The sequence below is a fragment of the Nocardia sp. CA-129566 genome (genome assembly GCF_050956075.1).
Lineage (GTDB): Bacteria > Actinomycetota > Actinomycetes > Mycobacteriales > Mycobacteriaceae > Nocardia.
The window spans coordinates 3,846,892-3,903,865 of the sequence record NZ_CP192085.1 but is presented as its reverse complement, the minus strand read 5'-3'; the positions used below and the strand labels follow the sequence as shown (position 1 = coordinate 3,903,865).

The following is a 56,974-nucleotide window of genomic DNA, read 5'->3' as shown; positions in this document are numbered from 1 at the left end:
GGTTCCGCTCACCGCCACTGTGGTCACCGGTCAGACCGATGAGATTCCCGAGGCCGCGGACCAGGCCCATGAGCTGCTCAATCTGGTGCGGGTCGGCGGACGCGATCCGGGCCTATATCGAATGACCGACCTGGCCGTGGAGTACCAACTCACCCGTGGTGGCCCCGCCACCCGGCGTATCGCCACGATTCTGAACCCGCTCGACGCTCATCCCGAGCTCTTCGACACCATGCGCGCATACCTCGGTAACGATATGAACCGCCAGCTCACCGCGCGCCAGCTGTATGTCCACCCGAATACCGTCGATTACCGGCTGCGCCGCATCGCCCAGCTGACCTCCGTCGACCTGGCCACCTCCGCCGGAATCTCCCAGGCGGCCATCGCCCTGCTGGCCCGTGATCTCGACCGGAGCGTGGCCCGGCGGCTGTGAATCCCCGCCTGATGCGGATTCGTGCTGGTCACGAGGTCACGAACGAGTCATCCTGATAGGTGCCACGACATCTGGATGGTGGAATATGCAAATAGCGGAGATCTTGCGCAGGAAGGGTAGCGACGTAGCCACCGTCGCGCCCGAGACCACGGTGCGAACCCTGCTCAGCACGCTCGCCGAACACAATATCGGGGCGGTGGTGGTATCGCCGGACGGCAGCCGGATCACCGGCATTGTGTCCGAGCGCGATGTGGTGCGCAGCCTGCACGCGCGTGGCGCCGATCTGCTCGACACCCCGGTGTCGGAAATCATGACCGTCGATGTGCGCACCTGCGCGCCCGACGATCTGGTGGACGGGTTGCGCTCCACGATGACCGAGCACCGCATCCGGCATCTGCCCGTGGTCCACGACGGCCGCCTGGTCGGCATCGTCAGCATCGGCGATGTCGTCAAGAGCGCGATCTCCGAACTGGCCACCGAACGCCAGCATCTGGTGGAGTACGTGCAGGGACAGTACTGAAGGGCCTTGCGTACCTGCGACTTCCGAAAGGCGTTGGCTACGAGAAACGTTCGAAGTCATCATCGAAAGTGCGTATCGTTGGTGGCGTCCAGCGCGGTTCTCGGAAGGGAATGGCACGTTGCGCTCACCTGCGTCCGGGACGCACCAAGCCCGACCATCCACCACCCGGCCGGTCTGCACCCCACCGATACCGCCACCCCCCACTACCGCCCCCGTGCGCGGACTCTTTCCGGCTCTCGCCGAATCCAGCGAGGTCTATCTCGACAGCGCGGCCACCACGCAGAAGCCGCTGCCGGTCATCGAGACCATCCACCGCTACCACACCTCACGCACGGCCAATGCCGGTCGCGGTACCTACCCGTGGGCCACCAACCTGACCACCCGCCTGGCCCGGGTTCGGGACCGCACGGCGAGCTTCCTCGGCGCCGCGACGCCCGATGAGGTGGTTTTCACCGGCGGCGCGACCGCCGCGCTCAATGCGGTCGCACTGTCCTGGGGTCTGGCCGAACTCGAGCACGGCGACGAAATCCTCTACAACCCACGCGATCACGCCTCGAATGTGCATCCGTGGCACCATCTGCGGCAGGTGCTCGCCCGCTTCGGCCGCCGCATCGAACTGGTCCCCTATCGGGTGACCGCACTGGGCGAGGCCGATACCGACGACATCCTGGCCAAGATCACCCCGCGCACTCGGCTGATCACCACCAGCCATCTGCACCATGTCTTCGGCGGCCTCACCACGCTGGAGGAATTGCGCGGCCTGATCGACCCCGAAATCCTGCTGTGCTTCGACTGCAGCCAGAGCGGCGGGCATCTGCCGGTGAACGTCACCGAACTCGGTGCCGACTTCGCGGTCTTCGCGGCGCACAAGATGTTCGGTGCGCCGGGTACCGGAATCCTGTACTGCAACCGCAGAGTTCACGATCGGCTACTGCCGTTCCTGCCCGGCGGCAATACCGGGGTCGACATCACCGACGCGGGATTGGCCTCGGCCGGAATGCCGGAACTGCTCGAGGGCGGTACACACAACATTCCGGGCATCCTGGCCCTCGGCAGCGCACTGGAGGTGCTGGAGTCGCTGGATGTCAACGTCATCGCCGCGCACAATCGCGCACTGACACTGCGGCTCATCGACAACCTACGTCCGGTGCCGGGCCTGGAATTTCTGCCAGGGCCAGCGCATGCACCGTGCGCGATCGGCTACGGCATCGTGTCCTTCACACTCGCGGGCATCTCCGCGACGGATCTCGGATTCGTGTTGAGCGAGTTGGGTTTTCTGGTTCGCACCGGCCTGCACTGCACGCCCGGGGGTGACCACGACAGCGCGGACTCGGTGCGGGTCAGCACGCACATCTACAACACCCTCGACGAGATCGACCGCTTCACGACATGCGTCACGACGATTGCCGAGGAGGTCACGTGAAAATGGACGACACCCCGCGCTATGACAGGCGGGCCGCGTCCCGGGTGCTGGCGGGACTCACCGAACCCGGGTTGTTCACCACCCCCATCGCGATTCCCTCCGTTCGAGGTATCGAATACACCTGCGCCGCACTGCGTCCCGAGCCCAATAGCCACCTCACCTACTCGCAGCGGCTGTACCTGCAGAATTTCATGCGCCCGTGTCAGCCGCATCAGGTCACCAGTGCGACACACCGCATCGCCTGGACCGATAGCGACGGCATCCCCAATACCGGGCACTTCCGGGCCGACGGCCTCGGCCCGCTCATACCGATCGCCATGCGCGAAACGGTTCTGCTGCTGTGGCATGCCCTGGCCGCGAATTCTGCACTGGCACAACGTGTCGAAGGCCTGGGCCCGCGCGAGCACGCGGTGCTCGACGGCACCACCACCGATCACGATCCGATCGAGATCATGCGGGTCGGCATCGAGGCCGCCGGGCGCGCACTGGCCCAGCACGCACTGCTCGCCCGTCAGACGCATTATCGCAGTGCGGCCGAATTCGCCAGGGGCATGCATGATTCCGGCATTTTCGCGGCGGTCGCCACGCGCTGGTACTGGGAGTTACAGGCCTCTACCTACCGGCGCGGGATGATTCCGGTGACGCTGTCGGCCCAGCCCGACGGCACGGTTCGCTACACCGCCGATACCGTGGCCACGCTGCGCGCGATGAAGGACGCCACCATCGAGGATGCGCACACCGTCATGCGGCGCGCCACCCGGGTGGAGGGACTGAGCGTGGCCGCGGCCATCGCCAAGTACCACGACGACCTCGATCTGATTTCCCGGCAGTACGCGCTGCTGCCGCCGAATACCCGGCCCGCATGTCTGGCCGCTATGCCCCATAATCTCGGTGGCGGGCACTACAGCCTACTGCCGGTGGTGGTCGACCAATTCGTCGCGATCTTCACACAGCTCGTCGAGCGGATCCGGATCACCGAGGTGAGCGCCGATCTCGACGAACGCACCGCCGACGCACCCGCCACCGCCGAGGATCAGATCTTCTATGTGCCGGATATGAGCTGCCAGCACTGTGTCCGCACCATCACCGGGGTGTTGGAGACGATGGGCGTCACGGTGCTCGAGATCGATCTGCCCAGTAAACGGGTGGTCGCCGAATTCCGAAGTCCGCGCAATCGGGCCCGCGCGTTCGAATCGATCCGCGACGGCGGCTACAACCCGGTGGCCGAGAAACCGGCGCATGCCGCATTGGATTCGTCGCGGTCGCAGCCCACGGAAACCGCGGTATGACGGCGCCGCTACCGGCGCTACCCGCGAAGATCCATCCGCTGGTGCGCGCCTTTCTCGATACCCGCGAGGCCGTCGAAGAGACACTCATTCGCTTCGGATCCCCGATCCACCTGGTATTTCCGCAGGTCTATGCGGAGAACCTGAAACGGTTGCGCGCCGTACTCGACCGCAGTGGTGCGCGCTATCGAATCTGCTACGCGCACAAGGTGAATCAGTCCCGCGCCTTCGTACGCACTGCCGAACACGCTGGCATCGCGATCGACGTCGCCTCCGCGCACGAGCTCACCAGTGCCATCGGCGCCGGATTCGGGCCGATGCGCATCGAGGTGACCGGTCCGAAAGGTGAAGCGTTCCTACGTGATCTGATCGATTGCGGGGTGACCATCAATGTCGACAATCTATGGGAGCTGCGCCGGATCACCGAGTTGGCCGGTGATCGCGCGCGAGTTCCCGTGCTGCTGCGGGTTTCCGGCTTCGACGAAACATCGGTGAGCCGATTCGGGGTGCCGCTGGCGCATATGGATCGCGCATTCGATCTGCTGTCGGCCAACCGACGGGGAATCATGTTCCTGGGCTTCGCATTTCATATCGATTCCGGCGATCCCGCGGAACGCGTCCGTGCCATCGACGCCTGTCTGGCCCTGGTCGAACGCGCATACGAACACGGGCTCGGCCCCTCGGTACTGAATATCGGTGGCGGCTTCCGGCAGGTGTTCACCGCCGACGCGGATCGGTTCGACGAGTATGTGCGCGCGCTGCGCGAATCCCTGCTCGGCCGCGGGGAACCGATGAGCTGGTCGAACAATACCTTCGGCTATCACGTCGATAATGGTGCGGTGCACGGGATTCCGGTCTTCCACAAGTACGCGAATACGGTGCCGGCCACGCGGATGCTCGATGATCTGCTCGGCGCGCCCTTGGAGCGGCACGGCGGCCGCACCGTCGCCCAGGTGACCGGGGACAATATGCTCGATATCTGGCTCGAGCCGGGAAAGGCGCTGGTGGATCATGCCGGGGTGACGGTGGCGCGGGTGGAATTCGTCAAGGAGCTCGCCGACGGCACGGTGCTGGTCAATCTCGATCTCAGCCGCGATCAGGTGACCCCGGCCGATCAGGAGGTCATGATCGATCCGCTGGTCCTGCCCAGCATCGCGCATATGCCGAGCGGCGCACCCGGTGCCGTCGCGGCCGGTCGCGACGGCACCGCGGCAGGCGATGGTGTGACACCATTGCGCGGTGCCGCCGACACCATGCCCACGCTGCGTCCCGAGCCCGAATCCGGCCCTGTCGGTGTGTATTTCGCCGGACGCCTGTGCCTGGAGCGCGATCTGATCACCAACCACAAGGTGTGGTTGCCAGAGCGCCCGCGCCAAGGCGATCTGGTGGTGTTCCCGAATACCGCCGCCTACCACATGGATCTGTCCGCGGCATCGGCCTCGATGCATCCACTGCCCGCGAAACTCGCTGTGGTACACCGCACCGGCAGTTTCCAGGTGTACCGCGATGCCGATTACGAACCGCTCATCCCGGTCGGCCTTCCGCCGCCGCGCCGCACACCCCCGCGCGGTCCGCGCCGTCCGCCGCTGCCGCGCCGACCTTCCGGAGCGCCGTAATGCGCTATGACCACATCACCGAATTGATCGGCAATACACCGCTGCTGCGGCTGGATCCGGCGGCGCACGGACTCGACAATGTCGAGCTGTACGCGAAACTGGAGTCGCACAATCCGTTCGGCTCGGTCAAGGACCGGGTGGCCTGGGGCATGATCCGCGATGATCTCGACGACATCATCGCCAGCGGACAGACACTCATCGAGGCGTCCAGCGGCAATACCGCAAAGGCACTGCGGATATTGGGCGCGGTGCACGGCATCGGCCTGCGCGCGGTGACCAACCGGATCAAGGTCGCCGAGGTGCGCGATCTTTTGCAGCTGTTCGGTACCGAGATCGTGGAATTGCCCGGCCTGTCCGAATGTCCGGATCCGACCACGCCCAATGACGTGTACTCGGCGATCGAGGCGACCATGACCAGGGATCCGGACGCCTACTATCACCCCTCGCAGTACACCAACGAGAAGAATATCGAGGCACATCACCACGGCACCGGCCGCGAGATCCACGAAGACCTCGCCGCCGACGGCATCACCCGGGTCGACTACCTCGTCGGCGGACTCGGCACCACCGGCTCCACCCGCGGCACGGCCACCTACCTGCGCAAGCACAATCCCGAATTGCGCACCATCGCGGTCGTTTCCGATCGCTCGGACTTCATACCCGGCATCCGCTCCGAAAGCGAAATGTGGGATGTCGGGCTGTTCCAACCCGATTTCTACGACCGCATCGTCACCATCGACTCCGCCCGCGCGGTGGACGCCACCCTCGCACTCGCCACCGGTTACGGCATCCTGGCCGGTCCGACCAGTGGCGCCAGCTATGCGGCCGCACTGGAAGCCCTTGGTGAGCACGCCATTTCGGTGCAGGAGCCGGCGGTCGCGGTATTCATCGTCTGCGATCGGCTGGAACCGTACCTGTCCTACCTCAAGAAGCGCAGACCGGAACTGTTCGACCGCGCCGACCGCCGCCCCGCACCCAGCGCCGCCGACCTCGCCGCCACCCCCGCCCTGACCCCACATGAGCTGGCCGAACTCGATCGCACCGACCGACCCACCATCGTGGACACCCGCGGCGCGATGGCCTACCGCATCGGCCACGTGCCGGGCGCGATCAATATCCGCGACGATCAACTCGACGATATGTTCACCCACGGCATACCGTTCCCACGCTCGCGGCCGCTGATCTTCGTCTGTCCGGTCGGCGAATTATCGCTGCGCTTCGCAGCCATCGCCCGGCAGGCCGGATTCGACGCCAGCAGCCTCGGCGGCGGGATCGTCGCATGGCGTGATGCCGGATTTGCCCTGGAACGCGGCGGCTGAACCCGGTCATGACAGCCAGGCATTAATGTGGGCGGGTGCAGACAGGCCAGGAATCAGACGACGATGCCGGTCCCCGGATCTGGGGCGGAACCACGCTCACCGAGCGCAGGGAGGCCCGACGCGTCGCACTGCTCGAGGCCGCGCTCGACCTGATCGGCGAATCGGGCGCGAGCGGGGTCACCATGCGCGCGGTATGTCGGCGCGCCAATCTCACCGACCGGTACTTCTACGAGAGCTTCGCCAGCCGCGACGAACTCCTGGACGTGCTCTACCGCCAGGTCGCCGACGAATTCCTGGAGCCGATGACCGCGTTCGCGGCCGCCGATCCCTCCCGCGACCGCGAACTGTCCGAAATCGTGGTCGACAAGGTACTCGCCGACCCACGCAAATCGCGGCTGTTCCTGGTCGAACCGTATTCCAGCACCGGCCTCGGTCAGACCACCATCGCGGTGATGCCGGTGTTCACCCGCCTCATGCAGGATCACCTCTTCGCCCATATCGAGGACCCGGTGCGGCGCAGATTGGCCGCCCTCACCATGGCCAGCGGTAATGCGGGCATGTTCTCCGCCTGGTTGAACGGCTCGCTGCGCGCCACACGTGAACAGGTGATCGACCACTGCGTGGCGACCATCGCCGCCTACCGCAGCATCTATTGACTCCGGCGAATATGCTCGGGCGGGAAATTCGGTGATCCAGTGCAGGCGAGCGAATTCCGAAGGAGCACGGCCGAATACGCGTCGGCACACCCGATTCAGATGCGAGCTGTCGGCGAATCCGCACCGGGCCGAGTTCACCGGTGCCCGCCAACGTCCCGGGCGGTAGTAACGCCGTCCCCGCCCAGCACCGATCGTCGCCACTCATCCCGATAGTTTCCACCATCACCGCTAGCAGCGCGGTGGGCTTTGCCGCCGCATTTGCCAGATGAGCCGGGCGGGTGTTTACTAGCGGACGCAAGGTGCCGATCGTTCGCTGAGGCTCCTTCACGGATATAGGCCAGCGACCCCGAACGTCGAGAGACGCCCCGGGTCAGGACAGGTCTCCCCGGCTTAAGGGGTGACCCCGATTGGCTCCCGACGTGGTCGGGTTCACGCCGTGAAGTGCCAAAGGTCTTACGAGGAGGGGTACTCACCGGCATATTCGCCGGGTTCCCACAGGCTCGGTGACGATGACATATCGCGCTCGGCGCTGCCGTGTGCCGGATCGGTGGAAGGAGGTGGGCCGGATGACCGGCAGTGATAGTCCCGAACCCCTGTTAGCCAAATATTCACGCGGCGACACCTCCACGGCGGAATCCACCACGGGATGAGCCCGTAGCCTGCTGTTCGATGGTGCGCTCGACCTAGTCAGGGAGTGCCTCATGTCAACGGTAGAGATGATCCTGCGGTTGCTGGCCGGTGTCGGCCTCGGCGCGGTGATCGGATTCGAGCGGCAGTACCGGGCCAGGATGGCCGGGCTGCGCACCAATGCCCTCGTCGCCGCGGGCGCGACGCTGTTCGTGCTGCTGTCCGCGCACGGCTTTCATGGCGGCGACGCCGACCCGACCCGGGTGGCCGCGCAGATCGTCTCCGGCATCGGTTTCCTCGGCGCCGGTGTGATCATCCGCGACGGTTTGAATGTGCGCGGACTCAATACCGCTGCGACACTGTGGTGTTCGGCCGCCGTCGGCGCGCTGGCCGGTGCGGGCATGTTCACCACCGCGGCCGCGGGCACCCTTGCGGTCGTGGTGGTGAACATCGCGCTGCGCGCCGCCGGACGTGCGGTGGACCGGCATCCCGATGCCGCCGCCGAACAACGCGCCTCCTATGTCTTCGTCGCGGTGACCACTGACGAGCAGGAGGCCCATGTGCGGGCGCTGCTCGTACAGGCCTTGACCCGCACCGACTTCCGGCTCATCTCGGTGGCCAGCGCGAATACCGATACCTGCGGCCGGGTCGAGGTCCGCGCCGAACTGACCGGTGATCAGCGCGATGACCGGCAGATGGAATCGGCGGTGAGCCGGCTCAGCCTGGAACCGTCGGTCACCAGCGTCGGCTGGCATATCTCGGTCGACGATTCGGCGGACGAGGCGCGGGCATGACCATATTGCGCGGCTACCCGTCGCGGGACGCTCTCGATCGGCCACACAATCGCGCGGCCGATGTGCTGGTTTTTGTCGGTGCGGCGGTACTCATCCGGGCAATCGTGCGGATCTCGACGAGTATCGCGGGGCCGCGAATCTGCAACTGCCACGGGCACTCTGGTGGCGCAAGCTCATCCTGCCCGCCATCTTCCCGAGCTATGTGAGCGGCGCGATCACCGCGGCAGGCGGGGCATGGAACGCGTCCATCGTCGCCGAAATGGTGCAGTACGGATCGACCACACTCGTCGCGGCCGGACTCGGTTCCTATATTCCGATCGGATCACCGCCGACACGGCCGCACAGATCTTCACTCCGCGATCGGCATGATACGTCGAATGGCTGCGGCACTGGATCTTTCACTGCGGCACCAGAGTGAAGATCAATTCGAATCCGCCGATGCGCAGCACCGCGCCGTCGGTGAGTGCCACGCTGTCGATGATGCGCTCGCCATCGACGTACACACCGTTGGACGACCACAGATCCTTGATCACGAAGCTCGATCCGTTGTCCACCAGCACCGCGTGCTGACGGCTGACCTTGCCGTGTTCGAGCACGATATCGTTATCGGGCAACCGCCCGATCCGAGTCACCGATCCGGCGAGCGGGTAGACCGTGCCGTCCGTATCGCGCAACTCCGCGCGCGCACCCGCCACCGACTGCTCGACAATGGTGCTCGCCCGGGTCACCGTCGCATCGGCCACCGCACGGGCGCTCAGCGGCTCCTGACGCAGAATCCGCGCCTCCAACTCCTGGATCGCCGGACCCGGATCGATGCCGAGTTCGTCGTCGAGTGTGGTGCGCAGCTGGCGCAGCGCCGCGAGCGCGTCGGATTGCCGCCCGCCGATATACAGCGCGGTGATCAGTTTCTCCCACAATGGTTCTCGCAGCGGGTGCGCCCCGACGATCAGGGCGAGTTCGGCGGCGACACCATTGGCACGGCCGCGTGCGATATCGGCCGAGGCGCGCGCTTCGATAACCCCGATCCGCTCATCATCGAGCGCGGCGGCGTAGGCGTCGGCGAATCCGAGCCCACGCAGATCCGCCAGCACCGGCCCCCGCCACTGCTCCAGCGCACCGGACAGCGCTTCGCTCGCCGCGGTGAATCGCCCGGCCGCCAGATCGCGCAGCCCCGACTCCTTGCGCGCGCGGAACCGTTGCACGTCACAGGCTCCGTCGGCCACCGCGATCCGGTAGCCGGCGCCGACCTGGGCGAGTACGGCCCGGGCATCGAGTCCCGCATCGCGCAGCGGTTTGCGCAGATTCGAGGTGATGGCGTGCAGACTCGCCCGCACATCCGAGGGCGGCCTTTGTTCCCACACCGCCTCGGCGAGCGCGTCCACCGAGACCGGATGATTGGCATTGATCACCAGATATGCCAGCACCGCACGCTGTTTCGGCCCGCCGACCGACCGCTGGACGCCATCAATCGACAGCTGCACCGGCCCGAGCACGCCGAATTGCGCCCGCGTTTCGGCCATCCCGGCACTCCTTACAGCGTGTCTGAAAACCCTTGTGGGTATTCTCGGACACCGCCCTTCTCGGGCGTCGTCGGTTTCCGCCACAAGCCCCCGGAGCAAGAGGCCGGGGCACCAATGCCTGCGGACGGGAAGGCGCTGACCGGCGTCCTATGGGTACTGGTGAAACTAGGCTGTGTCTCCCAGTCCCGACCTGGGCGTGGATGACGGCGCAAGCCAATAGGGCGCCACCGAGGTAGGTCAGCGCGTACTTGTCGTAGCGGGTCGCGATGCCGCGCCACTGTTTGAGCCGATTGAAGCCCCGTTCCACGGTGTTGCGCAGACCGTAAAGTTCGGGGTCGAACGCAGGTGGCCGGCCTCCCGCCGGCCACTTCGCCTTGCGCCGGGCGATCTGGTCTTTGCGTTCGGGGATGGTGTGTTTGATTCTTCTGGAACGCAATTCGGTTCGTGTGCTGGGATGCGAGTACGCCTTGTCGCCGAGCAGCCGGAAGTCGCGGCCGGGCTTGCCCGCGGCACGGCGGGTCTGGGCGTAGTCCTCCAGCAATGGCACCAGCTGGGGATTGTCCCCGACCTGGCCCGCGGTCAACCGGACCGCGACCGGGGCTTGGCGCTGATCGGTCAGGGCATGGATCTTCGTGGTCAGCCCGCCACGCGAGCGGCCCAGCGCGTGGTCGGCGGGCTCATCGGCGGCTTTCTTGTAATTCGACAGAGCCCCCTGTGGCGAGCGTGTCCGAGCGAGCACCTGCGGCATGCTGATGCGCCCGCGCACTCGTCGAGTCGACCGACAGCAGCTTCTCGATATCGCAGCCATCTCGGTGTGGAACCCGAACACCGCCGCCGCCCGGGTGAACATCTCGTCGTAGGTGCCATCCAGAGACCACCGAAGATGCCGCTTCCACACCGTCTGCCACGGCCCGAAATCGGCGGGCAGATCCCGCCACGGACTGCCCGTGCGGAACCTCCAGGCGATACCCTCCAGCATCAACCGATGATCACTGAACCTGTTGCCCCGCTTGCCCTTATCCGAGGGCATCACCGGTTCGACAGCCGTCCAGAACTCATCAGAAATCACACCCATCCGCGTCACCGGCCAATCTTCGCCAGTCAAGACCGAATATTCGGGAGAAACGCTAGGAGCGGTTGCGGTCCCTGAGTCCGTCGAGGACGATCCGCAGGTTGCGGCTCCACTGACCGCTGTCGGCCTGAAGTCCGATGGTATGCGAGTCGGTCGAGACTCCCGCGAGCAGGAAAGCAACATCCTGCCAGGCGATATCGCGTCGCATCTCGCCCGCGCTCTGCGCCGCTTCGACCAAACACCTGATCCGTGCGCGTATTTCAGCCAGTAACTGATCCAAGCCCGGCAAACCGGCACCGCCCAGCGCCTCGTTGGCGCCGCAGCTCTCGGTGCGCAGTCGCACATACACCGACGCGAAGTCGGTGAACCCGTGCCATGGATCGGGGTCGGCGATCGCGCGATCGGCGTTGGAGATCATGTCGCCCAGCACCTCCTCCAGGACGACCTGCAGCAGCGTCTCCCGCGAGGGAATCCGCCGATAGAAGGTGCCCTTGCCAACTCCGGCGCGCTGAGCGATCTCCTGAGCGGTGACCTCGACCCCGACCTCGGCCAGTGCCGACCGCGCCGCCGCGACCAGGCGCTCGAGGTTGCGCCGGGCATCGGCACGGGGTGCCTGGCCAGCCTCATCGGCGAGTAGTCGGTCCACGGCACTGATCACATCCACCAGCCTAACAACTGGACTTGGGGAGTCCGGTTAGCTATAAACGGACTTTACAGGTCCGCTTATGTAAGGAGTGATCATGGACCCCATTCGGGTAGGTATCGTCGGCGCCAGTCCCGACCGCGGTTGGGCCGTGCGCGCACATGTTCCCGCGCTGCAGGCGCTCGAGGACTTCCGGATCACCGCCGTGGGCACGAGCCGCGCGGAGAGCGCGCAGAGGGCGTTGCGGATATTCGGCGCGACGCACGCGTTTACCGATCCGCGCCAGCTTGCGCAGGATCCCGAGGTCGACCTGGTGGCGATCACGGTGAAGGTGCCCGCACATGCGGAGCTAATCCGCCTGGCGCTGGCGGCGGGCAAACATGTCTACTGCGAGTGGCCACTCGCACTGAACACCGCCGAGGCCGAATCGTTGGCCGAGCTCGCCTCAGACGCGGGCGTCCGCCACGTGGTCGGCCTGCAGACCCGATACTCGCCGGCGATCGCCCGCGCCCGCCAGTTGCTCGCGGAAGGTTATGTGGGGGACGTTGTTTCGGCGACCGTGTACTCCGCACGTCACCTGGGTGCGGGCACGCGGGTACCGGCTTGGGCGGCCTACACCCTCGACCAGCGCAATGGTGCGGGCATCGTGGAGATTGTCGGCGGGCACACGTTCGACGCGGTCGAGTACCTGATCGGCGGTTTCACCGACCTGTCGGCCCGGCTCGCCATCCGCTACCCGCATGCCGTGATCGAGGAAACCGACACGGCAATTAGTGTCACCACTCCGAACCATCTGCTGCTCGACGCCGTCACGGCGGACGGAGTTGTGGTGTCGGCTCACATCCATGACTCCAAGGTGACCAACGGTCACAGCCGGATAGAGATCTCAGGCACCGCAGGGGATCTGGCGATCGTTTCCGGCGCCAATGGGGCGGGCGGCATTTCGTTGAGTGAACTGCGCCTGCTGGGTTCCCGCGGCGAGGGTTCCTGGCAGCCGCTGCAGGGCGAGGATCCGCTGGCGGACATGACGCTCGGCACCGAAGTCGGCAACGTCGCGAGACTATATGCGGCACTGGCACAGAACATCCGAACCGGCACCACGACGGTCCCGACCTTCGATGACGGGGTCCACATGCACCGTCTGCTCGACGCCATCCGTCGATCGGCAGACACCGCGACACGGGTGCCAACCTCCTGAGGAACCCGACACCTCGTCGGCGGCCGGCACGACCAAACACGCGATTCGGGAGACACGGCCTAGTCCCAATGCCGCTCACATAGGCCGGTTGGGCTGTCGTCAACCGCTGTTGATCGTGATGTTGATCGTGATCTTGTAGCTGTTTCGGTCGATGTTGCCTTTGGCGCGGTGTTTGGAGATTGCGCGTTTGACGATGCGGGGGCATGTTCGCTGGCGGCGGGCGGGCAGGAGGTGGTCGAGCACAGCGTGGCCGATCGTGCCGATGAGGTCGATGGTGGTGCCTGCGATGATTCCGGCTGCGAGTATGAGCTGGTCGCGGGCGGTGTTGAGAGCGATGCTGAAGCTGGCTCGGTCGGCGGTGGTGCCGGTGGTGACGGTGGCATCGGTGATGGCGATGCGCAGGGCTTGGTAGGTGACGAGCAGGGCGTAGATCTCTTGGGCGATGCCGTCGGGAGTGCGGGCTCGCAGTACTCGTCCACCGAGGATGGTGGATTTCAGTTCCAGGTAGGAGGTTTCGATCTCCCATCGCTGGTGATACAAAGACACCAATTCGGGTGCGGGGTAACGCTTGTGGTCGGTCAACGTGGTGATCAGCAGGTAGCGTTCTGTGCGGGCAGGGCCGCCGGATTGGTGGACGAGGATGGTCGCCGCGATCACGCGGACGGTGGTGGTGCCGATCCGCGTGAGCCACGAGTTGTCGCCGCAGCGGCCGGTCATGGGGAGTTTCCGGTTGTTGCGGCAGCGGAACAGCAGATCGGCTCCGGTGCCCGCGACGGCGCCGATGAGGTCCGCGGCGGCGAAGTTGCGGTCGGCCAGTAGCAGCATGTCGTTGCCCAGGCAGCCCAGCAGGGGTGGTGCGTAGGTGATCTCGCCGACGCTGGGCGTCCCGAACACGGCGTCGATCACGGTGCGGGTGCCGCAGGCGACCACGGCCAGCAGCCGCAGCATCGGATACCCGGACGGGCCGTTGCCGCCGCCGGCGTGACCGTAGGCGGCCACGTTGGCGGGGCTGTCGGGGGTGAACATCGAGGTGCCGTCGATCGCGCACACCAGCAGGCCCCGCCACCGGGCCGCACCCGCTGCGGGGCCCTTGATCAGGTCGAACAACGCACGCAGCGGTGCGATGCCGATCCGGCGGCGGGCTTGGGACAACGCCGAGGACACTGGATCGGCGACCGGCACACCGGCCAGGCCCGCGGTCATCCGCGCCCACACCTGCTCGTAGCCGAGCTCGGCGAACAACACTGCGGCCAGCAGCAGATACACCACCACCCGCGACGGCAGTGCCCGGACCCTGGCCTGCACCGCCCGGGTCGACTCCAGCACCGCGTCGACCATCTCGAACGGGATGATCCGGGTCAGTTCTCCCAGGTGACCGGGTGCGAAAGCCCCTGTGGCTACCACTGATTCACGTTTGATGACACACTGAGCAGACAGCGGAACTCCAGCTTGAAGGATTGTCTTGGCCGACGAACCTTCTCTACTAGAGTTCCGCTGTTTTCATCTCACGACACCCAGCACCGCAACCGAATTCGCAACCCCTGCTCACTCACCACCACGACTTGACAGCCAGGTCACCGGCCTATGGGCCCGCCGCGAATTAACCCGTAACATTCCGTGTTTTCGAATGATGTTGTGGTATGCGCGATTTCGTGGTGACCGTGGAGGATCTGGCGGTGAAGTTCGGTGCGTTGCTTGCGCATCTGGACGAACGACAGCGGCGGCTGGTATTGGCGGCGGAGGCTCGGATGCTCGGTCGGGGCGGGGGCCGGGCGGTGGCTGTGGCTGCTGGGGTGCGAGAGGCGACGGTGTCGAAGGGAGTGGCCGAGTTGGAGGCTGGTGAGGCGCCGTTGGGTCGGGTGCGGCGTCGTGGTGGGGGCCGCAAGCGGCTGGTCGAGGTGGATCCGGGGCTGCGGTCGGCGTTGTTGTCGCTGGTGGAGCCCGACGAGCGGGGCGATCCGATGTCGCCGCTGCGGTGGACGACGAAATCGACTCGCGCGCTGGCCGGCGAACTGGCCGCCAGGGGGCATCGGGTGTCGGCGGATGTGGTGGCCGATCTGCTGCGGGAGGAGGGGTTCAGCTTGCAAGCCAACGCGAAGACGATCGAGGGTGCTCGCCACGCCGACCGTGACGACCAGTTCCGCTACCTCAACGACCAGGTCAAAGACCATCAGGACACGGGTGATCCGGTGGTCAGTGTGGACACCAAGAAGAAGGAGCTGATCGGCCGCTACGCAGGCGGCGGGCGCGAATGGCGACCGTCCGGTGAGCCGCTGCGGGTCAACACCCACGACTTTCCCGACGCCGAGCTGGGAAAGGCGATCCCGTACGGGATCTACGACCTGGCAGCCAACAGCGGATGGGTCAACGTCGGGATCGACCACGACACTGCCGCGTTCGCCGTCGAGTCGTTGCGGCGCTGGTGGCGCGGCCGGGGCCGCGCCGAATACCCCGACAGCCAACGGCTGCTGATCACCGCTGACGCCGGTGGTTCCAACAGTTACCGGACCCGGGCGTGGAAGACCGAGCTGGCCGGCTTCGCCACCGAAACCGGGCTTCACGTCACGGTCTGCCATTTTCCGCCGGGCACATCCAAGTGGAACAAGGTCGAGCACCGCTTGTTCTCCCACATCACTATGAACTGGCGGGGACGGCCGTTGACCAGCCACGAAGTGGTCCTCAACACGATCGCGGCGACCACCACCGGCACCGGACTGCGAGTCCACGCCGAACTCGACACCGGCAACTACCCAACCGGGGTGAAGATCGACGACAACGAGTTCTCCGCCGTGCCGATCACCCGACACGACTGGCACGGCGACTGGAACTACACCATCGCCCCGGAACCAGTGCAGCCCACCATCGCTACCGACGACACGACTCCACCCGTCCGACCCGACACGACCTGGCTACGCGCCCCGGCACTGACAGGACTGACTCCACCCGAGTGGGACGAACTCATCCAGACGCTGACCGTGACCCGGCACGCCCAACGCGAGGCCCGACTACAACAACGACGCGGCGGCACCCGCCAGACAGCGCCCGGAACCGGCCGCAGAGCCGTCCTCACCCTCGACGACCGTCTCGCGATCACCCTGCTCTACCAGCGGTTCTCCACAAACCAACGCGCCCCGGCCAAACTGTTCACCGTCAACCAGCAAACCATCCACAACGTGATCGCACAGACCAAACCCCTGCTCACCCTGGCCGGGCATACCATCCATCCGACCGGCATCACCCTCACCGACGCCATCAGCCAATACCACTCCGGCACAACCGAATCCGATTGATTACGTGTTATTGATCGGCGGGCCCTATGTGAGCGGCATTGGGCCTAGTCCGGAAGATGCGGGAACCGACGTTCACACCTGTGTCGTGGACCGGGTTCAGTGTTACCTCGCCGTGTGGGCGGCGACCCACCAAGACCGATCACGATCCCCGGAAAGGCCACCCGATGGCCGGCCGAACCGAACACATTCAACTCGGCATGAGCACGCGCTGCCGGCAGCGGTCGGTCATCCGCCCGAGATGATACCTGTCCGTTGATCTTCCACGGATCCGCGCTGACAGGTTCGGTCAGCGCGGTACGCACGAGCGGCTGTTCGAGCCGATCACAGTTGGATTCACGCGAAGGTGCCACGCTCGCAGCCACTCAGTCGAGACAGAACTCGTTGCCCTCGATGTCCTGCATCACCAGGCACGACTCATTGACGCCATCAGCACGCAGTAGTCGCACGCGCACCGCGCCGAGCGTGACCAGTCGTGCGCATTCGGCCTCGAGTGCAGCCACGCGCTCGTCGCCCACGAGCCCGGTACCGACGCGCACGTCGATATGCACTCGATTCTTGACGACCTTGCCTTCGGGCACACGCTGGAAGTACAAGCGCGGGCCTACGCCTGAGGGATCGATGCATGCTGAACCCTGCTGCTCGTAGCCCAGCACCTCACACCAGAAACCAGCGACGCGCGCAGGGTCTGCACAGTCGAAGGTGACTTGGATCTTTCTGACCGACGCCATTTGTCCACCATAGAGTCAGGGTCTTTCGTCGTATCCACCAGCCGGACTTCGAAATCGCCACGCTCACAACATGATATGAGCGCGACGGTATTGCAGTCGGTACCTGCCAACTGGTTGTCGTGGGTGCCGATCCACCGCACCGGCATGGCGTGCAAGCACAGCCCGCTGCTCGACGGTGGGGTCGAGGCAGTACCGGAACGTGGTGTAGCGGCTCACCTCCGGCGATTGTGATACAGGCCAGCCGATGGCCACCCGAGAACAGTAACGCCACAGCGCCCGCGCTACCCGCCGGATCGAGCCCGCCAATACTCCAGGTTGCTGCGGGTCAGCAGGGTGTGCGGATGGTCGCGGCCCAGGACACGGATCTGATCGGCGAGCAGCGGTTCGTATTCGGCGATGGCCGCGCCGATATCGCCCGCCTCACCGTGGCAGCCCGCCAGACAGTTGCGCGTGTGCAGGGTGTCCGGATGATCCGGTCCGAGAATGCGCAACTGATCGGTCAGCAGGGTCGCGTATTCGGTAATGGCCCTGGCCGTTTCGCCGCTTTCCCGACGCCAGCGCGCCATGCTGATGCGGGTGCGCAGGGTCTGGGTGTCATCCGGGCCGAGGATGCGGATCTGATCGATGAGCAGCAGCTCGAATTCGGTGAAGGCGCGGACCAGTTCACCCGCCATGGCCCGGGAACGCGCGAGATGCAGTCGGGTGCGCAGGGTTTGCGGATCCACCGGACCGAGAATGCGTTCCTGATCGATGATCAGCTGTTCGAATTCGATGACCGCCCGGCGCAGACTGCCGCGTTCACTGCGCCAGTAGGCCAGGCTGTTGCGGGCGCGCAGCGTCCAGGGGTGGTCGGTGCCGAGAATACGAGCGTGATCGATGACCAGTCGTTCGAATTCGGCTACAGCCCGCTCCAATTGGCCGATATGTCCGCGCCAGTCCGCGATGTCGTAGCGGGTGGTGACGGTATCGAGATCATCGGCGCCGAGTGCCCGGGTCTGGTCGCGGGCCAGCTCCTCCAGTTCGGCGACAGCGGCGGCGACATCACCGCTGCGGCCACGGCAGTTCGCGAGATGGTTGCGGACCAGCAGCGTGACGCGATGATCGGATCCCATGGCGGCGGTGAAGCTCGGCAGCCAGGCCGCCCAGAGATCCCGATTGTCCACCACGCGTGTGGTTTCCAACGATTCGAGGTAGCCGAAGGCGGCGGCCGCATCGCCATAGGCGAGGTAGTGGCGGACCGCCGACCCGCGGGCATACGCGGCTACCCGATCGGTGGCGCCCGCTTCGATGGCCGCGATCACCGCCCGGTGCGCATCGTCGCTGTGTACGCCGAGCCGGTCGCATTCATCGGCGAGTCCCGGCATCAAGGCGGCATGGGTTATGCCGAGCGATTCATCGTCGGTGCCCGGCAGACTCCGGATCACCAGCACACCCAAACCCGCGGTGAGATCACGGATTCCGGCGATACTCGCATCTGCCCCGAGCTCGCGCATGGCCGCGTCCAGCAGTTCCAGCGGCAGTACCGGTCCCACCCCCGCCGCGACGAGCACGCCGAGCAGCGCGCCGATCGCCCAGGCATCGGTGGTATTCGGCGCGATATTCGGTCCGTCGCCCGCCGCGGAGCGCACGGCGGCGGCGACCCGCAGTGCGACCAGACCGTCGACGCCGACATCCTCCGCGACCACTCGATCAGTGACCTCCGTCGCCACTTCGGCCAGCAGCCCGGCCAATAACCAGCCGGCCGCGGCTGGCGGGGACTCCATACGCGCCGTTGGTGTTTCGGCCAGCCGCGCATCGATCCAGCCGACCCACTCCTGCTCGTCTACGGCGGTGCGCGCATATCCGGCCGACTCCACAATGGCGGCGATATCCTCGGCCACCGGCTCGGCCACCACGATCCGGTGCATATGCGCGAGCGCCGGATCGTCTTCGAAGCCGAGGCCCTCTCGGATCCCGACGATCACCCGGACGTGCGCGAGCTCCGGACGCCGGGTCATAGCCGCGACGGCGGTGACGAGCAGCCGCCGCGTACCCTCCTCCGGTTCGTTCAGTCCGTCGACGACGATAGTGACCCGGCCGCCCCATCCGCCCAAGTCCGCCAGCGGTTGCCGAACCTCGATATCGAAGACGTCCAACTCCGCGGCACTGTGTCGGGCCAGCCCCCGCGCGGCCGCGACCGCCGCACGAAATCCGGGCAGGCGGGTGCTCAGCTGCGCGGACAGTTCCGCGGCGACCGCCTCGATGGAACTGTTGACCGTCAGGAACACCGCGGCCGTGATGTATTCGGGCGCGAGCGGCAGGGTGTCGACCAGACTCGGCCGAATGAGCATTGCCAGCAGCGTCGATTTGCCGACACCGGGCGGTCCGATCACACCGCGCAGCCGGTTGCTGCCGGAGCCGACAATATCGTCGAGCGTTTCGCGCACGGCCGGGGTCAACAAGAGCCTGCGGGTGAGGTGATCGACGAAACCCGCTGCCGGACGGCCGGTTACGGCATCGCGGCGACGGGCGGTATTCGGCACCAGCCACAGGCCGGGATCACCGCCCTCGGCGGCGGATACGGTGCCCGAGGTGAACGACAGATGTTCGGGCTGCTGGCGGGTGCATGCGGCGGCGATCGGATCGACCAGATCCGACGGCAGCAGATTCTCCCCGCGCGCGGGCAGTCCGACTTCGAAGGTGGACAATAACGTCCGGGTGAAACATCCGGCGTATGCGGGCCCGTCGCCGGCGGCGACCAGCAACTCCATCCGGCCCGCCGCCCGCGACAGCAGATCGGTCCAGCGCCGGGCCGCACCGAGCACACCCTGTTCGGTCTCACACGCGTCGACCAGTACCACCAGCCCATCCAGCGCCGATTGGTTCAGCCGCTCGCGAATCTCCTGTGTCAGATGGAATGCCGTATGCGAGTTCGGCACCGCGGGCGAATCATGACCGAGCAGAAAGAAATCCTCCGCGCTGGTCGCGGTGCCGTGCCCGACGAAGCCGATCAATAATGTCGCCTGCTCCCGCGCCGCCGCCTCGAATGCCTCGTCCACCGCCGTAACCAGCTGTGCCACCGTCGGATTCAGTACCGGCCCCGGCTCCGCCGTGGCCGCCCGCCACCCGCCGGATTCGGTCAGGCTCCCGTACAGCCCCGTCGCCAGCTCACCGGTGAATCCCAGTTCCCCGAGCGCCTGGCATTCGGATCCGATAACAAGGGCGAACCTTCCTCCCATACCAGCACCACCATTCCCACCATCGACTCCCCAACGACCCTCGACGGCCCGACACCCGTGGTGACGACTATTTGCAGGTCGCTCGAAAGGTTCGGCCGCGCGTGGTAGGAAAGTACCCGAACACCACATCGTGGCGAGCGACAACGGGGGCGCGAAGATGGCAGCGATAGTGTTGGTGCACGGGATCGCGCAGGAGCAGTACGGCGCGGATCTCTTGGAGGCGCAGTGGCTTCCGGCGCTGGCGGCGGGTGTCCGCACGGCCGGATACGGCGAGCTGGCGGATCAGCTGTGGCGGGCACAGCGGCCGGGCGCACTCGAGGTTCGAATGGCGTTCTACGGCAATGCTTTTCTCGCTCCCGGCGCACAAGGCGGTGGCGGGCCGGTCGGCGATGAGGACGCCGAACTCACCGAGCGGATCGCCGAGGCCTGGTTGGCCACGGCGGCCGGACAGGCGGCCGATCAACGTGATCGGCTCGAAGCGCAGCGCTTCCTGGACAATTCGGCGCTCGGTGCCGAAGGTGCGCAGGGCATCGGCCGCAAGGCCAGGCCTGCGGCGAATGCGCTGACCAAGCTGAAATGGTTCGCCCCCTTCGGTTTCGGCATGGCGGGCAAATTCGTCAACCGGTCGCTCGCCCAGGTCGGCCGGTATCTGTCCGAAGAGGCGGTGCGCGAGCACGCACAGCGCCAGGTGCTCGATCTGATCGGTCCGCGGACCCGGCTGGTCATCGGGCATTCGCTCGGTTCGGTCGTCGCCTACGAGGCGCTGCATCGCACCCAGCAGCCCGTCGCGCTGATCACCCTCGGTTCGCCGCTGGCGCTGCAGTCCATCATCTATCCGCTGCTGCGACCGCAGCCGCCCACCGTCCCCGCCGCGCTCACCCGCTGGGAGAATTTGGCCGATCGCGACGATATCGTCGCGGCACATCTGGACCTCGCACCCTATTTCCCGCCCGCTCCCGGTCACGACGTGGTGCCGACGACACATCCCGAACTCGACAATGGTTCGAGTCCGCACGATGCGGCGCACTATCTGACCAAGAAATCGGTCGGGCGCATCATCGCCGAGTCCCTCTCGTAACCAGAGGAATCCCCGATCGCGCGTACGCTGACAACTCTGGCACCGAGTGCGAGGAGTTCACCGCGATGACCGACCCCGTGCAAGGTTTGACGGGTACGCTCACCTCGCCGATCCGGGGCGCCGGAATGCTCGGCGAAGTATTGGTTGCGATTCGCGGGGGCACGGAGATATACATCGCACGGGCGGCCGAGCCGATCTCGGCAGGGGAATCTGTCCTGATCATCGCGGTACATCCGGGTCGCATCGTCGACGTGGTGCCCTGGATTCCGCTGGAGCCCGCGCAGACCGAGCGAATGTGACATCGCGACCGCGATCTACGAAGTACGAAACTGGGAGGCACAGTGCTGGGTTATCACGTTCCGGATCCTGACGAGGCAATGCTGGTCAGCGGCGGCACGAGCAAGGACAACGCGCCCTTCGGCGTGGTCATCGGGCGCGGCAAATGGGTGATGCCGTTCTTCCGCAAGGTGAGCTATCTGTCGCTGGCGATGTTCGAGGCCGAGATCAAGGAGCGGTGCGTCACCAAACAGGCCATCCAGCTCGAGGTGCGCGCGGTGATCGCGTTCAAGGTGGCCAATGACACCCAGTCGATTGTCAATGCGGCCCAACGCTTCCTGTCCGAACAGGAGCGGGAGATGTCGGTGCTGACCGGACGCATCTTCTCCGGACATCTACGCTCGATCGTCGGCTCGATGACGGTCGAGGAGATCATCCGCGAGCGCCAGCGGCTGGCCGACGAGGTGCTGGTCGCCTCCAAGGTGGAGATGAGCAATATCGGCCTGTGGGTCGATTCGTTCCAAATCCAGTCCATCGACGACGGCAATCTCGGGTACATCACCGCACTCGCCGCACCGCACAACGCGGCGGTGCAGCGCGATGCGCAGATCGCACAATCGCAGGCCGCCCAGCACGCCGCCGAGGCCGAACAGGAATCGCTGCGCCGGCAGGCCGAATATCAGCGCGAGACCGCCATTCTCCGGGCCCAATATCAGCAGGATATCGACAAGGCCAATGCCGAAGCGGCGCAGGCCGGTCCGCTCGCCGAGGCCATGGCGCTGCAGGAAGTGCTCAGCGCACAGGCCGAGCAGGCCCGCAAGGAAGCCGACCTGCGCGAGCAGCAACTGCAGGCCGAAGTCGTGAAACCCGCACTGGCCGAAGCGGAACGGGTGCGCATCCTGGCCGAGGCCGAGGCGGCCCGGACCCGGATCCAGGCCGACGCGGCGGCCTCCAACAACCGGATCGCCTTGGACCAGTTGTTGATCGAGCAGCTGCCCGAAATCGTCAAGCAGGCGTCCAACGGGCTGGCAAACGCCAACTTGACGGTGCTGAACGGACCGGACGGTGTCGGCGAATTGGTCAACGGAATGGTCGGTCAGGGTCTCACTGTATTCAACTCGTTACAAAAAGCGCTTTCATCCAACGACGGGGAAAATGCGGGCTAAAGTTGGCCGAGTAGAGACGGCGCGAGGAGCGGGTGTTGGTGTCCATCGGGAAATTGGTGTCGTTCGACAGTTCGCGGGGCTTCGGGTTCATTCGGCCCGATGATGGTGGTCCGGATGTGTTCGTTCATGTGAACGACATCGGACTGGACGAGGACGAGCTGCGCCAGGGCCGGGTGTTCGAATTCGATGTGACCGAGGGTGACCGCGGGCCCAAGGCGGTCAACCTCACCGTGGTCGGGGGCCAGCCGAACCCACCCGCTGCTCGGCACAAGAAAGACAGATCCGGATCCGGCCAGCTCACCGCCACCGAACACAAACGCCTGATCACCGAGCTACTACTGGATGCGAGCCCCGCCCTCACCGCCGGTGAGATCCTCACCATCCGCGACCGCCTGACCGCCTTCGCCGATCAACACGGTTGGCTCGACTGAGCGCTCCTGCGCCTGCCCGGATCTTCAGGCGCCGGACTCGTGTGCCGCGAGAATCACGTTGGCGACCGGCGGCTGGGCATCAATCAAGTTAGCTCGTCCCCGACGAGTTACCCATGTGCGCGCCAAATCAGTTGTTGCGTTGCTGGCCCGTATCGGGCGCCAGCTTCCCCGGCGCAACGCGAAGTTCACGACCTTGTCGGACCAGCGACTTACGATCGAGCTCGAGTCCGCACCGATGAATCCGCGTCGCCCGCGACGTCGATAGAGGTGGGGAAGGAACCGAGGAGGATCGCGTGGACCTACCGGTCATGCCACCAGTGCGGCCGATGCTGGCGAAAACGGCGCCGTCCGTGCCGCGAGAGCCGGGCCTGAGTTATGAACCGAAATGGGATGGTTTTCGCTGCGTCGTGTTCCGTGACGGCGATGAGGTGGAACTCGGTTCACGCAACGACCGGCCGCTGACCCGCTATTTTCCGGAGGTCGCCGAACTGCTGAAGGCGGCGCTGCCGGATAAATGCGTGGTGGACGGGGAAATCGTGGTGGTCACCGATGAGGGACTCGATTTCGATACCCTGCAGAACCGGCTGCACCCGGCGGCCTCGCGCGTCAACAAACTGGCCAAGGAAACACCGGCCAGCTTCGTCGCCTTCGATCTGCTCGCCCTCGGCGATAAGGATCTGACCGGCGAACCGTTCGCCGAACGCAGGCGGCTGCTCGAGACCATTCTCGACACCGAACTCGCCCGGGTGCATCTGACCCCGATCACCCAGGATCCCGATATCGCCGAGGACTGGTTCACCCGCTTCGAGGGCGCCGGTTTCGACGGCGTCATGGTCAAGGCCGACGATCTGACGTATCTGCAGGACAAGCGGGTGATGCTCAAGGTCAAGCACGAGCGCACCGCGGACTGTGTGGTGGCCGGTTTCCGCTGGCACAAGGATGGCGAGGGCATCGGATCGCTGCTGCTCGGACTGTTCGACGACGAGGGCCATCTGCACCACGTCGGGGTGGCGAGCAGTTTCACGGCGGCCAGGCGCAAGACACTGGTGGAAGAGCTGAAACCACTGCGGGACAACGCATTGGCGAACCATCCGTGGCGCGAATGGGCGGATGCGGCGGCGCAGGCCAAGGCCGACGGCAAAATGCCCGGCGGGGTGAGCCGCTGGACCGGCGGCAAGGATCTGTCCTGGGAGGCCCTGCGCCCGGAACTGGTCGCCGAGGTTCGCTACGAACATGTGCAGTCCGGCCGATTGCGCCACGGCGGCAGGCTGGTTCGCTTCCGCTCCGACCGCACCCCCGATTCGTGTACCTACGCCCAGCTCGACGAGGTCGCTCCGGCCGAATTGAGTGCCATTTTCAGCGAAGCCCGGGGGCAGTGATGGGTGAATCGATCGATATCGAGGTGGACGGCAGATCCGTCGCCATCAGCAATCCCGACAAGGTCTATTTCACCAAACGCGGTGAGACGAAACTCGATCTCGTCCGGTACTACCAGGCCGTTGCCGAGCCGTTTCTGAAAGTGGTCCGCGATCGGCCATTACTGCTGGAGCGGTATCCCGATGGGGCCTCGGGTAAATCGTGGTTTCAGAAACGGGTGCCGAAATCCGCGCCGGACTGGCTGCACACCGTCGAGGTCGCCACACCCAATGGCACCACCAGCGACGCCCTGGTGGCCCACGATCTCGCGCACATTCTGTGGGCGGTCAATCAGGGATGCCTCGGCTTCCATGTCTGGCCGAATCACGTCGGCGATCTGAATATCGCCGATGAGCTGCGCATCGATCTCGATCCGTCCCCCGGCATCACCTTCGACGACCTCAAATACGCCGCGGTGCTCACCCGTGAGCTGTTCACCGAACTCGGCATCGATTCCCGGATCAAGACCTCCGGCTCGCGTGGACTGCATATTTACGTTGCGCTGGAACCGAAATGGGACGGCTATCAGGTGCGCGCCGCCGCGGTCGCGCTGGCCAGGGAGTTGGAGCGGCGGCATCCGGACCGGATCACGGCGCAGTGGTGGAAGGAGGAACGCGGCACCCGCGTTTTCATCGACTTCAACCAGAATGCCCCGCACAAAACGGTTTTCGGTGCGTGGTGTGTGCGACCGAAGGTCGGTGCGCAGGTGTCCACCCCGATCGCCTGGTCCGATCTGGATACCGTTGTCCCCGAGGAGTTGACCATCGCCACCGTGCCCGCGCGGCTGGCCGAATTCGGCGATCCATGGGCGGACCGCCCGGCGCAGTCCATTGAGCCGCTGCTGAAGATGTCGGAGCGGGATATGGCCTCGGGGCTCATGGATGCGCCCTGGCCGCCGCAATATCCGAAGATGCCCAATGAGCCGCCACGGGTGCAGCCCAGCCGGGCCAAGAAGGCGGATAAGGAAGGCTAGTTACCGAAAGGCTATTCGGTCCAGAGCACCCACGCCTTGCTCTCACAGGTCAGTGCGCGCCCGTCCGCCGTGCGGGCACTCTTCGTCGATCCATCGCATTTGGCTCCGGCCTCCGCGACGGTACCCCCGATGGTGTACGGACCGTTCCATTGGTAGACGCCGCCGCTGGCCAGGCACAGCAGGGTGGAGCCATCCGCTCCGGTGCCGATGCGGCCCGGCTCGGTGCACACCGTGCCCTTCTTCGGGGTCACCGTCGACGGGGCGGTCGTCGTGACCGGGGGCGCGACCACGGTCGGCGCCACCGTGGGCTGTGGGACGGCGGTCTGGGCGATGGTCGAGGGCAGCGCGACACTGGACACGGTAGGAGTGCGGTTCACCCCGGCCAGCGCATCGGAGAAGTTGCTGCCGGACAGCACGACATATCCCGCGATGCCGACCACCTCCACGACACCCAGCAGCAGCGCGCACACCGCCATCGTCTTGCCGCGCGGATGGCTGAAGGCGATGAAACCGAAGACGATCGCGACCGGGAACAGGCCGAGCAGGGCGGCAACCAGCGCGACGATCGCGTACGGATTGACGATGGGCGGAACCTCGACCCGTAGTCGACCGGCACGGCGACTCCGGTTCGGCGGCTCGGTCTCGGGCCAGCGCTCGGTGGGATCCGGGTCCGGCCATCGGCCGACCGGCCCCATATCCTGCTCGTACTCCTCCGCCTGCGCATCCGGCCAGCGCTCGCGCTCACGGTTATCCGTCCGTGCCATCCAGGTCCCTCTTCCACACCACCAAACCGCGCAGGAACCACGAACTGCCCGGACCCGCCCCGATACCGACAAAGGATAGGGGCCATTGGCCGCGGCATCATCCGAAACGGCCCATCAATCGTCATCAAACCGTAATCGCGAATGCCGCCATGTCAAACCGGACTGTACTTCCACTCGGGAGGTCCGATTCGATAAGGCCCGCCCGTCAGCCGGAGTAACAAACCGGCAAACACCACTCGCGGACGGCGAAAATGAGGTGGATCCTGGTTACACAGCGAGCGACCTGCGGTGACTTTCAGTTCAGGAGGATCCATGCGCCGCAAAACGGATTCGAACGAAGACCGAACCCGGCCGTGGCATTCCCACGCGGGCGATCTACTCGGCGACGACTACAACGTTCCCGGCATCATTCTGTGTGCGCTCGGTGTCGTCGCCATGGCGTGCACCCTCACCGCGGCCGGTTACGGCTTCACCGGATGGATGCAGATCGGGGCGATAGCAACGGCGGCTTTGTGGATCACGGGCATCGGCGCGTTGCTGGTGGAGCATCGCCGGGAGGAAGTCATCGAGTTGAAGTACGGACGGCACGGGCACGCGCCGGGACATCGGCGGCCGGTGCGCTACAGCGGTATCGAGGAGCGCAGGATCGCGGCGGGTGAAACCAAGTCCGAATTGACGAGTAAGCCGTAGCGACCGCTCGCGGGTCGCCCGAGCAAAACCGGATGCCGAAGGTGGATCGGGTCAGCGCCCGCGGTCCACCTTCGGCATTGTTTCGGTCATCAGCGTCATCAGCATGTCCGCGAGTAAGACGTGTACCTGTTCGCGGGTGAGCGTGCCGCGGGTGATCCATTCCCGGCCAGCGACCTTCACCAGACCACCGAACGCGCGGACCATGGCGCGCAATTCGGCACTGTGCGCCGATTCCGCGCGCCCGACCATCAGCAGCATCCGCTCGGCGGCCGCGTCGTCGGCCTGGTCCAGGATGTGCTGTACCTCCGGATCGTCGCCGACCCCCTCATGGCTGGTCACCTTGACCCAGGTGCTGCCGTGTTCGGAGATCACATCCAGCAACCAGTGCACGCTCACGTCGACGCGCTCGCGATCGGTGCCGGTCGGCGTGACCATATCGTCGAGACGCGGCAGGGTGACCATCCGGCGCACCACCGCGAGATATAGGTCGCGCTTATTGCCGAAGTAGTGGTTGATCAGACCGCGCGCGACCCCGGCGCGTTGCGCCAGTTCCGCGGTGGATACTGCCGCATACGGCCGTTCGCCGAACATATCGATCGCGCATTCGAGGATCTGCGCGCGACGTTCGTCCGGCTCCAGCCTCCGTCTGCGCGGCTGCGCCGCGGTGTTGCGCAAGCGATCGCCAGCGGCGATCTCAGAGTGACCTGGCAATGAGATCCTTCATCACCTCGTTGCTGCCCGCGAGGATGCGCAATACGCGGGCACCGGTGTACAGCTGGGAAATCGGATACTCCGTCATGTAGCCGTAGCCGCCGAACAGTTGCAGGCAGCGATCGACCACAATACCGAGTTGATCGGTGAGCCAGTACTTCGACATCGCAGCAGTGGGAATATCGAGTTCGCCGCGCAGATGCTGCACGATGCAGTCGTCCAGGAAGATCCGGCTCACCTTGGCGATGGTCGCGCATTCGGCCATCTCGAACTTGGTGTTCTGCATCGCGAACAGCGGTTTGCCGAAGGCCTCGCGTCCCTTGGTGTAGTCGATGGTCAGCCGCACGGCCTGCTCCATCATGGCGACCGCGATGATGCCGGTCACCAGTCGCTCCTGGGCCAGCAGCTGCATCATCTGGTAGAAGCCCTGGCCTTCGGCCTCGCCGAGAAGGTTCGAGACGGGCACGCGCAACCCGTCGAAGAACAGCTCGGCGGTGTCCTGGGCCTTGCCGCCGATCTTGTTGAGGATGCGGCCGCGCTTGAAGCCGGGGGTGTCGTCGCCGACCTCGGCGAAGATGAGGGAGACGCCCGCCGCGCCCTTGGTCGGGTCGGTCTTGGCGGCAATGATGATGCCGTCGCAGAGCCAGCCGTTGGTAATGAAGATCTTCGAGCCGGTGATGACGTATTCGTCGCCCTCGCGGACCGCACGGGTCTTGATGTTCTGCAGATCCGAGCCGGTGCCCGGTTCGGTCATGCCGATGGACAGCACCATTTCACCGGTCGCGGCCTTGGGCAGCACCCGCTGCTTGAGGTCCTCGGTGCCGAAGTGGTGGATATAGGGCGCGATGATCGAGCTGTGCACGGGCATGCCGAGCGCGCCGTCACCCGCGAAAGCCTGCTCCTCGATGATGGCGGCCTCGTGCGCGAAAGTGCCACCACCGCCGCCGTATTCGGCCGGGATGGCGGTGCACAGCAGACCGAGTTCACCGGCCCGGTTGTACAGCGCGCGGTCGGGATGCCCCTGCGCGACGAACTTCTCCTCATGCGGGACGACCTCCTTCTCGAAGAAGGTCCTCGCTAGTTTCCGGACCGCCTCGACCTCGTCGTCACTCCATGCGGCGCGTGCCATCGCATAAATCCTTTGTTCGTGCGCGCAGGCCGGCTCGCCCGCGTCTCGTCATCAGATTCGCGCACTATTGGCACGATGTCAACAAAGCAGGCCACCGCGTCTCTGCCGGTCGGCAAGCACCCAGTCGCATTCACTAATTAGCGGCCAGCACTGCCGCGAGACCTTCTTGCAGATCCTTGACGAAATACTCGGGAACCTCCAGCGACGGGAAATGTCCCCCGGTTTCGGGCGAGCTCCATCGGACGATCTGTCGGTACCGCTCCTGCGCCCAGGGGCGCGGACACTTCTCGATGTCGCGGGGATACATACTGATTGCCGACGGGACGTCGACCCGAAGTTCGGGGTCGAACGAGTTGACACCGCCGTGGCTTTCGGAGTAGATGCGGGCCGCCGATGCGCCGGTCCGCGTCAGCCAATACAGGGTGACGTCGTCGAGAATCCTGTCTCTGGAAATCGTCTCGAACGGGCTGTCTTCGGTATCGCTCCACTCGGCGAACTTGTCGAGGATCCAGGCGAGAAGCCCGACCGGTGAGTCGACGAGGGAGTAGCCGATGGTCTGCGGTCGGGTCGCCTGCTGCTTCGCGTACGCCGCGCGGGGGCCGCCCCAGAAATCGCGGGTTTCCTCGGTCCAGTTGCGCTCGGTCGCCGTCAGCCCGTCCGTTGTCAACCCGGGCGGTGCCTGCGGGGTCAGCGTGTGGATGCCGAGAACGTGCGCCGGGAACCTGCCGCCGAGGACCGTGGTGATCACACCTCCCCAGTCGCCGCCGTGGGCTGCGAACTTGCTGTAGCCGAGCCTTCCCATCAGTTCCACCCATGCGGCCGCGATCTTTTCGATGCCCCACCCGGTGGTGGCCGGCTTGTCGCTGTAACCAAAGCCTGGTAGCGACGGGGCCACGACGTGAAACGCTGGCGCGTCTGCATCTTTCGGATCTGCCAGCTCGTCTATTACATCGATGAACTCAGCAATGCTGCCCGGCCAGCCGTGCGTCAAGATCAGCGGAGTGGCATCTGCGCGCGCGGATCGGCGGTGCAGGAAGGCAATTCCCAGATCATCAATGGTCGTGCGGAACTGGCCGATCCGGTTGAGGCGCTCTTCGAACGAGCGCCAGTTGTATCCGGTGCGCCAGTAGTTCACGACCTCGACGAGGTCGGCGAGAGGAACGCCCTGTTCCCATCGGCGAGGGTCGGGCGCGGCGCGATGGACCGTCTCAGCTTCCGGGAGTCGTGCCGCGGCTAATCGCGCGCGCAGATCATCGAGGTCAGCGTCAGTTGCGTGGGCTTCAAATGCTTGCACGTCGCCGGTTGGACGGGGCATGAGACCTCCTGGTCATCGTGGAACCGGCTCAGACCGAACTCGAACCGTCTAAGACGGTTCTAACACGCGTTCATGCCTGCGGGCAACCCGCTAAGGTGGTTCCATGCGTGCTGGGTTCCCCGACTTTCGCCTCGGTAACGTGCTGGCGACCAGCTTCACTGCGACTCTGACGGAGCGTCAGGGCAACGCTGTGGAACGCATTCCCACGCCGCAGCGACTCATCGACTGGCTGGCAGTGAACGGCCTCGCCGTGGACTCCTGCACCACCGCCCAACTCGAACTCGCCCGGGAACTGAGGGAATCAATTCACGCCGCCGCGACAGCGGCCGCGATCCAAGACGCTCTCCCTGCCTCTGCTGTCCAAGTCATCAATGACTGCAGCATTGAGGGGCGGGCCGCGGCTGTCCTGACGCCCGAGGGCAATCGCCAATGGCGACTCAACGCGGCTTCCTGCGTAGAAGATGCCCTAGGCGTGATCGCCGCCGACGCGATCAGCATCATCGCAGGCGAACGAGACGGAAAATTGGCCTTGTGCGCATCGCCGACCTGCCAAGCCGCCTTCTTCGACACCAGCCAAAGTCGCACCCGCAAATGGTGTGACATGAACACGTGCGGGAATCGCCAGAAGAAAGCGCGCTTCAATGCCAATCAGCGCAAAAACCCCAACTCGGCAAAGTAATCGCCTGGACAACGCCCTCGCGGCGGTCACCTCGGCCGCGGTCTCCAGTCGCCAGTCGTGTTGACCGCGACCGGGTTCGACCGGTTCGACCGCGACATGGCCGTGGCCAGCCAGATCCTCACCGGCCTGCGCGAGCGCGGCGTGGGTTTTCACAGCGGTGTCGAGAATCTGCCGTTCCCGACACCCCGGTATGAATGGGATAGAACGTCCCGGAAGTGCCCCGGGACGTTCTCTGTGTTGGCCAACGTCAAATGTTCAGATCCTTCCGCTTGTAGAACGCGGTGTGGGACCCGAAGGGGTCGTTGTCGCCGTACCGAACGGCCACCATGAAGGCGGAGCGAGTCTGGTTGTCCTGCATTCGGATGCTTCCGGTGACGTCCTCGTCGGAGATCCACGCATCACCCTTGCTCCGGATGCTCATTCGCAACGAGAACCGCACACCACCGGCGTAGACGACGCTGGATTGGACGCCTTCCATAAGGTTGCGACCGGAATAGTCGCTCTCGCTGGGCCGGTTCGGCGGGGTCACTGCGATGTAGTACTCCTGGCCCTTGCGTTGAGAGGGGCGCAGCCACGCGCCGCCTGCTCGCCGCCACTCCAGAGGCGGGCCCGGATACGGGCCGGAGTTCGCCAGATCCGCAGCGGTGATGGGCTGTCCGGCAGCTGTTTTGAACCGGAACTCCAAGATGTCCGCTTTCGCGACTTCGTCCTTAGGGCTCATGTCGGTGTTGTTCCACATACCCACCGGGAAGTACGTCGCGCCGGTGTTTCTTTTGCACCAGTACAGAAGAAAAGGCATTTCACCCAGGAGGGGAGACAGGCGGTTGTCAGGGCCGCAGAAATGTAGGTTCCCGCTGAAGGTTTCGAGCTCCTCAGGGCTGGCGTCGCTCTCGGTGACTGTCGCTTCGTCGGTCATATTCCGCTCCGTCCTGTCCGATCGTCGCGGCGAACCCGTTATCGGGGCGCGACCGCGAACAGTGGATGGCAGCCACAGGTAGAGCTGCCCGGGTAGCGTTCGAAATGGACGATCAACATCAGGCCAACTGACTGTGCGGCAACACGTATTCTCTCCGGCCCGCCTCGGCGCTGACGCGAATCCGGTCAAAACAAACCCGAAGGCATCTTTCCTCGGACCCGGAACACGGAGCAGATTCCATCACCCGCTGGTTGGAGGCCGTCGATGAACCCGCGGCAGTTGAATACGAGATCTCACCAGTCCGGGACCCCGGCCAGGCGGGGTCACGAGGACGGAATGCGGATCAGCCGGTCGGCCGCTGCGCTTGGTTGACGGCCGCGAGCGAGGTGAAGATCGGGGTATCCGGATCGGCCGAGATGCCCTGCCGACGCAGGAATCCGTCGATCAGACCCCAGACGAATTCGGTGGACTGCTCGACGAATTCGGCCGTACCGCCGGGACGCTCGGAATCGGCTTCGCCGAGCCACAGGTCGGTGACCGCGACGACGACACCGACGACCGCGCGGGCCAGATAGTCGATGCCCGTGGCATCGATCGGGATGGACTCGGCGACTTCGCGCGCCTGCCTGGCGATTCGGCCCGCGGCCGCGCGGCCGAGATCGAATTGCAGTACCGAACCGTCGGCCTGCTGGGTGATGTGCGCCTGGCCGAGAAACCGAAAGACGTTGGGGTGCTGGAGGATACTGTCGGCATAGCCGGTGAGCACGCGGCGCAGTGCGACCCGCGGCGGTTGCAGCATCAGTGTCAGATCATGGCCCGCGCTGGCCCCGGCCGATTTCGCCATCCGGTTGCCGATCTCGATATACAGGTCGGCCTTATCGGCGAACTGACGGTACAGGCGCGGCTTGGTGATCCTGGCCTCGCGGGCGATGTCGTCCATGCTCGGGCGCGGGCCGTCCCGGTCGATCACCCGAATGGCCGCGTCGACGATCTCCTCGCGGGTGATCTTCCGCGGCGCGGATCTATCCGAACGAGCCATGGTTCCGGAGCATACACGTACCGGCGGTACGCACCCTCGAGCCACGCAAACCCCTGGTCGACAGTGCGGTAGGGGTGACCTACTTCATAACCGACGCGGGTTTCGACCCATTGCTTCAGGTGCATTCGTACTGTCAGTATCGGGTCACGTACCGGCGGTATGCAGGCAGCACTCAGCGCATCGATCGAGGCAAGCAGATGACCGAACAGCTCGACTCCCCCGACCCGACCGGCGCCCGGCGGCCACACCGACAGTCGACCGTGGACGGCGCACACGGTGCACTGGCCGTCTTCGAATGGGGTGCGGTCGACGCCGAACCCCTGGTACTGGTGCACGGTCTGTCCGATACGCACCTGGTGTGGTCGGCGGTAGCGGCGCTGCTCGCCGACGGATTCCGGGTCATCGCCTATGACGTGCGCGGGCACGGTCGATCGGCAAAACCCGGTGCGCCGCAGGATTTTCGACTCGATGCGCTGGCCGAGGACTTCTTCGCGCTGATCGATGCGGTCAGCCCGAGGCGGGCGGTGCACGTCTGCGGGCACGGCTGGGGTGCGGTGCAGGTCTGGGAGGCAGTCTGCGATCCGCGCGCCAATACCCGTATCGCCTCGTTCACCGCGGTCGCCGGTCCGAATCTCGATCACGTCGGTATGACACTGCGCGAGTTGGCGGCACAACCGCGACGGGCGCTGCGACTGATCGCCGATCCGAAGTTCTGGCGACACGGGGCCGGATCGGCCCAGACCGCAGCGCAGCGGATCGCTTATCCGCCGCGAGTGCGCACCTGGTTGATCGACCAACTCGGCGGCGTCGCCCGTGCGTACGCGCCCCTCGCCTCGACCTGGCGCGCGGATCTGGCCGCGGGCGTGCGGATCGCCGCGGCCAATCTCCCACACCGTCTGCTGTGGCCGCGCGAACGCAGCACCGCGGTGCCGGTACAACTGGTCGTCGACACCACCGACGTACTCGTGCCGCCGTTCCTGTACTACGGCAGCGCGCGCTGGGTGGACCGGCTGTGGCGCTGCCCGATTCCGGCCGATCACTGGCTGCCGGTGACCGAGCCGCTACTGGTGGCCGAGGCCATCGCCAATTTCGTCGAGGATCTGCGTGCCGCGAATACCAGCATTCCGCACCAGTGAAACCGAAGTCCATTAGCGGAGAGCAATATTCATACTCGACGCAGCCAGCACACCCAGCGGTCGCGGTCGGTCTGGATGGCCGGGAAATGAACGAGATGGTACTTTGCGCGCATGACCGGACCGGGGGAACAGCAGAATCAGCCCAACGACGCTTGGTGGGCACAGGAGCAGCCGCCGCAGGCACCGCAGTATTCACAGTCGGATCCGACAATGGTCGGGCAGCCCGGTGTGCAACTGCCACCGCAGCCCGCGGCTCCGGCCGCGGGGCAACAGCCCGGCGCCGCCGAGCAGCAGCCCGCGGATCCGACACTGCTGCGGCAGCCTTTCGAGCAGCCGGGGGCCGCGCCCGCCGGATATCAATCCGGTACGGGCTATCAGCAGCCGGGATATCACCAGTCCTCCCCCGGATATCCGCAGCCGGGATTCCAGCACGCGGCGAGCACGCCCGGATTCCCTCAGGCCGCACCAGGTTTCCAGCAGTCCGCCCTCACATTCCCGCAGAGCGCACCAGGATTCGAGCAACCCGCGCCCGCATTCCCGCAGGGCGCACCAGGATTCGAACAGCCCGCCCCCACATTCCCGCAGAGCGCACCCGGATTCCAACAGGCCGGTGCCGGATTCCACCAGCCCGCCGCGGGATTCCAGCCGACGCCGGGATACCCGCAGCAGGCACCCGGATACCCGCAGCAACAGTCACCCAAATCCGGTGGTAAAGGCTGGCTTTGGGCGCTCGGCGCGATCGTGCTCACCTCCGCGGTCTGGGCGGTCGCCATGTTCGCGATCGGCGCCTTCGACGCGGGCAAGGCCGATATCAGCAAGGACGCCGACCTGCGCGGCTACAAGTACATCGACAATCTCTGCGATATCACCGACACCTCGCCCTACACCAGCGCTGGCTTCACCCTGTCGAAGTCCGACTCCTCAGGCGATACCTATCCGAAGCACGACGGCTCCAAGCACGCGGCGGTCGATTCGATGGGCTGCGATGTTCGCTTCATCCCGTCCGGGTCGAGTGAGAAATACGACTACGCCGCGATCTACACCAGCGCGCAGGTGCACAAGCAGTCCAACCCGGGGCCGGAATTCACCGCGTCGTACGAGACCTGGACGCAGAGCGAGTACGGCAAGGACTCGAAGGTCGACAAGATCTCCGGGTTCGGCGACGAGGCGTATGTGATCACCGGCAAGCACAAGTCCGACGATCCGACCGCCGATGTCTCCCTGGCCGTGCGTGACGGCTGGACCACCTACCACATCAGCTGGTCGCAGTATTCGTCGAGCACCTCGAGGTCCTCGGGCAAGATCCTCAGTGCTGCCGAGGTCACCGAACTGCTGAAGAAGACGGCGAACTCGACACTGAGCAAGCTGCGCAAATAGCTGGCGTCCGGTCGGTGCGGGACCGCCGTGCCGACCGGTCGAAACCGCGAATGCGACAATGGGTGGGTCAACCCCCATGTTCACGAAGGACACATCCGCATTCCGATGGCCGAGTACACCGCGTCGACGTCTACCGAACCAGCGCCGAGCGGCACCGCCATCGCCCCCGATGAGCTGGCGATCTGCCTGCGGGTGCTGGAACAGGCCGGGCAGTTGGACAAGGACGATCCGGATTCGATCACGGTGCAACGCGCCGTCGGCCACATGTTCAAAAAGCTCAAGCAACGCCGTCGGACCGAAGCCAGGGACGCGGTCGCCGAGGCGGACCGCGCGGTGGTCGCGGCGACGGCGACCGGATCACCGAACCGGATCGATGACGAGACCGCGGGCATTGCGCTGACCTCGAACGCGGTGGGCGCGAGTGCGGGCACCCTGGTCCGGCCGCGGCCCTGCTATATCTGCAAACAGCGCTACACCCGGGTCGACGCGTTCTACCACCAGCTGTGCCCGGACTGCGCGGCGAGCAGCCACGCAAAACGGGACGCCCGTACCGATCTCACCGGGCGACGCGCCCTGCTCACCGGCGGTCGCGCCAAGATCGGCATGTACATCGCGTTGCGACTGCTGCGCGATGGTGCGCACACCACCATCACCACCCGCTTCCCCAACGATGCCATCCGCCGCTTCGCCGCCATGGACGACAGCGCCGACTGGCTGCACCGACTGCGCATCGTCGGCATCGATCTCCGGGATCCGGCTCAGGTCGTCGCGCTCGCCGACGATGTCGCCGCGCAGGGTCCGCTCGACATTCTGATCAACAATGCCGCCCAGACCGTGCGCCGCTCCCCCGGTGCCTACAGCGCACTGGTCGATGCCGAATCCGGTCCGCTGCCCGCCGGCGCGCTGCCGGATGTGGTCACCTTCGGCAAGACCATGCAGGCGCATCCCACCGCACTCACCGCCTCCCTGACACCGACGCTGTCCTCCGCCGATGTCGCCGAACTGGCGCTGGTCGCGGGATCGGCCACGCCGGAACGCATTTCGCGCGGCATCGCGATCGACGCCGGTGGTCTGGTGCCGGATCTGGCGCATACCAACAGCTGGGTGCAGACCGTCGCCGAGGTGGATCCGACCGAACTGCTCGAGGTCCAGCTGTGCAATTCGGTGGCCCCCTTCATCCTGGTCTCCCGGCTGCGCCCGGCCATGGCGGCCGCCGCGGCCCGCCGCAAGTACGTCGTGAACGTCTCGGCCATGGAGGGCCAGTTCTCCCGCGCGTACAAGGGCGCGGGCCACCCGCACACCAATATGGCCAAGGCCGCGCTGAATATGCTCACCCGCACCAGCGCCCGGGAGATGTTCGAAGAGGATGCCATCCTCATGACCGCCGTGGACACCGGCTGGATCACCGACGAACGCCCGCACTACACCAAGATCCGCCTCGCCGAAGAGGGCTTCCACGCTCCCCTCGACCTGGTCGACGGCGCGGCCCGCGTCTACGACCCGATCGTCCAGGGCGAAACCGGCAACGATCTCTACGGCTGCTTCCTCAAGGACTACCAACCCTCGCCCTGGTGATCAGGTCCTCGGCATAGGATCGACCCAGCGGACGCCCGAGCCGCCATATCGCACGGATTGCGGGACTACGCTGGGCATATGCTGTATCGGCTGCTGGCCGATGCCACCGCCGCGGTGCATTTCGCGTTCGTGGCGTATGTGGTGGTCGGTGGGTTCATGGCGTGGCGCTGGCCGCGCACCATCTGGCTGCATCTGCTCGCGTTCGGGTGGGGGTTCAGCACGATTCTGTTCGGATTCGTCTGTCCGCTCACGAATTTGGAGAATTGGGCGCGGCATCGGGCGGGTGTGGCCGGACTCCCGCCGAGCGGGTTCATCGACCACTACCTGACCGGGGTGATCTATCCGGAAAATGCCTTGGGGCTGGTGCGCGCGCTGGTCGCGGTGTGCGTGGTGGTGTCCTGGGTCGGCTACGTCTGGAGGGTGCGGGCGATGAGATCGGCGACCTCGGAGACCTTGTCGTCCAAGTAGAAGTGGCCGCCGGGGAAGACGGTGTGCGCGAAGGCGCCGCGGGTGTGCTCGCGCCAGTCTCGGGCCTGCTCCGGTGTCATGGTCGGATCGTCGGTACTGACCAGGGCCGAGACATCGCAGGCCAGTGCGGCGCCCTCGCGGTAGCGGTAGGTCTCGATGGCCTGGTAGTCGCTGCGCACGGCCGGCAGCACCAGTTCGGCGAGGCTCGGTTCCTCGCGCAGGATCCGGACCGATGCGGGATCGGTTGCCAGGCGCTCCAGATCGCCGATCAGATCGTCATCGGAGCCCAGGTGCAGCCGACCCGGCTCGACGAAAGTCGGTGCGGGACGGCCGGATACGAACAGCGTCGTCACGGGTTGTCCCTTGCGCTCGAGGCGGCGCGCGGTTTCGAAGGCCACGGTCGCGCCCATGCTGTGACCGAACAGCGAAAGCTGCTGCACCGGGCCCTGATCCAGCACCTCCTCCACGATCCGATCGACGAGGGTATCCATATCGTCGATGGCGGGCTCGCCGAGCCGGTCCTGCCGCCCCGGGTACTGCACGGCCACGACGGCAATGCCATCGTCGAGCTGTTCGGCCAGTGCGCGATACGCGGTAACCGAACCACCGCCCGGCGGGAAGCACAGCAGCTGGCGGCGCGGCGCGGGATGCGCGCGCAGCACTCGCAGCCAGTCCGTCGCGACAATGGCCTTGCCCACGTCGATCTCCTTCTCCGTCGAAAGATTCGTCACTGTGCCCCGACCCCGATATCGGTATGCGGCCCGCGGCGTTTCAGCCGAGATATGTTCCGTACCAATCCAGGACCCGTCGCCAGGCCTCGGCCGCGGCGGTCGGGTTGTAGCGAGGGCCGGTGTCGTTGAAGAAGGCGTGGTCCGCGTTCGGGGCGACGTAGATCTCGTGGGTGAGGCCAGCGCGGTCGAGCGCCGCTTCCGCGGTGGGTCGCGAGGCGATCACCCGTTCGTCCTTGGCGGCGTAGATGCCGAGCACCGCGGCCTTCGAGCCGGACAGGTCCCCATTCTCTGGGAAGGGGCCGTAGAACGGTGTCGCCGCGGCGAGTTGCGGGGTGCCCGCGGCCAGCAGCAGCCAGACCAGACCGCCGCCGAAACAGAACCCGGTGGCGCCGACCTTCTTTCCCGGTACCCGGCGCTCCAGTTCGGCGATTCCGGCCTGCAGATCAGCGGTGAACTGCTCCGGCGCGATCTTGCCGAGTTCGGCGGTGGCGGCCGCCGGATCCTTGAAGGCGGCGGTGCCGCCCAGTTCGGAGAGCAGATCCACGGCGAGTGCGGAGTATCCGGCACCCGCGAAACGTCCTGTCACCGAGCGGATATGGTCGGTCAGGCCCTTGTTCTCGTGGATGACCAGCACACTTCCGCGCGGCTGCGCGGCGGCCGCCCATGCGGCCTGTAGCTGACGCCCGCCAGGGCCGGGAAAGGTGATCGCGGTGGCTGCGACCGCGCCGTTCACACCCGGCGGGGCCGAGGATTGCGCGGGTGTCGAGCCCGTCGACGTGGAGTTCGCCTGATCGCCACTGTTCGAGCAGGCGGCGAGCAGGGCGACCGCCGCGGTGGCGCCGACCCCGAGCAGCCCCAGTCGGCGCAGTGCTTCGCGGCGGCCGATCAATCCGTCGGCGTGATCGGTGGCAATCTCTTCGGCTATGTAACGCTGCAGCGGCGTCATGGCCCCGACCATACTACTGCCGTGCAACAACTACTCTCGGTCTCGTGATTGCGCACGAACAGCTGGTCCGTGACTACGAAGCCGGAATCGGTGTCCCGGCCTCCGACACCACCCCCTCCGCTGATCCGGGCGGCTGTTTGGCTGCGACGCTGCCGGTTTGGGCGCTGGCCGCTGGATCGGTGGCCGCGGTGACGGCGGCGGCCAACCGCATACGCGACGTACACCACCTGAATCCGGTGGCGCACCGGCTGGATCCGGACCGGATCACCGCCGCCTTCTCCAGTGAGCGTCTGCTGCGCATCGGCGGCGCGCCCGCGTCGGTATTCGCCGACCTATCCGGATTCTTCCCGACCTTCGACGGCTGGGTCCGCACCCACGCCAACTACCCACACCATCGCGCGCGACTGCTCGCCGCGCTCGGACTTCCCGATGACGCGCCCGTCGATCTGGCGGTCGCCCAGATGGCGATGAGCCGCGCCAGCGATGTCGAGGAACTCGCCGCCGCGCACGGCGCGATCGCGGTACAGGTGCGCACCGAAGCGGAGTGGGCGGCCACTGCGCAAGGGCAAGCCGCCGCATCGGGTCCGCTGGTGGCGATCGATACCCGGATCGATCGGGGCGAGATCGGCTTGCCGATCGGCGCATCGCCGCTACAGCCATTGCGTGGTGTCCGGGTGCTCGATCTGACCCGCGTGATCGCCGGACCGGTGGCCACCAGAACGCTGGCACTGCTCGGTGCCGATGTGCTGCGGATCGACCCGCCGCGACTACCCGAAATCCCCTGGCAGTACCACGACACCTGCCAGGGCAAACGCTCGACGCTGCTCGATCTGCGCGCGCAGCTACCGGTGGTCAATGATCTGCTCGCCGCGGCCGATGTGCTGATCACCGGATATCGGCCCGGCGCGCTGGAACATGCCGGACTGACAGCTGCCCGTCGTCCCGGCCTGGTGCACGGTCGGATATCGGCGTGGGGCGAATCCGGCCCCTGGGGCCGACGCCGCGGATTCGACAGCATTGTGCAGGCCGCAGCCGGTATATCGATCATCGAAGGCGCACCCGCAGTGCCGGGGGCGCTGCCCGCGCAGGCACTCGACCACGCCTCGGGCTATCTGCTCGCCGCCGGTGTGATCGACGCACTCGTCGCCCGCGCCCATGACGGCATCGGACGCGATGTCCGAGTGGCGTTGGCGCGCACCGCGTCCTGGCTGCTCGACGCGTCGGGCCGCACCCCACGGCATCCGCAGGCCGCGTCGCCGAATCCGATGTCGGCGGTCAACCACGGCAACATCACCACCGCTGCGCCGGTACTCGCCGAATATCCGGACTACGCCTGGCCCGCACCGCGGTACGGCGCGGACCGGCCCGCTTGGCCCTTGCCAACGCGGTAGCACCCGCGCGGACCCGCTCCGGGCTCCATTGCCGCACTGGCACTTTCGGTGATCTCGGTGCTGCGGCTGCGCCACATTCCGGCCGGAGCGCCGTCGGATCAGTCCTGACCGGTCAGGACTCGCGGGCCAGGGCCGCGATGGCCTTGGCCAGTCGCGCACCGTCGGGCAGGTTGTTGCCACTGGTGATGGTCCACAGGATGCCGAGCCCCTGGGTCAGTACGAAATACAGTTCGGCGATCGCCTCGGCGGTGTCCTGATCCAGATCCGGGCGAGATTCCCGCAGGGCCCGAGCGATGTCTGCGTAGGCACCGGTGAGGCTGTCGTCCATATAGGTCTTCGACTCCGGTGTCCGCGCAACCCGTACCAGATTCTCCAGGCTGGCCAGCATGCCCTCGCGGTTGTCCTCGAAGACCTGCGGCATTCCGTCCCACAACCGGGTGAGCGCCGCCAGCGGCGACTGACCGGCGCCGTCGCGGATCAGCGCCTCCATCCGGTCACCGATATCGGTGCCGAGCGCCTGCGCCAGCGCCTCGGTGATCAGCCGATCCTTGGAGCCGAAGTGGTAGCCGATCGCGGCCAGGCTCACACCCGCCGCCGCGGCGATATCACGGGCGGTCGTCTTCGCCACGCCACGTTCGATGATGGCCTTACGCGCTCCCGCCAACAGGTCTTCCCGATTTCCCATGATCTCAGCCTACACTTGACTCAGACATTTGTACTAGACGTTCGTGCCATCTTTGTGTTACACATTTGTCTAACACATTCGTCCGACAGAATGGGCACGGCCATGAGCACCACCAACACCCTCCACATCCTGATCAGCGGCGGCGGTATCGCTGGCAACGCGCTCGCGCTGCAACTGCTGCGCGCGGGCATCCGAACCACCGTCGTCGAGCGCGCCCCCAAGCCGCGCCCCGGCGGTCAGGCCGTCGACCTGCGCGGGCCGAGCCGCGAGATCGCCGAGCGGATGGGAATCATGCCGGGCATCCGCGAATACCAGCTCGACGAGCGCGGTATGGCCTACGTCGATGAGCACGGCCGGGAGTTCGCCAGGATGCCCGCGGACATGTTCGACGGCAAGGGGCCGGTGGCCGATATCGAGATCACCCGGGGCGATCTGAATCAGGTGCTGCTCACCGAACTCGCCAGCACGGCAGGCGAACTCGACTACCGCTACGGCGAATGGATCGAGGGATTGCGGCAGGACGACACCGGGGTCGACGTCATCTTCGCGTCGGGTCGCACCGAGCGCTTCGATCTGGTCGTCGGCGCCGACGGGGTGCATTCGGCGACCCGGCAGCTCGCCTTCGGTCCGGAGGAGCAGTTCCTCACCTATCTCGGCGGGTACATGTCCTTCTTCACCATCCCGACGCCCGCCGCAACCGAGCCCGGCTGGTTCAAGATGCATACGGTGCCCAGCGCCGCGGTCGCGATTCGACCGGATGCCGATCCGGCGACCTCGAAGGCGATCATCACCGTGCGCACCGAAGCCGATCCGGCGCTGCGCCGCGATGTAGCCGCGCAGCACCGGCTCATCCACGACGCGCTGGCCGATGCGGGCTGGCAGACGCCCGCCGTACTGGACGCGATGAGCACCAGCCCGGACTTCTACTTCGACATGCTGGCCCGCGTCGATATGCCGTCGCTGTCCAATGGCCGGGTCACCCTGCTCGGCGACTCCGGCTTCTGCGGATCCCCGATGACCGGCATGGGCACCGCGATGGCCATTGTCGGCGCGTACGTCCTGGCCGGTGAAATCGCCTCCGCCCCTGACGATCTCGCGAAGGCGCAGACCCGCTACGCCGAGATCGTCACGCCGTTCCTGGACAAGGCCAAGGAACTGCCCGGCGGTGGCATCAAGATGATGCTGCCGACCTCGCGCATCGGCACGCGCATGGCGCACGTGACCATGCGGCTCATGACCTCGCGAGTGCTCCGGCCGGTAATGATGAAGATGATGACCGACACCGACGACTACATGCTGCCCTCCTACTGAGCCTCGCGGCGAGGCGGCGGTAGCGGCTCGCTAGGCTCGACAGGTGCGGCAAAAGATCATTATGGACGTCGATACCGGCATCGATGATTCACTCGCGCTGCTGTATCTGCTCGCCTCCCCGGAGGCCGAGATCGTGGGGATCGCCGCCACCGCGGGCAATGTGCCCGCGCCACAGGTGGCGGCGAACAATCTCGCCTGGCTCGATGTGTGCCGGGCCCCCGAGATCGAGGTCGCGCTCGGTGCCGCGGCGCCGCTCGCGATTCCGTTGCGCACCACCGAGGACACGCACGGACCGCAGGGCGTCGGTTATGCGGAACTGCCGGCGTCCGGTCGTTCGCTCTCGGCCCGGTCCGCGGCGCAGATGTGGGTCGATCTGGTGCGTGCGGCACCTGGCGAGATCATCGGGCTCTGCACCGGACCGCTGACCAATCTCGCACTCGCCCTTCGGCTCGAACCGCGACTGCCACTGCTGCTGCGGCGGCTGGTGATCATGGGCGGGGCCTTCAACCATCCCGGCAATACCACCCCGACCAATGAATGGAATGTGCACGTGGACCCGGAGGCGGCCAAGGAGGTCTTCGACGCCTTCTCCGCCGCCCCCGCCGATCGACGGCCCATCGTATGCGCACTCGATATCACCGAGACCATCGAGATGCGACCCAAGCATGTGGCCCAGCTCGCCGAGCGCGCGGGCAGCCTGCCCGTCGAGATGGTTTCCGAGACCGATCCGCCGGAGGCAAGATCGGCGACGAGCAATCCCATCGTCCGCCATTTCACCGATGCGGTCCGGTTCTATTTCGACTTCCACAAACTCTACGACCAGGGCTATCTCGCGCATATGCACGACCCGTTCGCGGCGGCCGTCGCGCTGGATCCCGCACTCGCCAGCACCCGACCGGCCACGGTCGATGTGGAACTCGTCGGCACCCTTACGCGCGCGACGACGGTGGCGGACTGGGCTGGCATGTGGGGCCGGGAACCCAACGCCGACATTGTCATCGGCACCGAACCCGAAGTGTTCTTCGAGCGACTGATCGCCAGGGTCGGCGACTTCGCTCGCGCGATCTATCCGGAAGGCGCGCAATGACGGGCGACGACAATACCTATCTCGCCGAGTTCCGCACCCGACTCGACCTGCCCGGAATCATCGATGTCCATACGCATTTCATGCCGGAGCAGGTCATGGCCAAGGTATGGGCGTACTTCGATTCGGCCGGTCCGCTGATCGGCAGGGAGTGGCACATCGCCTACCGCGACGATGAGCAGGTCCGATTGAAGACATTGCGCGGCTTCGGTGTTCGCGCATTCACCTCGCTGGTGTATCCGCATAAACCCGATATGGCGGCCTGGCTCAACGAATGGACCGCCGAATTCGCCGAGCGCACCTCGGATTGCCTGCACACCGCGACGTTCTATCCCGAACATTACGCCGACAGTTACGTGGAGGCGGCCATTGAACGCGGTGCCCGAATATTCAAGGTCCATGTGCAGGTCGGCGACTTCCATCCCGGTGATCCGCTGCTGAATCCGGTGTGGGGCATGCTGGAGGATGCACAGATACCGGCGCTGATCCACTGCGGCTCCGGCCCGACACCCGGCGAATTCACCGGACCCGAGCCCATTGCCGGTCTGCTGCAACGGTTTCCGCGCCTGCGCCTGATCATCGCACATATGGGCACACCCGAATACTCCGAATTCCTGGACCTGGCAGAGGAATACCCGGGTGTGTATCTTGACACGACAATGGTGTGGACCGATTTCACCGAGGCCGACGCCCCCTTCCCCACCTCGGAACACGGCAGGTTGCGGCACTTCGGTGACCGGATTCTGTTCGGCAGCGACTTCCCGAATATCCCTTATTCCTACGGCCATTCGATCCACTCGCTGGAACGGCTGGATCTGGGCGACGCCTGGCTGCAACAGGTCTGCTACCGAAACGCCGCCCGCCTCTTCGGGATCCAGTAGCGCTCAGGCCCCTGCGACCGTGAATCTGGTCCGGCGGTGCACGGGCCGCTCGGCCTCATCGAGCAGCGCTACCGCGAAATCCTCCATGGAGATGGTCGAGACGCCGTCGGCGCGGGTGAGCAGTTCGTCGGCGCCGACGCGGTAGTTGCCGGTGCGCTGTCCCGGTACCAGTTCGGCGGGCGGGCTCAGATACGTCCAGTCGGCAGTGGTTTCGGCGCGGCAGATTGCCAATTGGTCGGCGCAGGCCTGTGCGATGGCACGCAATTCATCCGGGAACTCCGGGCTTTCGTGCAGGGTCAGCGGATCCGCGCCGGGCACGACCAGGGTGGCCGCGCCCCCGACCACCAGCAGGCGGACGCCGGTGCGCGCCAGACCGGACAGGAGCACGGAGGTGATCGCGGGCAGTTCCTGCTCGTGACCGGGTGCGGGGCGGGTCGCGGTGATCACCAGATCCTGGCCCGCGCTGAGCGATACGACATCGTCGAGGTTCGCGGCATCTCCGGTGCGCAGCGTCGCCGCGGCGGGCACCGCACGGGCCCGCGCGAGATCCCGGACCACCGCGGTGACCTCGTGCCCGCGGTCCAGCGCCTCGGCCACTATCCGACTGCCGACATCGCCCGTCGCTCCGAACACGGTGATACGCATGATGATTCGCCTTTCATCGGGGGACGGTAATTGCTTAGCTCTAAGAAACATAGCTTAGCGTTAAGCAATTCCGGATTATGAGATACCTCACCGGTGAGGTATTCGCTAGGCTGCGGACGTGACCGATCATGTCGAACGGGTGCTCGACCAATGGCGTACACAGCGTCCCGACCTGGACGTCTCGCCGATGGCCGTGCTCGGCAGGCTGACCAGACTGTCCCAGGTCGTCGGCGCGGAGCTGCGCAAAACCTTCGCCGCGCACGGACTCGACGCCGCCTCCTTCGATGTCCTCGCCACCCTGCGCCGCAGCGACCCACCCCACCGCCTCACGCCCACCGAACTCATGCGCTCGGCCATGATCACCTCGGGCGGGGTCACCCAGCGCCTCGACCGCCTGGAGGAACGCGGCCTCGTCAGCCGTGCGCGCAGCGAATACGACGGGCGGGGCGTGCACGTCACGCTCACCGACGCGGGCCGCGAACTCATCGATGCGGCACTGCCGGACCACGTTGCCACCGAGGCACGCCTGCTCGAACCTTTGACACCTGCCCAACGCAAGCAGCTGGCGTCTGCCTTGTGCACCCTGCTCGAGGCACACGGCGATTCGGTCTGACCCCGTCAGCCTGGCCGCACGTCAGCCGAGCGGCGTTCGGCAGACAGTTTTCTGCCATCCGGACCGAGGCTCGGCCGGGCTTCAGCTCCGTCGGCGACTCCGAGGAACGACTTCGGCACCGCCCGCGTAGACCAGGACTTCTTCCGCTACGGATCGAACTCATCCGAGCAGTAGCCGACATTGCGCTCGACATGCATCGGAGTTGCTCGCTCGCCGCGATTCCTGAGCGGCCATTCTCGAATTTCGCAATCCCAGTAGGACTCGTTAACAGGTGCGATCGCTCGCCGATCGGTCGGCAAACCGCACGGACATAACAGATTGCTGACCGTTAACGGCGGGCTTCCATCTGCAGAAATTAGTGGCAGTGGTCACAACCGGGAGGAAAGGTATGTCCGAGTCCGAGAACAATTTGCAAGCCCCCACCATCCCGCCGGATGGTCCAATGCAGCAGGGCACGCCGGCTGGCCGGTCGACGCCGAGTCGCCGCGGTCGAAGGGCTGTTCTGATCGGTGCGGTATCGCTGCTGGTATTGGGCGGTATCGGGGCGGGCGCGTACTTCCCGGTTCGGGCGCACCTGGACCGGCCCACCGAGGAGGATCGCGTACAAGCAGCGGTCCGAACCGCGTCGGCCGCATTGCAGGACGGCGATATCGGTCGAGTGCGCTCCGCGTTCTGCGCCGAGTATTCGGAGGCGCTGGCGCAATACTCGCCCGGACAGTTTGCCGCATTGATTCGATTGGACAACGACAAGAACGGGCGATACACGATCGACGGGTTCGACACCGTCGAGGTTTCGGGTGATCGTGCACGCGCCACGGTGTCCGGGCATATGGATCGCGACGATAGGAGCGTAGAACACACCAGCTTTGCGCTGACCCGAGTCGATGGCGACTGGAAGCTGTGCAAGGGGCCGGAAGACGATCCCGCGACCAGAGCCAAGCAGGAGCAGGCGGCCACCGAACAAGCCGTACGTGACGTCGTCACGAAGTTCTACAACGCCCTCGCGGACCGCGATCGTGAGCGACTTGCCGCGTTGAGCGACGGCCCCGTCGCACAGACGATCGTCGGTACGTCACCGGATCAGTTCGCGCGGATCCTGCGCAGCTGGGGCACGCTCGAATCCGTCGACGAAGTCGTGGTCCGCAGTGACTCTGCCACGGTCACGGTCACCGGCAAGGACCGTGACGGCAAGTACGTCGCCGAGCTGACCCTGGAACGGATCTTCGGCGAATGGAAGCTGTCCGACTCCACAGTGATCAGCCGATGAGCCCGCACTCTGGCGCGAACGCCCCGCTGCCCCGCACCGACCTCGCAATGCCGAAAGGATCCATCATGTCCACTCCACCCGCTTTCGCGGAGCCGCTGCCGCCGGCACCGACACCGGCACCGGCACCGGCACCGACATCAACGCTGACGCCGACGCCCGTGCCCGTGAATCCCGTTGCACGCAAACGGAAGCGGCGGACACTCATCGCGCTGGGCAGCATTGCTGTCGTCGCGGCCGCGAGCGCCGCGGCAGGCGGTACCTACCTGCTCACCCACCCGAGTGAGTCCGGGCCGACCGCCGAAATGCGGGTGCGCGCCGCTATCGACAACTACTACGCCGACTGGCAGCGCGGTGATCTGGCGAAGGTCCGCGCCGACGTCACCGACGACGTGGCCAAGGCCGAATTCGACGTACAGCCGACCGCGTTCGCCAACTACGCCAAGCAGGTGACGGCCCAGAACGGCCGCTTCGTGGTCAATTGGTTCGACGATGTCGACATCGACGGCGATCGCGCGCGGGTCGCCATGACCGGCCACTCGATCGGTGGCGACGTGGCCGATATCGGCGACGAGCACCCGCGGGTCGAACTGACCCTGATCAACGGAGCATGGCGGATCAGCAAGCTGCCCAGCGATCCCGCCGCAGAACGCAAGCGGATCCAGCTGTCGGATGAGGCCGATGTGCGGCAGACGATCGAGAACCTTTTCGATGCGGCGAATACCGGTGATCTCGCTGCCGCACAAAAGATTACGAACATCGATGCCGAGACCCTGGGGGCGCTGAAAGGTACCGTGGTCCGCTCGGTCGACCGGACGGTCGTCAACGGCGATTCGGCGAGTATCACAGTGACCATTCAGCAGCGCGATGTGACGCGGCGCGTGACCTTCGTGCTCGAGCGCATCGGCGAGCGGTGGCTGATTGTCGATTCCGCTGTGCTCAACACGGTCCTGACCGGGGGTGCGCACCGATGAACGCCCGGACCTTCCGCCGACGTTTACTGGCGACGTTCGTCCCGATAACCGCGCTCGCATTGGTCGCTGGTTGCGGCAACGATCCCGCCGCATCCGTGCGCGCCGGCTACGACGCGACCAAGGTCGCGGGCCTGCCGGTCGCGGACGGGCCCAGCGGCCTGCGCGAGCACGTGCCGCCACCCGCGATCACGGTGGACGGGTTCACCGGCACACCGGGCGACCAGCTGGCGGCGAACGCGGTCGCCGATGTCGAGGACTTCTGGCGCGTCCAGTACCCCAAGATGTTCGGCCGCCAGTTCATTCCGGTCGACCACCACGTCTCCTACGACTCCGATGATGCGGCCGCGACCGTCTGCGGCGAATCCGTTGCCGGTAAAGCGAACGCCTTCTACACCAGTGACTGCAAGCAGGGCCGACTCATCGCGTGGGACCGAAGCCTGGTTTCGATGTACGCCCAGTTCGGGGCGGAGACCGTCCCATACATTCTGGCCCACGAGTACGGACACGCGATCCAGGATCAGGCCAGGCTGGTCAACGACTCCACGACGACCATCGTGCGTGAACAGCAGGCCGACTGCTTCGCGGGTTCTTATCTGAGATCCGTTGCCGAGGGCAAGTCCACCCGCTTCACCCTCAACACCGCCAACGGTCTGAACAATGTGATCGTCGCGGCAATGTCGTTGAGTGACGGCTACTACATCGGAACGATGCCGTTCGAGCACGGCAATGGATTCGAGCGGGCCAGTGCCCTGCAACTCGGCTTCTCCGATGGCGCGAACGCCTGCAGCAGGATCGACGATGCCGAAATCGCGGCACGCCGCGGCAATCTGCCAGCCATCTTCAGCTCCACAGAAACCGGCGAGCAGGAGATCACCCGGGATTCGGTGCAGGCCGAGATCGACTTCGTCGCCCAGCTGTTCAAACTGAAGGACAGGCCCAAGGTGGAATACACCGGTGCGATCCGGGGCTGCCCGGACGCGCACGAAACCACACCGGTCTCGTACTGCCCGTCCACCAACACCATCGGCATCGACATGCCCGGGCTGGTGAAACGCGGGCGCAAGGTCGATAGTCTGATGCCCCGTGGCGACTTCGATGCCTACGCACTGGTTGCCTCTCGCACACTGCTGGCGGTCGAAAAGGCTTCGGGCCGATCACTGTCCGAGCAGACGACCGCACTGCACGTCGCGTGCTATACCGGCGTCTACACCGATGCCCTGGCCAGGGGCGACCAGCCGGGCAGCGTACTGTCCCAAGGCGACGTGGACGAAGCTCTGGCCGGACTGCTGCGAGACGGGCTGGTCGCCAGCAACGTCGACGGCCTCTCGGTGCCCAGCGGTTTCGCTCGCATCGAGGCCTACCAGCTCGGCCTGAAGCACGGTCGCACGGCCTGCGACAACACATACACCGACGCGCGGTAGGCAACGATGCCTACGACGTCAGGTGCGGTCGAAATGGAACGGACAGTGGGAGCCGCCGAGGCCGATCGTGGTAGTCCGCTGGAAACGGAAGCCGTGCGCCCGCGGATCGATGACGTCGATCCAGTTCGCGTCGAATTCGCACATCTCGGTGGTGAGTTCCGTTCTGCCCCTCGCGGGGATGCCACTGCGGCCGCCGGTTCGGCAACTCGTCAGTCGGTCAGGTCGATGCGGATGGTCAGGAGATTGGTGCCGAAGGCGCGGACCATGGCGCTGTTCATCCGCGGGAGGGTGGCCAGGCGGGCGATCGCGTCGTCGTCGGGGAGCGGATGGGCCACGCCGTTGTGCCAGCGGCCATCGATGCGTACGCGAACGGCGGGGTCCGCCTTGATATTTCGCACGTAGTCGGAGTGCTCGCCATGGTTGGAGACCATCCAGAACTGCTCCCCCACCACCTTTCCGCCGACCGGGGTGCGCCGCGGTTCACCGGATTTGCGCCCGGTGGTCTCCAGCAGGATCTGGTCGCGCATGCGTGTGGTGATCGGGTTGGCGAGGCGGCGGTGGAAGGCGCGATCGAGACGCAGCCGCCAGGAATTGTTAGCCGGTGAAGTCATGCTTCGAGTGTTGTCGAGACTGTCAGTCTCGTCAAGGTAGGATCGGGCATGGCCGAAAACGCGAGCACTCGAGCGCACACCGGATCCCGCCGCAATGACGCGGCGCGGGCGGCGATTGTGGCCGCCGCCGCCGAACTCCTTGCCGAATACGGGAGTTCGGGTGTCACGGTGGACCGCATCGCCGCGCACGCGGGCGTCGGTCGTCAGACCATCTACCGCTGGTGGCCGTCCAAGGACGCGGTCCTACTCGATGCGCTGGTCCACTCGGCCGAACAGACCGTCGCGATTCCCGATACCGGCACCCTGCGCGAGGACGTCGAAATCTTTCTCCGGGAGACCTTCGCCGCCGCGCGCACCGAACGCAACCGCCAAGCCCTGATCGCCGCGGTCATCGCCGCCCAGGACGACGCGAACCTCGAACAGGCCCTGCGCGATTTCCTGGCCCGCCGCCGAGCCGCACTGACCGAGGTCATCGAACAGAGCAGATCGCGCGGCGAGATCCCCGCCGCCGCACCGATCGAATTGGCCGTCGAACAGGCCTTCGGCGTGCTGTGGTACCGAATCCTGTTCCAGCCCAATGCTCTACACGCCGAAGGTGCCGCCGCACTCGCCGGGGCGCTGACCGCCCAACTCGCTGCCGTCTAGCCGAAGACGTGCGGGATCTTGCCGGGGCCTCGGCTTCAGCTATCGAAGGCGTCGAGAAGCTGTTCAGCGGCCAACGCCGCGGTCAGCGTGCCCTCGCGCACCTGCTTCTCCACTTGCGCGCGAATGGCTTTGACGTTCGGGTTCTCGGCGAGGCGGCGCAGGAGTTGATCGTGCACCATGGTCCAGGTCCAATCGACCAACTGGCGGCGACGCTTTTCGGCGAATTCGCCCGCCTCGGTCAGGACGCGGCGGTGTTCGAGCACCGTATCCCAGAACTTGTCCAGCCCATGGCCTTCCAGCCCGCTCATGGTGAGCACCGGTGGGCGCCACAGCGCGTCGTGCGGATGGATCAGGCGCAGCGCCCCGGCCAGTTCGCGGGCGGCGGCCTTGGCCTCGATCTCGTGTTTGCCATCGGCCTTATTGACCGCGACCAGATCGGCGAGTTCGAGGACGCCCTTCTTGATGCCCTGCAACTGATCTCCGGTGCGGGCCAGGGTGAGGAAGCAGAAGACGTCGACCATATTCGCGACGGTCACCTCGGACTGGCCGACACCGACGGTTTCCACCAGGATCACGTCGTAGCCCGCGGCCTCGAGCAGCACGATCGTTTCGCGGGTCGCCTTGGCGACGCCGCCGAGCGTGCCCGCGGTCGGCGACGGACGGATATAGGCGTTGCGCTCCAACGACAGTCGCGCCATGCGGGTCTTGTCACCGAGGATGGAACCCCCGGTGCGGGTGGAGGACGGGTCGACGGCCAGTACCGCGACCCGATGCCCCTTGCCGATCAGATCCATGCCGAGGGCATCGATGAAGGTCGACTTGCCGACGCCGGGAACACCGGTGATACCAACACGATTCGAGGTGACGGTATCGGTGGGCGGGGTCAGTTGCAGCAGCAATTGCTGTGCGAGCTCCCGATGATCGGCCCTGGTCGATTCGACCAGGGTGATGGCCCGGGCAATGGCGGCCCGCTCCTGAGAGCGGACCGCCTGCGCGAGTGCATCGACATCAATGACGCGCTTCGACCCGCCCGTCACCCGGCTGCCCCCATCGAACCGCTGCGCGATGCTGGAAGCCCACCCGTCGCCCGACCATCGCCCCCCATCGAATCGCTACGCGATGCTGGAAGCCCACCCGTCACCCGACCACCGCCCCCCATCGAATCGCTACGCGATGCTGGAATCATTCGCCGCTGCCGCCACCGATCTCGTGACCGAGTTCGCCCGCCAGCTTCTTCAGCAAATCGATCGCAGCGTCCGCGATCACCGTGCCGGGCGGGAAGATCGCCGCCGCACCCGCCGCGTACAGCTCTTCGAAATCACCGGGCGGGATGACACCGCCGACGATGACCATGATGTCGGGACGCCCGACATCGGCCAGTGCCTGCCGCAAGGCGGGCACCAGCGTGAGGTGGCCGGCCGCCAGCGAGGACACGCCGACGACGTGCACGTCGTTATCGGCCGCCTGCTGCGCCACCTCTTCCGGGGTCTGGAACAGCGGGCCCACGTCGACGTCGAAGCCGAGGTCGGCGAAGGCCGTTGCGATCACCTTCTGACCTCGGTCGTGCCCGTCCTGGCCCATCTTCGCGACCAGGATGCGCGGTCGACGGCCTTCCGCATCGGCGAACTCCTCGACGAGTTCGATCGCCTTGCTGATATTGGTCACCTTCCCCGCCTCGTCGCGGTACACACCGGACAGGGTACGGATCTCGGCCTGATGACGGCCGTACACCTGCTCCAGCGCATCGGAGATCTCGCCGACGGTGGCCTTGGCCCGCGCGGCATTGATGGCCAGCGCCAGCAGGTTGTTCTCCATGCCGCCCTCCGCTGGGGCCGTCGGGTCGCTCCGCAAGCTCCGCTCCCAGGCTGCCGCGCGGGTCAATTCGGCCAGCGCCCGCTCGACCTCACCCGCATCGCGTTCGGCCCGAAGCCGATTCAGCTTCTCGATCTGCTCGGCCCGCACCCGCGAATTCTCGACCTTGAGGACCTCGACCTGCTGATCCTCTTCGACCTGGTACTTGTTCACGCCGATCACCGGCTGCTGGCCGGTATCGATGCGCGCCTGGGTGCGCGCGGCGGCTTCCTCGATGCGCAGCTTCGGGATGCCTTCGCCGATCGCCTGCGCCATGCCGCCGTGCGCCTCCACCTCGGCGATATGCGCGCGAGCCCGGTTGGCCAGCTGGTGGGTGAGCCATTCGACGTAATACGAACCGCCCCAGGGGTCGATCGGCCGCGTGGTGTTGGACTCCTGCTGGATCAGCAGCTGGGTATTGCGTGCGATGCGCGCGGAGAAGTCCGTCGGCAGGGCCAGCGCCTCGTCGAGGGCGTTGGTGTGCAGCGACTGGGTGTGGCCCTGGGTCGCGGCCATGGCCTCGATGCAGGTGCGCGCCACATTGTTGTAGGCGTCCTGCGCGGTCAGCGACCACCCGGAGGTCTGCGAATGGGTGCGCAGCGACAGCGATTTCGCACTCTTCGGTTCGAACTTCGCGACCAGTTCGCTCCAGAGCAGCCGTCCCGCACGGAGTTTGGCGACCTCCATGAAGAAGTTCATGCCGATGGCCCAGAAGAACGACAGCCGCGGCGCGAACTTGTCGACCTCCATGCCAGCATCGATACCCGCGCGGATGTACTCGACACCGTCGGCGAGGGTGTAGGCCAGCTCCAGATCGGCCGTGGCTCCGGCCTCCTGAATGTGGTAGCCGGAGATGGAGATCGAGTTGAACTTCGGCATCTTCGCGCTGGTGTAGGCGAAGATATCGGAGATGATCCGCATCGAGGGCTTCGGCGGATAGATGTAGGTATTGCGGACCATGAACTCCTTCAGAATGTCGTTCTGAATGGTTCCGGCCAGCTGTTCCGGTGCGACGCCCTGTTCCTCGGCCGCGACGACGTACAGCGCGAGAATCGGCAGCACCGCACCGTTCATGGTCATCGACACACTCACCTGATCCAGCGGGATGTGGTCGAAGAGCTGACGCATGTCGAGGATGGAATCGATGGCGACACCGGCCATGCCGACATCACCCTGTACGCGCGGGTGATCGGAGTCGTAGCCGCGGTGCGTCGCCAGGTCGAAGGCGACGGATAGGCCCTTCTGGCCCGCCTGCAAATTGCGGCGGTAGAACGCGTTCGAGTCCGCGGCGGTGGAGAAGCCCGCGTACTGGCGAATGGTCCACGGCTGGTTGACGTACATGGTCGGGTACGGACCGCGCACGAACGGGGCGATACCGGGCACGCTGTCGAGCGGATACCCATCGGCGGCAACGGCATCGCGATCGGCCTTGGTGAAAACCGGTGGCACGTCGATGCCCTCGGGCGTCGACCACACCAGCTGTTCGGGGGTGTAGTTGTTCGCCTCGGCGGCCGCGCGCACATAGGCGTCGACCTGTGCGGCGTCCACCTCGGCGGGTTCGGCCGGACGCTCGGACAGCGGCACCTCGGCGAAACTGCCGATCCGATGTTCGAAATCGCCCGGCTCATCGATCGGACCCGGCTTGTCGATATGACTCAGTGTCATCAGGCTCCCACCTTCTCCAGCAGGTCGGACAGTGCGGCGACCGCATCGATGCGGGCCGCGAGATAGCCGTCCGGGCGCTGTGCACCGCTCAGCTCGGCAACGGCCTGCTGCGCACCGGCCAGCAGCACCGTCTCGATTCCGGCGGCGCGCAACTGTTCGACGGCCGCACCCGCCTGTTCGCCGTAGCGCTTGTCCGAACCACACAGTACGGCGATCGTGGCGCCGGATTCCGTTGCGGCCGCTCCGATTCCGGACACCTCCAGCGGGCCCGGATGCACCGCTTCGATACCGCCGGAGGCCAGCAGGTTCGCGATGAATGTCATCCGCACGTTGTGCTCGGCCACCGTGCCGAGCGGCACCAGCAGCGCACGCGGGCGCGCACCCTTGGCGGCGAGGTAGGCATCCGAGCGATTGCGCAACGCCTCGAAGGCCGCGCCGTAGCGGGCCACCTGCCCGACCGCCCGCGCGGCCTCCGACAGCGGCGCCTCGGCCAGATTGGGGAATTCGTTCACGCCGGTGACCGCCGTCTTGCGGTATGCCACATCGGCATCGCGGGCCGACCGGGTTGCGGCGATGCGCTCGGCGAGCATTCCGCAATCCAGTGCGGTCGCATATCCGCCCGCCGCCTCGATCTCCTGCATGAACTCCCACGCCTTGGCGGCGAGCGCGGCGGTGAGATCCTCCACGTACCAGGAGCCAGCACCCGGATCCTGCACATGTCCGAGATGTGACTCCTCGAGCAACAGCAGCTGGGTATTGCGTGCCATGCGGTCCGCGAACGACTTCGAGACACCGAGTTCGCCCGGCGGCAATGCCGAATCGAAGGGCAGCACGGTCACCGTATCCGCGCCACCGACGCCGGCGCCGAAGGCGGCGAGGGTGGTGCGCAGCATATTCACCCAGGGGTCGCGCTGGGTCATCATCGCCGCGGAGGTCACCGCATGCTGGGGCGCGTCACCGAATGTGGGCGCACCGCACACATGCGCGACGCGGGCCCAGAGTTGGCGGGCGGCACGGAATTTCGCGACGGTGGCGAACTGGTCGTCGGTCGCGGCGAAACGGAACGCCAGCTGGTCGAAGGCATCCGCGATGTCGTGCTCAGCCGTGAGCGCGCGCAGATAGTCGAGGCCCGCGGCCACCGCGGCACCCAGTTCCTGTGCGTCCGAGGCACCCGCATTGTGAAAGACGGTGCCGTCCACCGTGATAGCGCGCACGGTTTCCGACCGCGCCACCGCCGCACCCGCCAAGGCGATCGCCTCGGCCAGCCCGATATCGGCGGTTCCGGCGAAGCGGCTGGTGAGCGGGGCCGCGCCGAGTGCCACCTGGATACCGGACCGGTCGGCCACCTGGTAGCCGTCGAGCACCGCGAAAACCTGTTGGGCCGCATCGGAAACCGCGGCACCGGCATCGAGAGTCAGCGGCGCCAGTTCGAACAGCAGTCCCGACAGCGCCGCGGGCAGGTCGGCGACCGGCACACCCCGCTCGCCGACGGCGAGCCACACTGCGCTGATCCCGTTCTCCAGACCCGCGAGGATCTCCCGATTCGCGGTGGCGCCGTCTTCGGCATCGACGAAAGCGCTCACATACCAGCCACGATGCACGTCCCTGGTGGCGTCGCGACCACGCACGAATGGATATTCGCCCGGCAGCGGCAGTTCGGCCCGCTCATCCCGGCGGGTGTACAGCGGGGCGATGGTCAGCCCGTCATAGGTCTTTTCCTCGAGCAGCTTCTCGGGCTCCTCGGGAAGCTCGGCGACCCCGACCCGGCTGGCCTTCGCCAGCACTCCGGCCACACCCTTGCGCCACGCGGCGTAGTCGGGAATGTCCGGCCGTTCCGCGGGCTCCGCGCCGGCCACCGGCTCTGAAGCAATCGGCATAGCTGCTGTTCCTCTTCTCCTCGACGCACACCGCGTGTGCGCCCGAAACCGTTGCATTCGCCCAGCTCAGCGAGCACATCAGTTAACGAGCATTCGTCCCGTTTCTTTTGATGCTAGCGGCAGCGCGGCAGCCGGTTGACCGTGGCCGCCACTACCAACCGGTAACCTGGCGCGGGTGAGAAGGCTGATCCGTGACCCCCGCGTCGTCGCCCTGCTCGTCGGCGGCGCGGCGCTGTTCATCGCGGCGATGCTGGTCCCGCTGCCGACGCCTCAGCAGATGCAGGACTGGGCCACCTCGGTCGGCCCCATCTTCCCGCTGCTGTTCTTCGTGGTCCACGCGCTGGTCACGGTGGCGCCGATACCGCGAACGGTACTGACGGTGAGTGCGGGTGTCCTGTTCGGCCCGGCACTCGGCATCGTCCTGGCCGCCTCCGCGACAACCGTGAGTGCCGCACTGGCCATTCTGCTCGTTCGCGCCCTCGACCGCGACCGTGTCGCCGCCCACCTCACCCACCCGGCGGTGCGCTCCATCGATGAGCGCCTCGAACGTCGCGGCTGGCTCGCCGTCGGCTCGCTGCGACTGATCGCCTTCGCCCCCTTCTCGGTCATCAACTACTCCTGCGGGCTTTCCTCGATCCGGTTCTGGCCCTACATGATCGCCACCGTCATCGGCATCCTCCCCGGCACCATCGGCACCGTCATCCTCGGCGACGCCCTCACCGGCGGTACCCATCCGGGAATGCTCGTGGTCTCCGCAGCGCTGATCGCCATCGGCATCATCGGCCTGGTAGTCGATGCGCGCTGGTCGCAAACCCATCAGCCAACTCAGGAACCCATCACCGCCGCACCGGCCTCGATCACCGACTGATCGAATACCCACGCGCAATACGCCCATGAGGG

54 protein-coding genes and 1 riboswitch (1 of these 55 cut by a window edge) are annotated in these 56,974 nt (G+C 66.0%); of the genes, 32 read left to right on the top strand and 22 right to left on the bottom strand.

Going from position 1 to position 56,974, the window contains the following annotated elements; all coding sequences use genetic code 11:
• The 8 genes from ACQP0C_RS16990 to ACQP0C_RS16955 all read left to right on the top strand — a co-directional run.
• Positions 1 to 430 carry the 3' end of a PucR family transcriptional regulator gene (locus tag ACQP0C_RS16990; protein WP_433733845.1) on the top strand. It extends 746 nt beyond the left edge of the window, so only the last 430 of its 1,176 coding nucleotides appear in the window; its start codon lies beyond the left edge, outside the window; it ends in the stop codon at positions 428 to 430.
• An 85-nt stretch (positions 431 to 515) separates the two neighbouring features.
• A complete protein-coding gene (locus ACQP0C_RS16985) occupies positions 516 to 950 on the top strand; it encodes a CBS domain-containing protein (RefSeq protein ID WP_433733844.1) in 435 nt (144 codons plus the stop codon).
• Positions 951 to 1,164: 214 nt separating this feature from the next.
• On the top strand, positions 1,165 to 2,373 hold the full coding sequence (locus ACQP0C_RS16980; protein WP_433733843.1) for an aminotransferase class V-fold PLP-dependent enzyme: 1,209 nt from the start codon (positions 1,165 to 1,167) through the stop codon (positions 2,371 to 2,373).
• Positions 2,374 to 2,375: 2 nt separating this feature from the next.
• Positions 2,376 to 3,662 carry a heavy-metal-associated domain-containing protein gene (locus ACQP0C_RS16975; RefSeq protein ID WP_433734576.1) on the top strand — a complete coding sequence of 429 codons (1,287 nt, stop codon included), beginning with the start codon at positions 2,376 to 2,378 and terminating at the stop codon, positions 3,660 to 3,662.
• Positions 3,659 to 5,275, top strand: a complete 1,617-nt coding sequence (locus ACQP0C_RS16970) for a decarboxylase (RefSeq protein ID WP_433733842.1) — start codon at positions 3,659 to 3,661, stop codon at positions 5,273 to 5,275. Before ACQP0C_RS16975 ends, ACQP0C_RS16970 begins: the two co-directional genes overlap by 4 nt.
• Positions 5,275 to 6,594, top strand: a complete 1,320-nt coding sequence (locus ACQP0C_RS16965) for a pyridoxal-phosphate dependent enzyme (protein WP_433733841.1) — start codon at positions 5,275 to 5,277, stop codon at positions 6,592 to 6,594. The genes ACQP0C_RS16970 and ACQP0C_RS16965 overlap by 1 nt, the downstream gene beginning before the upstream one ends.
• 35 nt (positions 6,595 to 6,629) lie before the next feature.
• The gene (locus ACQP0C_RS16960) at positions 6,630 to 7,250 is read left to right on the top strand and encodes a TetR/AcrR family transcriptional regulator (RefSeq protein ID WP_433733840.1); all 621 of its coding nucleotides are present in this window, start codon (positions 6,630 to 6,632) and stop codon (positions 7,248 to 7,250) included.
• 298 nt (positions 7,251 to 7,548) lie between these two features.
• A riboswitch (M-box (ykoK) riboswitch) is annotated at positions 7,549 to 7,720 on the top strand.
• Between the two features lie 231 nt (positions 7,721 to 7,951).
• The gene (locus ACQP0C_RS16955; RefSeq protein ID WP_433733839.1) at positions 7,952 to 8,671 is read left to right on the top strand and encodes an MgtC/SapB family protein; all 720 of its coding nucleotides are present in this window, start codon (positions 7,952 to 7,954) and stop codon (positions 8,669 to 8,671) included.
• A 398-nt stretch (positions 8,672 to 9,069) separates the two neighbouring features.
• Here the strand turns inward: ACQP0C_RS16955 and ACQP0C_RS16950 are convergent, their stop codons facing one another.
• The 3 genes from ACQP0C_RS16950 to ACQP0C_RS16940 are packed head-to-tail and all read right to left on the bottom strand — an operon-like array spanning position 9,070 to position 11,921.
• Positions 9,070 to 10,191 (bottom strand): BTAD domain-containing putative transcriptional regulator, encoded by a 1,122-nt coding sequence (locus tag ACQP0C_RS16950; protein ID WP_433733838.1) that lies wholly within the window; start codon positions 10,189 to 10,191, stop codon positions 9,070 to 9,072.
• Positions 10,136 to 11,266, bottom strand: coding sequence for an IS5 family transposase (locus ACQP0C_RS16945; protein ID WP_433733837.1), 1,131 nt, complete (start codon positions 11,264 to 11,266; stop codon positions 10,136 to 10,138). The genes ACQP0C_RS16950 and ACQP0C_RS16945 overlap by 56 nt, the downstream gene beginning before the upstream one ends.
• 52 nt (positions 11,267 to 11,318) lie before the next feature.
• Positions 11,319 to 11,921, bottom strand: coding sequence for a TetR/AcrR family transcriptional regulator (locus ACQP0C_RS16940; RefSeq protein WP_433733836.1), 603 nt, complete (start codon positions 11,919 to 11,921; stop codon positions 11,319 to 11,321).
• Positions 11,922 to 12,003: 82 nt separating this feature from the next.
• Here ACQP0C_RS16940 and ACQP0C_RS16935 point away from each other — a divergent pair, with 82 nt between their 5' ends.
• Positions 12,004 to 13,104 carry a Gfo/Idh/MocA family protein gene (locus ACQP0C_RS16935; protein ID WP_433733835.1) on the top strand — a complete coding sequence of 367 codons (1,101 nt, stop codon included), beginning with the start codon at positions 12,004 to 12,006 and terminating at the stop codon, positions 13,102 to 13,104.
• Between the two features lie 99 nt (positions 13,105 to 13,203).
• Here ACQP0C_RS16935 and ACQP0C_RS16930 read toward each other — a convergent pair whose 3' ends face one another.
• Positions 13,204 to 14,508: an IS4 family transposase gene (locus ACQP0C_RS16930; protein WP_433733834.1), complete on the bottom strand. Its 1,305-nt coding sequence runs from the start codon at positions 14,506 to 14,508 to the stop codon at positions 13,204 to 13,206.
• 236 nt (positions 14,509 to 14,744) lie between these two features.
• Here ACQP0C_RS16930 and ACQP0C_RS16925 point away from each other — a divergent pair, with 236 nt between their 5' ends.
• Entirely contained in the window at positions 14,745 to 16,394 is a 1,650-nt protein-coding gene (locus ACQP0C_RS16925) for an ISAzo13 family transposase (protein ID WP_433733833.1), read from the top strand.
• Between the two features lie 362 nt (positions 16,395 to 16,756).
• Here ACQP0C_RS16925 and ACQP0C_RS16920 read toward each other — a convergent pair whose 3' ends face one another.
• The 3 genes from ACQP0C_RS16920 to ACQP0C_RS16910 form a co-directional block, all read right to left on the bottom strand.
• Positions 16,757 to 17,122 (bottom strand): VOC family protein, encoded by a 366-nt coding sequence (locus ACQP0C_RS16920; RefSeq protein ID WP_433733832.1) that lies wholly within the window; start codon positions 17,120 to 17,122, stop codon positions 16,757 to 16,759.
• Between the two features lie 63 nt (positions 17,123 to 17,185).
• Positions 17,186 to 17,338: a helix-turn-helix domain-containing protein gene (locus tag ACQP0C_RS16915; protein WP_433734575.1), complete on the bottom strand. Its 153-nt coding sequence runs from the start codon at positions 17,336 to 17,338 to the stop codon at positions 17,186 to 17,188.
• Between the two features lie 65 nt (positions 17,339 to 17,403).
• Positions 17,404 to 20,340, bottom strand: a complete 2,937-nt coding sequence (locus ACQP0C_RS16910; protein WP_433733831.1) for a tetratricopeptide repeat protein — start codon at positions 20,338 to 20,340, stop codon at positions 17,404 to 17,406.
• A 157-nt stretch (positions 20,341 to 20,497) separates the two neighbouring features.
• On the opposite strand from ACQP0C_RS16910, the gene ACQP0C_RS16905 reads away from it, so the two are divergent.
• The 6 genes from ACQP0C_RS16905 (at position 20,498) to ligD (ending at position 25,680) form a co-directional block, all read left to right on the top strand.
• Positions 20,498 to 21,418, top strand: a complete 921-nt coding sequence (locus ACQP0C_RS16905; protein WP_433733830.1) for a hypothetical protein — start codon at positions 20,498 to 20,500, stop codon at positions 21,416 to 21,418.
• 65 nt (positions 21,419 to 21,483) lie between these two features.
• Complete coding sequence (locus tag ACQP0C_RS16900) at positions 21,484 to 21,717, top strand: hypothetical protein (RefSeq protein ID WP_433733829.1); 234 nt, start codon at positions 21,484 to 21,486, stop codon at positions 21,715 to 21,717.
• Between the two features lie 42 nt (positions 21,718 to 21,759).
• Complete coding sequence (locus ACQP0C_RS16895; protein WP_433733828.1) at positions 21,760 to 22,860, top strand: SPFH domain-containing protein; 1,101 nt, start codon at positions 21,760 to 21,762, stop codon at positions 22,858 to 22,860.
• A gap of 32 nt (positions 22,861 to 22,892) precedes the next feature.
• On the top strand, positions 22,893 to 23,291 hold the full coding sequence (locus tag ACQP0C_RS16890; RefSeq protein ID WP_433733827.1) for a cold-shock protein: 399 nt from the start codon (positions 22,893 to 22,895) through the stop codon (positions 23,289 to 23,291).
• Positions 23,292 to 23,584: 293 nt separating this feature from the next.
• The gene (locus ACQP0C_RS16885; RefSeq protein WP_433733826.1) at positions 23,585 to 24,670 is read left to right on the top strand and encodes an ATP-dependent DNA ligase; all 1,086 of its coding nucleotides are present in this window, start codon (positions 23,585 to 23,587) and stop codon (positions 24,668 to 24,670) included.
• Positions 24,670 to 25,680, top strand: coding sequence for a non-homologous end-joining DNA ligase (ligD, locus tag ACQP0C_RS16880; RefSeq protein WP_433733825.1), 1,011 nt, complete (start codon positions 24,670 to 24,672; stop codon positions 25,678 to 25,680). The genes ACQP0C_RS16885 and ligD overlap by 1 nt, the downstream gene beginning before the upstream one ends.
• A gap of 11 nt (positions 25,681 to 25,691) precedes the next feature.
• Here ligD and ACQP0C_RS16875 read toward each other — a convergent pair whose 3' ends face one another.
• A complete protein-coding gene (locus ACQP0C_RS16875) occupies positions 25,692 to 26,444 on the bottom strand; it encodes a DUF4190 domain-containing protein (RefSeq protein ID WP_433733824.1) in 753 nt (250 codons plus the stop codon).
• Between the two features lie 312 nt (positions 26,445 to 26,756).
• Here ACQP0C_RS16875 and ACQP0C_RS16870 point away from each other — a divergent pair, with 312 nt between their 5' ends.
• A complete protein-coding gene (locus ACQP0C_RS16870; protein ID WP_433733823.1) occupies positions 26,757 to 27,134 on the top strand; it encodes a hypothetical protein in 378 nt (125 codons plus the stop codon).
• Positions 27,135 to 27,185: 51 nt separating this feature from the next.
• Here ACQP0C_RS16870 and ACQP0C_RS16865 read toward each other — a convergent pair whose 3' ends face one another.
• From ACQP0C_RS16865 to ACQP0C_RS16855, 3 genes are all read right to left on the bottom strand, one after another.
• Complete coding sequence (locus tag ACQP0C_RS16865; RefSeq protein ID WP_433733822.1) at positions 27,186 to 27,845, bottom strand: TetR/AcrR family transcriptional regulator; 660 nt, start codon at positions 27,843 to 27,845, stop codon at positions 27,186 to 27,188.
• Entirely contained in the window at positions 27,829 to 28,974 is a 1,146-nt protein-coding gene (locus tag ACQP0C_RS16860) for an acyl-CoA dehydrogenase family protein (RefSeq protein ID WP_433733821.1), read from the bottom strand. Before ACQP0C_RS16860 ends, ACQP0C_RS16865 begins: the two co-directional genes overlap by 17 nt.
• 133 nt (positions 28,975 to 29,107) lie before the next feature.
• Positions 29,108 to 30,289: an epoxide hydrolase family protein gene (locus tag ACQP0C_RS16855; RefSeq protein ID WP_433733820.1), complete on the bottom strand. Its 1,182-nt coding sequence runs from the start codon at positions 30,287 to 30,289 to the stop codon at positions 29,108 to 29,110.
• A gap of 103 nt (positions 30,290 to 30,392) precedes the next feature.
• On the opposite strand from ACQP0C_RS16855, the gene ACQP0C_RS16850 reads away from it, so the two are divergent.
• Positions 30,393 to 30,968, top strand: coding sequence for a CGNR zinc finger domain-containing protein (locus ACQP0C_RS16850; protein ID WP_433733819.1), 576 nt, complete (start codon positions 30,393 to 30,395; stop codon positions 30,966 to 30,968).
• A gap of 247 nt (positions 30,969 to 31,215) precedes the next feature.
• Here ACQP0C_RS16850 and ACQP0C_RS16845 read toward each other — a convergent pair whose 3' ends face one another.
• Together ACQP0C_RS16845 and ACQP0C_RS16840 are read right to left on the bottom strand one after the other, a co-directional pair.
• Positions 31,216 to 31,884, bottom strand: coding sequence for a hypothetical protein (locus tag ACQP0C_RS16845; RefSeq protein ID WP_433733818.1), 669 nt, complete (start codon positions 31,882 to 31,884; stop codon positions 31,216 to 31,218).
• A 343-nt stretch (positions 31,885 to 32,227) separates the two neighbouring features.
• Positions 32,228 to 32,923 carry a TetR/AcrR family transcriptional regulator gene (locus tag ACQP0C_RS16840; RefSeq protein WP_433733817.1) on the bottom strand — a complete coding sequence of 232 codons (696 nt, stop codon included), beginning with the start codon at positions 32,921 to 32,923 and terminating at the stop codon, positions 32,228 to 32,230.
• A gap of 197 nt (positions 32,924 to 33,120) precedes the next feature.
• On the opposite strand from ACQP0C_RS16840, the gene ACQP0C_RS16835 reads away from it, so the two are divergent.
• The 4 genes from ACQP0C_RS16835 to ACQP0C_RS16820 all read left to right on the top strand — a co-directional run bounded on the left by ACQP0C_RS16835 (position 33,121) and on the right by ACQP0C_RS16820 (position 37,479).
• The gene (locus ACQP0C_RS16835) at positions 33,121 to 34,059 is read left to right on the top strand and encodes an alpha/beta fold hydrolase (RefSeq protein WP_433733816.1); all 939 of its coding nucleotides are present in this window, start codon (positions 33,121 to 33,123) and stop codon (positions 34,057 to 34,059) included.
• A gap of 111 nt (positions 34,060 to 34,170) precedes the next feature.
• Positions 34,171 to 35,436: a hypothetical protein gene (locus ACQP0C_RS16830; protein WP_433733815.1), complete on the top strand. Its 1,266-nt coding sequence runs from the start codon at positions 34,171 to 34,173 to the stop codon at positions 35,434 to 35,436.
• Positions 35,437 to 35,541: 105 nt separating this feature from the next.
• Positions 35,542 to 37,011, top strand: a complete 1,470-nt coding sequence (locus ACQP0C_RS16825) for an SDR family NAD(P)-dependent oxidoreductase (protein ID WP_433733814.1) — start codon at positions 35,542 to 35,544, stop codon at positions 37,009 to 37,011.
• A gap of 78 nt (positions 37,012 to 37,089) precedes the next feature.
• Positions 37,090 to 37,479, top strand: a complete 390-nt coding sequence (locus tag ACQP0C_RS16820; protein ID WP_433733813.1) for a DUF2784 domain-containing protein — start codon at positions 37,090 to 37,092, stop codon at positions 37,477 to 37,479.
• Here the strand turns inward: ACQP0C_RS16820 and ACQP0C_RS16815 are convergent.
• Complete coding sequence (locus ACQP0C_RS16815) at positions 37,419 to 38,210, bottom strand: thioesterase II family protein (protein ID WP_433733812.1); 792 nt, start codon at positions 38,208 to 38,210, stop codon at positions 37,419 to 37,421. The genes ACQP0C_RS16820 and ACQP0C_RS16815 overlap by 61 nt on opposite strands.
• 40 nt (positions 38,211 to 38,250) lie before the next feature.
• Positions 38,251 to 39,156: a dienelactone hydrolase family protein gene (locus ACQP0C_RS16810; RefSeq protein ID WP_433733811.1), complete on the bottom strand. Its 906-nt coding sequence runs from the start codon at positions 39,154 to 39,156 to the stop codon at positions 38,251 to 38,253.
• Positions 39,157 to 39,200: 44 nt separating this feature from the next.
• On the opposite strand from ACQP0C_RS16810, the gene ACQP0C_RS16805 reads away from it, so the two are divergent.
• Positions 39,201 to 40,547, top strand: coding sequence for a CoA transferase (locus ACQP0C_RS16805; RefSeq protein ID WP_433733810.1), 1,347 nt, complete (start codon positions 39,201 to 39,203; stop codon positions 40,545 to 40,547).
• Between the two features lie 112 nt (positions 40,548 to 40,659).
• Here the strand turns inward: ACQP0C_RS16805 and ACQP0C_RS16800 are convergent, their stop codons facing one another.
• On the bottom strand, positions 40,660 to 41,232 hold the full coding sequence (locus ACQP0C_RS16800) for a TetR/AcrR family transcriptional regulator (protein WP_433733809.1): 573 nt from the start codon (positions 41,230 to 41,232) through the stop codon (positions 40,660 to 40,662).
• A gap of 102 nt (positions 41,233 to 41,334) precedes the next feature.
• Here ACQP0C_RS16800 and ACQP0C_RS16795 point away from each other — a divergent pair, with 102 nt between their 5' ends.
• The 3 genes from ACQP0C_RS16795 to ACQP0C_RS16785 all read left to right on the top strand — a co-directional run bounded on the left by ACQP0C_RS16795 (position 41,335) and on the right by ACQP0C_RS16785 (position 44,508).
• Positions 41,335 to 42,543, top strand: a complete 1,209-nt coding sequence (locus ACQP0C_RS16795) for an FAD-dependent monooxygenase (protein ID WP_433733808.1) — start codon at positions 41,335 to 41,337, stop codon at positions 42,541 to 42,543.
• A 61-nt stretch (positions 42,544 to 42,604) separates the two neighbouring features.
• Positions 42,605 to 43,630 (top strand): nucleoside hydrolase, encoded by a 1,026-nt coding sequence (locus tag ACQP0C_RS16790; RefSeq protein WP_433734574.1) that lies wholly within the window; start codon positions 42,605 to 42,607, stop codon positions 43,628 to 43,630.
• Positions 43,627 to 44,508, top strand: a complete 882-nt coding sequence (locus ACQP0C_RS16785; protein WP_433733807.1) for an amidohydrolase family protein — start codon at positions 43,627 to 43,629, stop codon at positions 44,506 to 44,508. Before ACQP0C_RS16790 ends, ACQP0C_RS16785 begins: the two co-directional genes overlap by 4 nt.
• 3 nt (positions 44,509 to 44,511) lie before the next feature.
• Here the strand turns inward: ACQP0C_RS16785 and ACQP0C_RS16780 are convergent, their stop codons facing one another.
• Positions 44,512 to 45,153, bottom strand: coding sequence for an NAD(P)-dependent oxidoreductase (locus ACQP0C_RS16780; RefSeq protein ID WP_433733806.1), 642 nt, complete (start codon positions 45,151 to 45,153; stop codon positions 44,512 to 44,514).
• A gap of 118 nt (positions 45,154 to 45,271) precedes the next feature.
• Between ACQP0C_RS16780 and ACQP0C_RS16775 the strand changes: the two genes are divergently transcribed.
• The 4 genes from ACQP0C_RS16775 (at position 45,272) to ACQP0C_RS16760 (ending at position 49,425) form a co-directional block, all read left to right on the top strand.
• Positions 45,272 to 45,766: a MarR family winged helix-turn-helix transcriptional regulator gene (locus tag ACQP0C_RS16775; RefSeq protein ID WP_433733805.1), complete on the top strand. Its 495-nt coding sequence runs from the start codon at positions 45,272 to 45,274 to the stop codon at positions 45,764 to 45,766.
• A 388-nt stretch (positions 45,767 to 46,154) separates the two neighbouring features.
• Positions 46,155 to 47,033: an Rv0361 family membrane protein gene (locus ACQP0C_RS16770; RefSeq protein ID WP_433733804.1), complete on the top strand. Its 879-nt coding sequence runs from the start codon at positions 46,155 to 46,157 to the stop codon at positions 47,031 to 47,033.
• 65 nt (positions 47,034 to 47,098) lie between these two features.
• Entirely contained in the window at positions 47,099 to 48,004 is a 906-nt protein-coding gene (locus ACQP0C_RS16765) for an Rv0361 family membrane protein (protein ID WP_433733803.1), read from the top strand.
• Entirely contained in the window at positions 48,001 to 49,425 is a 1,425-nt protein-coding gene (locus ACQP0C_RS16760) for a metallopeptidase (protein WP_433733802.1), read from the top strand. The genes ACQP0C_RS16765 and ACQP0C_RS16760 overlap by 4 nt, the downstream gene beginning before the upstream one ends.
• 18 nt (positions 49,426 to 49,443) lie before the next feature.
• Here the strand turns inward: ACQP0C_RS16760 and ACQP0C_RS16755 are convergent, their stop codons facing one another.
• Complete coding sequence (locus tag ACQP0C_RS16755) at positions 49,444 to 49,605, bottom strand: L-2-amino-thiazoline-4-carboxylic acid hydrolase (RefSeq protein ID WP_433734573.1); 162 nt, start codon at positions 49,603 to 49,605, stop codon at positions 49,444 to 49,446.
• Between the two features lie 29 nt (positions 49,606 to 49,634).
• Entirely contained in the window at positions 49,635 to 50,036 is a 402-nt protein-coding gene (locus ACQP0C_RS16750; protein WP_433733801.1) for a nitroreductase/quinone reductase family protein, read from the bottom strand.
• Positions 50,037 to 50,084: 48 nt separating this feature from the next.
• Here ACQP0C_RS16750 and ACQP0C_RS16745 point away from each other — a divergent pair, with 48 nt between their 5' ends.
• The gene (locus ACQP0C_RS16745) at positions 50,085 to 50,681 is read left to right on the top strand and encodes a TetR/AcrR family transcriptional regulator (protein ID WP_433733800.1); all 597 of its coding nucleotides are present in this window, start codon (positions 50,085 to 50,087) and stop codon (positions 50,679 to 50,681) included.
• Positions 50,682 to 50,716: 35 nt separating this feature from the next.
• On the opposite strand, the gene meaB is transcribed toward ACQP0C_RS16745, so the two are convergent.
• The 3 genes from meaB to ACQP0C_RS16730 form a co-directional block, all read right to left on the bottom strand.
• Entirely contained in the window at positions 50,717 to 51,718 is a 1,002-nt protein-coding gene (gene meaB, locus ACQP0C_RS16740; RefSeq protein ID WP_433733799.1) for a methylmalonyl Co-A mutase-associated GTPase MeaB, read from the bottom strand.
• Positions 51,719 to 51,863: 145 nt separating this feature from the next.
• On the bottom strand, positions 51,864 to 54,197 hold the full coding sequence (gene scpA / locus ACQP0C_RS16735; RefSeq protein WP_433733798.1) for a methylmalonyl-CoA mutase: 2,334 nt from the start codon (positions 54,195 to 54,197) through the stop codon (positions 51,864 to 51,866).
• Positions 54,197 to 56,074: a methylmalonyl-CoA mutase family protein gene (locus ACQP0C_RS16730; protein WP_433733797.1), complete on the bottom strand. Its 1,878-nt coding sequence runs from the start codon at positions 56,072 to 56,074 to the stop codon at positions 54,197 to 54,199. The genes scpA and ACQP0C_RS16730 overlap by 1 nt, the downstream gene beginning before the upstream one ends.
• A gap of 175 nt (positions 56,075 to 56,249) precedes the next feature.
• On the opposite strand from ACQP0C_RS16730, the gene ACQP0C_RS16725 reads away from it, so the two are divergent.
• Complete coding sequence (locus tag ACQP0C_RS16725) at positions 56,250 to 56,942, top strand: TVP38/TMEM64 family protein (protein ID WP_433733796.1); 693 nt, start codon at positions 56,250 to 56,252, stop codon at positions 56,940 to 56,942.
• Positions 56,943 to 56,974: the final 32 nt, after the last annotated feature.

Coding starts and splice junctions, on each gene's coding strand:
- ACQP0C_RS16985 (WP_433733844.1), top strand. CDS start 516: ATGCAAATAGCGGAGATCTTGCGCAGGAAGGGTAGCGACGTAGCCACC.
- ACQP0C_RS16975 (WP_433734576.1), top strand. CDS start 2,376: ATGGACGACACCCCGCGCTATGACAGGCGGGCCGCGTCCCGGGTGCTG.
- ACQP0C_RS16970 (WP_433733842.1), top strand. CDS start 3,659: ATGACGGCGCCGCTACCGGCGCTACCCGCGAAGATCCATCCGCTGGTG.
- ACQP0C_RS16965 (WP_433733841.1), top strand. CDS start 5,275: ATGCGCTATGACCACATCACCGAATTGATCGGCAATACACCGCTGCTG.
- ACQP0C_RS16955 (WP_433733839.1), top strand. CDS start 7,952: ATGTCAACGGTAGAGATGATCCTGCGGTTGCTGGCCGGTGTCGGCCTC.
- ACQP0C_RS16950 (WP_433733838.1), bottom strand. CDS start 10,191: ATGGCCGAAACGCGGGCGCAATTCGGCGTGCTCGGGCCGGTGCAGCTG.
- ACQP0C_RS16945 (WP_433733837.1), bottom strand. CDS start 11,266: ATGGGTGTGATTTCTGATGAGTTCTGGACGGCTGTCGAACCGGTGATG.
- ACQP0C_RS16935 (WP_433733835.1), top strand. CDS start 12,004: ATGGACCCCATTCGGGTAGGTATCGTCGGCGCCAGTCCCGACCGCGGT.
- ACQP0C_RS16925 (WP_433733833.1), top strand. CDS start 14,745: ATGCGCGATTTCGTGGTGACCGTGGAGGATCTGGCGGTGAAGTTCGGT.
- ACQP0C_RS16920 (WP_433733832.1), bottom strand. CDS start 17,122: ATGGCGTCGGTCAGAAAGATCCAAGTCACCTTCGACTGTGCAGACCCT.
- ACQP0C_RS16910 (WP_433733831.1), bottom strand. CDS start 20,340: ATGGGAGGAAGGTTCGCCCTTGTTATCGGATCCGAATGCCAGGCGCTC.
- ACQP0C_RS16905 (WP_433733830.1), top strand. CDS start 20,498: ATGGCAGCGATAGTGTTGGTGCACGGGATCGCGCAGGAGCAGTACGGC.
- ACQP0C_RS16900 (WP_433733829.1), top strand. CDS start 21,484: ATGACCGACCCCGTGCAAGGTTTGACGGGTACGCTCACCTCGCCGATC.
- ligD (WP_433733825.1), top strand. CDS start 24,670: ATGGGTGAATCGATCGATATCGAGGTGGACGGCAGATCCGTCGCCATC.
- ACQP0C_RS16875 (WP_433733824.1), bottom strand. CDS start 26,444: ATGGCACGGACGGATAACCGTGAGCGCGAGCGCTGGCCGGATGCGCAG.
- ACQP0C_RS16870 (WP_433733823.1), top strand. CDS start 26,757: ATGCGCCGCAAAACGGATTCGAACGAAGACCGAACCCGGCCGTGGCAT.
- ACQP0C_RS16860 (WP_433733821.1), bottom strand. CDS start 28,974: ATGGCACGCGCCGCATGGAGTGACGACGAGGTCGAGGCGGTCCGGAAA.
- ACQP0C_RS16855 (WP_433733820.1), bottom strand. CDS start 30,289: ATGCCCCGTCCAACCGGCGACGTGCAAGCATTTGAAGCCCACGCAACT.
- ACQP0C_RS16850 (WP_433733819.1), top strand. CDS start 30,393: ATGCGTGCTGGGTTCCCCGACTTTCGCCTCGGTAACGTGCTGGCGACC.
- ACQP0C_RS16845 (WP_433733818.1), bottom strand. CDS start 31,884: ATGACCGACGAAGCGACAGTCACCGAGAGCGACGCCAGCCCTGAGGAG.
- ACQP0C_RS16840 (WP_433733817.1), bottom strand. CDS start 32,923: ATGGCTCGTTCGGATAGATCCGCGCCGCGGAAGATCACCCGCGAGGAG.
- ACQP0C_RS16835 (WP_433733816.1), top strand. CDS start 33,121: ATGACCGAACAGCTCGACTCCCCCGACCCGACCGGCGCCCGGCGGCCA.
- ACQP0C_RS16830 (WP_433733815.1), top strand. CDS start 34,171: ATGACCGGACCGGGGGAACAGCAGAATCAGCCCAACGACGCTTGGTGG.
- ACQP0C_RS16825 (WP_433733814.1), top strand. CDS start 35,542: ATGGCCGAGTACACCGCGTCGACGTCTACCGAACCAGCGCCGAGCGGC.
- ACQP0C_RS16820 (WP_433733813.1), top strand. CDS start 37,090: ATGCTGTATCGGCTGCTGGCCGATGCCACCGCCGCGGTGCATTTCGCG.
- ACQP0C_RS16810 (WP_433733811.1), bottom strand. CDS start 39,156: ATGACGCCGCTGCAGCGTTACATAGCCGAAGAGATTGCCACCGATCAC.
- ACQP0C_RS16800 (WP_433733809.1), bottom strand. CDS start 41,232: ATGGGAAATCGGGAAGACCTGTTGGCGGGAGCGCGTAAGGCCATCATC.
- ACQP0C_RS16795 (WP_433733808.1), top strand. CDS start 41,335: ATGAGCACCACCAACACCCTCCACATCCTGATCAGCGGCGGCGGTATC.
- ACQP0C_RS16790 (WP_433734574.1), top strand. CDS start 42,605: ATGGACGTCGATACCGGCATCGATGATTCACTCGCGCTGCTGTATCTG.
- ACQP0C_RS16785 (WP_433733807.1), top strand. CDS start 43,627: ATGACGGGCGACGACAATACCTATCTCGCCGAGTTCCGCACCCGACTC.
- ACQP0C_RS16780 (WP_433733806.1), bottom strand. CDS start 45,153: ATGCGTATCACCGTGTTCGGAGCGACGGGCGATGTCGGCAGTCGGATA.
- ACQP0C_RS16770 (WP_433733804.1), top strand. CDS start 46,155: ATGTCCGAGTCCGAGAACAATTTGCAAGCCCCCACCATCCCGCCGGAT.
- ACQP0C_RS16765 (WP_433733803.1), top strand. CDS start 47,099: ATGTCCACTCCACCCGCTTTCGCGGAGCCGCTGCCGCCGGCACCGACA.
- ACQP0C_RS16760 (WP_433733802.1), top strand. CDS start 48,001: ATGAACGCCCGGACCTTCCGCCGACGTTTACTGGCGACGTTCGTCCCG.
- ACQP0C_RS16750 (WP_433733801.1), bottom strand. CDS start 50,036: ATGACTTCACCGGCTAACAATTCCTGGCGGCTGCGTCTCGATCGCGCC.
- ACQP0C_RS16745 (WP_433733800.1), top strand. CDS start 50,085: ATGGCCGAAAACGCGAGCACTCGAGCGCACACCGGATCCCGCCGCAAT.
- scpA (WP_433733798.1), bottom strand. CDS start 54,197: ATGACACTGAGTCATATCGACAAGCCGGGTCCGATCGATGAGCCGGGC.
- ACQP0C_RS16730 (WP_433733797.1), bottom strand. CDS start 56,074: ATGCCGATTGCTTCAGAGCCGGTGGCCGGCGCGGAGCCCGCGGAACGG.